This is a genomic window from Microbulbifer variabilis, assembly GCF_056232115.1.
The window spans coordinates 1,730,625-1,787,350 of sequence record NZ_CP174325.1; the positions used below are offsets into that span (position 1 = coordinate 1,730,625).

Annotated in this window: 58 protein-coding genes and 1 tRNA gene (2 of these 59 cut by a window edge); 35 read left to right on the plus strand and 24 right to left on the minus strand. The window is 50.8% G+C overall.

What is annotated here, in order from left to right:
* On the plus strand, positions 1-463 hold the 3' portion of the coding sequence (locus tag ACJJI7_RS07600; RefSeq protein ID WP_444902371.1) for a hypothetical protein. The gene continues 740 nt to the left of window position 1, outside the view; only the last 463 of its 1,203 coding nucleotides appear in the window; the start codon falls outside the window, past its left edge; the stop codon is at positions 461-463.
* A gap of 54 nt (positions 464-517) precedes the next feature.
* Here the strand turns inward: ACJJI7_RS07600 and ACJJI7_RS07605 are convergent, their stop codons facing one another.
* On the minus strand, positions 518-2,131 hold the full coding sequence (locus tag ACJJI7_RS07605; protein WP_020413715.1) for an MFS transporter: 1,614 nt from the start codon (positions 2,129-2,131) through the stop codon (positions 518-520).
* Between the two features lie 198 nt (positions 2,132-2,329).
* Between ACJJI7_RS07605 and narL the strand changes: the two genes are divergently transcribed.
* Together narL and moeA are read left to right on the plus strand one after the other, a co-directional pair.
* On the plus strand, positions 2,330-2,995 hold the full coding sequence (gene narL, locus ACJJI7_RS07610) for a two-component system response regulator NarL (RefSeq protein WP_026305122.1): 666 nt from the start codon (positions 2,330-2,332) through the stop codon (positions 2,993-2,995).
* A 47-nt stretch (positions 2,996-3,042) separates the two neighbouring features.
* Positions 3,043-4,284 carry a molybdopterin molybdotransferase MoeA gene (gene moeA, locus ACJJI7_RS07615; protein ID WP_444902370.1) on the plus strand — a complete coding sequence of 414 codons (1,242 nt, stop codon included), beginning with the start codon at positions 3,043-3,045 and terminating at the stop codon, positions 4,282-4,284.
* Between the two features lie 161 nt (positions 4,285-4,445).
* Here the strand turns inward: moeA and ACJJI7_RS07620 are convergent.
* Positions 4,446-4,522, minus strand: a tRNA-Arg gene (locus ACJJI7_RS07620).
* Positions 4,523-4,711: 189 nt separating this feature from the next.
* Here ACJJI7_RS07620 and ACJJI7_RS07625 point away from each other — a divergent pair.
* Both ACJJI7_RS07625 and ACJJI7_RS07630 read left to right on the plus strand, forming a co-directional pair.
* On the plus strand, positions 4,712-5,131 hold the full coding sequence (locus ACJJI7_RS07625) for a c-type cytochrome (RefSeq protein ID WP_020413711.1): 420 nt from the start codon (positions 4,712-4,714) through the stop codon (positions 5,129-5,131).
* Between the two features lie 318 nt (positions 5,132-5,449).
* On the plus strand, positions 5,450-7,828 hold the full coding sequence (locus ACJJI7_RS07630) for a hypothetical protein (protein WP_444902369.1): 2,379 nt from the start codon (positions 5,450-5,452) through the stop codon (positions 7,826-7,828).
* Positions 7,829-7,866: 38 nt separating this feature from the next.
* Here the strand turns inward: ACJJI7_RS07630 and rep are convergent, their stop codons facing one another.
* Positions 7,867-9,900 (minus strand): DNA helicase Rep, encoded by a 2,034-nt coding sequence (gene rep, locus ACJJI7_RS07635; protein WP_444902368.1) that lies wholly within the window; start codon positions 9,898-9,900, stop codon positions 7,867-7,869.
* Between the two features lie 153 nt (positions 9,901-10,053).
* Here rep and ACJJI7_RS07640 point away from each other — a divergent pair, with 153 nt between their 5' ends.
* The 7 genes from ACJJI7_RS07640 (at position 10,054) to ACJJI7_RS07670 (ending at position 15,186) form a co-directional block, all read left to right on the plus strand.
* Positions 10,054-10,278, plus strand: coding sequence for a DUF3565 domain-containing protein (locus tag ACJJI7_RS07640; protein ID WP_282951923.1), 225 nt, complete (start codon positions 10,054-10,056; stop codon positions 10,276-10,278).
* On the plus strand, positions 10,275-10,727 hold the full coding sequence (locus ACJJI7_RS07645; RefSeq protein ID WP_282951922.1) for a YaiI/YqxD family protein: 453 nt from the start codon (positions 10,275-10,277) through the stop codon (positions 10,725-10,727). The genes ACJJI7_RS07640 and ACJJI7_RS07645 overlap by 4 nt, the downstream gene beginning before the upstream one ends.
* A gap of 15 nt (positions 10,728-10,742) precedes the next feature.
* The gene (locus ACJJI7_RS07650) at positions 10,743-11,228 is read left to right on the plus strand and encodes a GNAT family N-acetyltransferase (RefSeq protein ID WP_444902367.1); all 486 of its coding nucleotides are present in this window, start codon (positions 10,743-10,745) and stop codon (positions 11,226-11,228) included.
* Positions 11,229-11,256: 28 nt separating this feature from the next.
* The gene (locus tag ACJJI7_RS07655; RefSeq protein ID WP_444902366.1) at positions 11,257-11,832 is read left to right on the plus strand and encodes a GNAT family N-acetyltransferase; all 576 of its coding nucleotides are present in this window, start codon (positions 11,257-11,259) and stop codon (positions 11,830-11,832) included.
* 125 nt (positions 11,833-11,957) lie between these two features.
* Entirely contained in the window at positions 11,958-12,920 is a 963-nt protein-coding gene (locus ACJJI7_RS07660) for an alpha/beta hydrolase family protein (protein ID WP_444902365.1), read from the plus strand.
* 10 nt (positions 12,921-12,930) lie between these two features.
* Entirely contained in the window at positions 12,931-13,794 is an 864-nt protein-coding gene (gene bla / locus ACJJI7_RS07665; protein ID WP_444902364.1) for a subclass B3 metallo-beta-lactamase, read from the plus strand.
* Positions 13,795-13,884: 90 nt separating this feature from the next.
* Positions 13,885-15,186, plus strand: coding sequence for an amidohydrolase family protein (locus ACJJI7_RS07670; RefSeq protein WP_444902363.1), 1,302 nt, complete (start codon positions 13,885-13,887; stop codon positions 15,184-15,186).
* Positions 15,187-15,304: 118 nt separating this feature from the next.
* Here the strand turns inward: ACJJI7_RS07670 and ACJJI7_RS22635 are convergent, their stop codons facing one another.
* The 5 genes from ACJJI7_RS22635 to ACJJI7_RS07690 all read right to left on the minus strand — a co-directional run bounded on the left by ACJJI7_RS22635 (position 15,305) and on the right by ACJJI7_RS07690 (position 18,144).
* Complete coding sequence (locus ACJJI7_RS22635) at positions 15,305-15,595, minus strand: putative antibiotic biosynthesis monooxygenase (protein WP_507021900.1); 291 nt, start codon at positions 15,593-15,595, stop codon at positions 15,305-15,307.
* Entirely contained in the window at positions 15,499-15,939 is a 441-nt protein-coding gene (locus ACJJI7_RS07675; RefSeq protein ID WP_444902362.1) for a MarR family winged helix-turn-helix transcriptional regulator, read from the minus strand. The genes ACJJI7_RS22635 and ACJJI7_RS07675 overlap by 97 nt, the downstream gene beginning before the upstream one ends.
* 6 nt (positions 15,940-15,945) lie before the next feature.
* Positions 15,946-16,233: a putative quinol monooxygenase gene (locus tag ACJJI7_RS07680; RefSeq protein WP_020413699.1), complete on the minus strand. Its 288-nt coding sequence runs from the start codon at positions 16,231-16,233 to the stop codon at positions 15,946-15,948.
* A 140-nt stretch (positions 16,234-16,373) separates the two neighbouring features.
* Complete coding sequence (locus ACJJI7_RS07685) at positions 16,374-17,870, minus strand: YifB family Mg chelatase-like AAA ATPase (RefSeq protein WP_444902361.1); 1,497 nt, start codon at positions 17,868-17,870, stop codon at positions 16,374-16,376.
* A gap of 31 nt (positions 17,871-17,901) precedes the next feature.
* The gene (locus ACJJI7_RS07690) at positions 17,902-18,144 is read right to left on the minus strand and encodes an accessory factor UbiK family protein (RefSeq protein WP_020413697.1); all 243 of its coding nucleotides are present in this window, start codon (positions 18,142-18,144) and stop codon (positions 17,902-17,904) included.
* Between the two features lie 442 nt (positions 18,145-18,586).
* On the opposite strand from ACJJI7_RS07690, the gene ACJJI7_RS07695 reads away from it, so the two are divergent.
* From ACJJI7_RS07695 to ACJJI7_RS07715, 5 genes are all read left to right on the plus strand, one after another.
* Complete coding sequence (locus ACJJI7_RS07695) at positions 18,587-19,300, plus strand: TorF family putative porin (protein ID WP_282951912.1); 714 nt, start codon at positions 18,587-18,589, stop codon at positions 19,298-19,300.
* A 51-nt stretch (positions 19,301-19,351) separates the two neighbouring features.
* Positions 19,352-19,690, plus strand: coding sequence for a P-II family nitrogen regulator (locus ACJJI7_RS07700; RefSeq protein ID WP_020413694.1), 339 nt, complete (start codon positions 19,352-19,354; stop codon positions 19,688-19,690).
* A gap of 55 nt (positions 19,691-19,745) precedes the next feature.
* The gene (gene amtB / locus ACJJI7_RS07705; RefSeq protein ID WP_282951911.1) at positions 19,746-21,005 is read left to right on the plus strand and encodes an ammonium transporter AmtB; all 1,260 of its coding nucleotides are present in this window, start codon (positions 19,746-19,748) and stop codon (positions 21,003-21,005) included.
* Positions 21,006-21,090: 85 nt separating this feature from the next.
* Positions 21,091-21,429, plus strand: a complete 339-nt coding sequence (glnK, locus tag ACJJI7_RS07710; protein ID WP_020413692.1) for a P-II family nitrogen regulator — start codon at positions 21,091-21,093, stop codon at positions 21,427-21,429.
* A 381-nt stretch (positions 21,430-21,810) separates the two neighbouring features.
* Positions 21,811-22,035, plus strand: a complete 225-nt coding sequence (locus tag ACJJI7_RS07715; protein WP_282951910.1) for a hypothetical protein — start codon at positions 21,811-21,813, stop codon at positions 22,033-22,035.
* A gap of 82 nt (positions 22,036-22,117) precedes the next feature.
* Here the strand turns inward: ACJJI7_RS07715 and ACJJI7_RS07720 are convergent, their stop codons facing one another.
* The 4 genes from ACJJI7_RS07720 to lptM all read right to left on the minus strand — a co-directional run bounded on the left by ACJJI7_RS07720 (position 22,118) and on the right by lptM (position 25,568).
* A complete protein-coding gene (locus ACJJI7_RS07720; protein WP_020413690.1) occupies positions 22,118-22,855 on the minus strand; it encodes a DUF484 family protein in 738 nt (245 codons plus the stop codon).
* 128 nt (positions 22,856-22,983) lie between these two features.
* Positions 22,984-23,814, minus strand: coding sequence for a diaminopimelate epimerase (gene dapF, locus ACJJI7_RS07725; protein WP_020413689.1), 831 nt, complete (start codon positions 23,812-23,814; stop codon positions 22,984-22,986).
* A 228-nt stretch (positions 23,815-24,042) separates the two neighbouring features.
* Entirely contained in the window at positions 24,043-25,296 is a 1,254-nt protein-coding gene (gene lysA, locus ACJJI7_RS07730; RefSeq protein ID WP_020413688.1) for a diaminopimelate decarboxylase, read from the minus strand.
* Positions 25,293-25,568 carry an LPS translocon maturation chaperone LptM gene (gene lptM, locus ACJJI7_RS07735; RefSeq protein WP_020413687.1) on the minus strand — a complete coding sequence of 92 codons (276 nt, stop codon included), beginning with the start codon at positions 25,566-25,568 and terminating at the stop codon, positions 25,293-25,295. Before lptM ends, lysA begins: the two co-directional genes overlap by 4 nt.
* 106 nt (positions 25,569-25,674) lie before the next feature.
* Here lptM and cyaY point away from each other — a divergent pair, with 106 nt between their 5' ends.
* A complete protein-coding gene (gene cyaY, locus ACJJI7_RS07740; RefSeq protein ID WP_282951907.1) occupies positions 25,675-26,001 on the plus strand; it encodes an iron donor protein CyaY in 327 nt (108 codons plus the stop codon).
* Positions 26,002-26,058: 57 nt separating this feature from the next.
* On the opposite strand, the gene argH is transcribed toward cyaY, so the two are convergent.
* Entirely contained in the window at positions 26,059-27,483 is a 1,425-nt protein-coding gene (gene argH / locus ACJJI7_RS07745; protein ID WP_444902359.1) for an argininosuccinate lyase, read from the minus strand.
* A 90-nt stretch (positions 27,484-27,573) separates the two neighbouring features.
* On the opposite strand from argH, the gene ACJJI7_RS07750 reads away from it, so the two are divergent.
* Both ACJJI7_RS07750 and ACJJI7_RS07755 read left to right on the plus strand, forming a co-directional pair.
* Positions 27,574-28,731 (plus strand): sensor histidine kinase, encoded by a 1,158-nt coding sequence (locus ACJJI7_RS07750; protein ID WP_020413684.1) that lies wholly within the window; start codon positions 27,574-27,576, stop codon positions 28,729-28,731.
* Complete coding sequence (locus ACJJI7_RS07755) at positions 28,728-29,474, plus strand: LytR/AlgR family response regulator transcription factor (RefSeq protein WP_282951904.1); 747 nt, start codon at positions 28,728-28,730, stop codon at positions 29,472-29,474. The genes ACJJI7_RS07750 and ACJJI7_RS07755 overlap by 4 nt, the downstream gene beginning before the upstream one ends.
* A gap of 11 nt (positions 29,475-29,485) precedes the next feature.
* Here ACJJI7_RS07755 and ACJJI7_RS07760 read toward each other — a convergent pair whose 3' ends face one another.
* From ACJJI7_RS07760 to ACJJI7_RS07775, 4 genes are all read right to left on the minus strand, one after another.
* Entirely contained in the window at positions 29,486-30,085 is a 600-nt protein-coding gene (locus ACJJI7_RS07760; protein WP_020413682.1) for a LysE family translocator, read from the minus strand.
* Positions 30,086-30,096: 11 nt separating this feature from the next.
* Positions 30,097-30,852: an SDR family oxidoreductase gene (locus ACJJI7_RS07765; protein ID WP_282951903.1), complete on the minus strand. Its 756-nt coding sequence runs from the start codon at positions 30,850-30,852 to the stop codon at positions 30,097-30,099.
* A gap of 163 nt (positions 30,853-31,015) precedes the next feature.
* Positions 31,016-32,167, minus strand: coding sequence for a PilT/PilU family type 4a pilus ATPase (locus ACJJI7_RS07770; RefSeq protein ID WP_020413680.1), 1,152 nt, complete (start codon positions 32,165-32,167; stop codon positions 31,016-31,018).
* A 67-nt stretch (positions 32,168-32,234) separates the two neighbouring features.
* Positions 32,235-33,269: a type IV pilus twitching motility protein PilT gene (locus ACJJI7_RS07775; RefSeq protein WP_020413679.1), complete on the minus strand. Its 1,035-nt coding sequence runs from the start codon at positions 33,267-33,269 to the stop codon at positions 32,235-32,237.
* A 69-nt stretch (positions 33,270-33,338) separates the two neighbouring features.
* On the opposite strand from ACJJI7_RS07775, the gene ACJJI7_RS07780 reads away from it, so the two are divergent.
* Both ACJJI7_RS07780 and ACJJI7_RS07785 read left to right on the plus strand, forming a co-directional pair.
* On the plus strand, positions 33,339-34,043 hold the full coding sequence (locus tag ACJJI7_RS07780) for a YggS family pyridoxal phosphate-dependent enzyme (RefSeq protein ID WP_282951902.1): 705 nt from the start codon (positions 33,339-33,341) through the stop codon (positions 34,041-34,043).
* A 39-nt stretch (positions 34,044-34,082) separates the two neighbouring features.
* Positions 34,083-34,307, plus strand: coding sequence for a hypothetical protein (locus ACJJI7_RS07785; RefSeq protein ID WP_020413677.1), 225 nt, complete (start codon positions 34,083-34,085; stop codon positions 34,305-34,307).
* A 126-nt stretch (positions 34,308-34,433) separates the two neighbouring features.
* Here ACJJI7_RS07785 and ACJJI7_RS07790 read toward each other — a convergent pair whose 3' ends face one another.
* Positions 34,434-36,437, minus strand: coding sequence for a S9 family peptidase (locus tag ACJJI7_RS07790; protein WP_282951901.1), 2,004 nt, complete (start codon positions 36,435-36,437; stop codon positions 34,434-34,436).
* 140 nt (positions 36,438-36,577) lie between these two features.
* Between ACJJI7_RS07790 and proC the strand changes: the two genes are divergently transcribed.
* From proC to ACJJI7_RS07855, 13 genes are all read left to right on the plus strand, one after another.
* Positions 36,578-37,411 carry a pyrroline-5-carboxylate reductase gene (gene proC, locus ACJJI7_RS07795; protein WP_040628952.1) on the plus strand — a complete coding sequence of 278 codons (834 nt, stop codon included), beginning with the start codon at positions 36,578-36,580 and terminating at the stop codon, positions 37,409-37,411.
* 64 nt (positions 37,412-37,475) lie between these two features.
* Entirely contained in the window at positions 37,476-38,084 is a 609-nt protein-coding gene (locus ACJJI7_RS07800; RefSeq protein WP_020413674.1) for a YggT family protein, read from the plus strand.
* A gap of 151 nt (positions 38,085-38,235) precedes the next feature.
* Positions 38,236-40,203: a dynamin family protein gene (locus tag ACJJI7_RS07805; RefSeq protein ID WP_020413673.1), complete on the plus strand. Its 1,968-nt coding sequence runs from the start codon at positions 38,236-38,238 to the stop codon at positions 40,201-40,203.
* A 115-nt stretch (positions 40,204-40,318) separates the two neighbouring features.
* Positions 40,319-41,524 carry a homoserine O-succinyltransferase MetX gene (gene metX / locus ACJJI7_RS07810; protein WP_444902358.1) on the plus strand — a complete coding sequence of 402 codons (1,206 nt, stop codon included), beginning with the start codon at positions 40,319-40,321 and terminating at the stop codon, positions 41,522-41,524.
* Entirely contained in the window at positions 41,514-42,104 is a 591-nt protein-coding gene (gene metW / locus ACJJI7_RS07815; protein ID WP_020413671.1) for a methionine biosynthesis protein MetW, read from the plus strand. The genes metX and metW overlap by 11 nt, the downstream gene beginning before the upstream one ends.
* Before the next feature lie 141 nt (positions 42,105-42,245).
* Positions 42,246-42,698, plus strand: coding sequence for a DUF4426 domain-containing protein (locus tag ACJJI7_RS07820; RefSeq protein ID WP_020413670.1), 453 nt, complete (start codon positions 42,246-42,248; stop codon positions 42,696-42,698).
* Between the two features lie 97 nt (positions 42,699-42,795).
* Entirely contained in the window at positions 42,796-43,413 is a 618-nt protein-coding gene (gene rdgB / locus ACJJI7_RS07825) for an RdgB/HAM1 family non-canonical purine NTP pyrophosphatase (protein WP_444902357.1), read from the plus strand.
* Positions 43,397-44,620: a radical SAM family heme chaperone HemW gene (gene hemW, locus ACJJI7_RS07830; protein WP_444902356.1), complete on the plus strand. Its 1,224-nt coding sequence runs from the start codon at positions 43,397-43,399 to the stop codon at positions 44,618-44,620. The genes rdgB and hemW overlap by 17 nt, the downstream gene beginning before the upstream one ends.
* A gap of 141 nt (positions 44,621-44,761) precedes the next feature.
* The gene (gene trxA / locus ACJJI7_RS07835) at positions 44,762-45,091 is read left to right on the plus strand and encodes a thioredoxin TrxA (RefSeq protein WP_020413667.1); all 330 of its coding nucleotides are present in this window, start codon (positions 44,762-44,764) and stop codon (positions 45,089-45,091) included.
* A gap of 370 nt (positions 45,092-45,461) precedes the next feature.
* Positions 45,462-46,721, plus strand: a complete 1,260-nt coding sequence (gene rho, locus ACJJI7_RS07840; protein WP_020413666.1) for a transcription termination factor Rho — start codon at positions 45,462-45,464, stop codon at positions 46,719-46,721.
* 270 nt (positions 46,722-46,991) lie between these two features.
* Entirely contained in the window at positions 46,992-47,261 is a 270-nt protein-coding gene (gene rbp / locus ACJJI7_RS07845; RefSeq protein ID WP_020413665.1) for an RNA-binding regulator, read from the plus strand.
* 156 nt (positions 47,262-47,417) lie between these two features.
* A complete protein-coding gene (ubiD, locus tag ACJJI7_RS07850) occupies positions 47,418-48,884 on the plus strand; it encodes a 4-hydroxy-3-polyprenylbenzoate decarboxylase (protein WP_444902355.1) in 1,467 nt (488 codons plus the stop codon).
* 1,613 nt (positions 48,885-50,497) lie between these two features.
* Positions 50,498-50,827: a hypothetical protein gene (locus tag ACJJI7_RS07855; RefSeq protein WP_020413661.1), complete on the plus strand. Its 330-nt coding sequence runs from the start codon at positions 50,498-50,500 to the stop codon at positions 50,825-50,827.
* 211 nt (positions 50,828-51,038) lie between these two features.
* On the opposite strand, the gene ACJJI7_RS07860 is transcribed toward ACJJI7_RS07855, so the two are convergent.
* The 6 genes from ACJJI7_RS07860 to ruvX form a co-directional block, all read right to left on the minus strand.
* Positions 51,039-52,109, minus strand: coding sequence for an alpha/beta fold hydrolase (locus ACJJI7_RS07860; protein ID WP_444902354.1), 1,071 nt, complete (start codon positions 52,107-52,109; stop codon positions 51,039-51,041).
* A gap of 110 nt (positions 52,110-52,219) precedes the next feature.
* On the minus strand, positions 52,220-53,470 hold the full coding sequence (locus ACJJI7_RS07865) for a heme biosynthesis HemY N-terminal domain-containing protein (protein ID WP_444902353.1): 1,251 nt from the start codon (positions 53,468-53,470) through the stop codon (positions 52,220-52,222).
* The gene (locus tag ACJJI7_RS07870) at positions 53,467-54,816 is read right to left on the minus strand and encodes a uroporphyrinogen-III C-methyltransferase (protein WP_444902352.1); all 1,350 of its coding nucleotides are present in this window, start codon (positions 54,814-54,816) and stop codon (positions 53,467-53,469) included. Before ACJJI7_RS07870 ends, ACJJI7_RS07865 begins: the two co-directional genes overlap by 4 nt.
* A 113-nt stretch (positions 54,817-54,929) precedes the next feature.
* On the minus strand, positions 54,930-55,700 hold the full coding sequence (locus tag ACJJI7_RS07875) for a uroporphyrinogen-III synthase (RefSeq protein ID WP_444902351.1): 771 nt from the start codon (positions 55,698-55,700) through the stop codon (positions 54,930-54,932).
* A gap of 11 nt (positions 55,701-55,711) precedes the next feature.
* Positions 55,712-56,629, minus strand: a complete 918-nt coding sequence (gene hemC, locus ACJJI7_RS07880) for a hydroxymethylbilane synthase (RefSeq protein WP_444902350.1) — start codon at positions 56,627-56,629, stop codon at positions 55,712-55,714.
* 87 nt (positions 56,630-56,716) lie between these two features.
* Positions 56,717-56,726: the 3' portion of a Holliday junction resolvase RuvX gene (gene ruvX, locus ACJJI7_RS07885; RefSeq protein ID WP_026305114.1), read on the minus strand. The gene runs 416 nt beyond the window's last position; the window shows 10 of its 426 coding nt (coding positions 417-426); the start codon falls outside the window, past its right edge; it ends in the stop codon at positions 56,717-56,719.

Sequence of the window (56,726 nt, forward strand, 5' to 3'; positions counted from 1 at the left end):
AGCCGATGTTACGTCTTGCTTGAGCTGCTTTGAGGCTATCCACCAGGCTTACAGTGAAATAGAGAGCACTATTGAGACGGATGACAGTCTTGCCTCAGTTGCGGAGGATCTTGTTGGGTACCAACAGAATATCCGTGGCAGACCTGTCCAATACGAAGTCACTGAAAATGCAAATGGGTCTATTACTGTGCAGGCCTACTATTTTCAGCCGTCCGTAGGTTACAACTATACGGTCAGTGCTGAGGATATCGCCGGGGGCCATATTTATCTGGATAAGTTGCACGATTTAGATTTTTATGAGCAGATGTGCAGAGCTATTGCCAGGCATCTATGCCCGACGATGCCGACCGTTGAAGATTTGGATGAAGTGACAATTTATTATCATCGGGATTCAGATAAAAAGCTGATTGCCAGCTTACTTGAAGGCTCGGATATAACGCCGATATTGATTCAGGTGAAATAAAAAAGGGGAGGTAAAACCTCCCCGAATCAACGGTATCCCGTGAGTGAAACCGAATTAAGGATTGTAGAATTCGCCGTTCTTGCGCAGGTAGAACCAGTAGTTAATCACCAGGCATACCGCGTAGAAGATGGCGAAACCTGCCAGTGCATATTCCGGGGTAGTGGCTTTGATTTGCTCGCCGAAAACCTTGGGAATATAGAAGGCACCGTAGGCGGCAACGGCTGAGGTCCATCCCAATACCGGACCTGCCTGCTCTTTCGGGAACACCATGGCGATGGTGCGGAAGGTAGAACCATTGCCGATACCGGTAGCGGCGAACAACAGCAGGAACAGCAGGAAGAAGGGCAGGAAGAACTCTTCCGGAGTGGCTGAGCCGTAGGCAGCCTTCATGTAGTAGGCCACCCCCAGGGCGCTACCCACCATTACCGCTGCACAGATCTGGGTGACCAGGGCACCGCCGATACGATCGGAGATCCAACCACCTACTGGGCGAATCAGGGCGCCGATAAAGGGGCCCATCCAGGCGTACATCAGGGCGCTGGGGCCATTGTTGTTGATGGTATCGTGGGTCATAACCCCGTCCACCATTACATGGCTGTAACCAAAGATCACCTTGATAGCCAGCGGGAAAGCCGCAGCGAAACCGATAAAGCTGCCGAAGGTCATGGTGTAAATCACACTCATCACCCAGGTGTGCTTGTTGTTGAAGATACGGTACTGACGCTGCAGGCTGGTTTTGATCTCACCGGGCAACAGTTTCAAGCCGAACACGGTGGCAGTGATTACCAGCACCAGCACGATTTCCTTGGGCACGCCCCAACCAGAACCGTTTGCCGCTTCAGGTAAGAGCAACCACAGCCCCACGATGGCGGTGAACAGGCCGATTCCCAGCATCATGGTCATCTTCACCATGGCGCCGAGAGAACTGCCTACATCCGGGGTAACTTCCTCGGTGCGCAGGTTGTTCATACCGAACCAGCCAATAAAGGCTAGCGGTACCAGGAACAGCAGCCATACAAAACCGGCATTTTGAATCCACGCTTCAGAACCGGCGGGTACCTTGCCAATCAGGGAGCCAGAGCTGCTCACCAGGGTCATGGGATCGCCGCCGGCAGCGCCAAAGGCACCGAAGGTCATAAATAGCGGTACCAGGATCTGCATGGTGGTAACACCGAAGTTACCCAGTCCTGCATTCAAGCCAAGCGCCAGCCCCTGCTTTTCCTTGGGGAAAAAGAAGCTGATGTTGGACATGGAAGAGGCGAAGTTACCACCGCCGATACCAGACAGCAGCGCCAGCAACTGGAATACCCACAGTGGGGTCTCCTTGCTCTGCAGCGCGATACCGGTGCCGAGGGCGGGGATCATCAACAGGGCGGTGGTGAATACGATGGTGTTGCGTCCACCGAACAGTCGAATAAAGAAACTACTGGGTATTCGCAGGGTGGCACCGGTAAGACCGGCGATAGCCATCAGGGTGAACAGGTCGGCTTTGGCGAAGGGAAAGCCGAGGTTGAGCATTTGAACGGTAATAATGCCCCAGTAGAGCCACACGGCGAAGCCGCACAGCAAACTGGGAATGGATATCCACAAATTCCGGTTTGCGATTTTCTTGCCCTTGGACTGCCAGAATTTGCTGTCCTCCGGGGCCCACTCGTAGATGTCAGACACGGCGGCCACTCCTCCTCGAAATGATTCGTGCTGCCACTATGGGCCGGGGATTTAGCCTGCTCAATTACCAACAGTAAGTAACCCTTTTGCTCCCGCGCGTAATAGCTACCTCTTTAGGGGTAAGCGCAGCCAATGGACGCTATGGTAAAGTCACTGTTCAGATTTAAACCAATTCTCACCAATGAAGTAGGATCTCCCATGACTTCTTCTGCCACGGTAATGATGGTCGATGACCACCCCCTGTTCCGCAAAGGTCTCAAGCAGCTGTTTGCCATGGAGCCCAGTTTGGAGTTGGTGGCTGAAGCCAGCAGCGGAGAGGAAGCGCTGGAGTTGGCCAAGCAGTATGAGCCGGACCTTATTCTGCTGGACCTGAATATGCGCGGTATGGATGGGCTAGATACCCTACGGGCGATGCGGGCTGCCGATGTCTCCTCGCGTATCGTGATACTGACGGTTTCCGATAACAATGCCGACGTGGTGTCCTGTATCCGCGCCGGTGCCGATGGTTATCTTCTCAAGGATATGGAACCGGAAGATATTCTCGACCAGGTGATCCAGGCCACCCACGGCAAGCTCGCTATCAGCCAGCGCCTTACGGAGATCCTTGCTTCGGCCCTACGCAAGCCAGATAACTCCGGTGCAGATACTCTCTCTACCCTTACCAGCCGCGAATACCAGATATTGCAGTTGATCGCTGATGGCCTCAGCAACAAATTGATTGCCCGCGAGTTAGATATTAGTGATGCAACCGTGAAGGTACACGTCAAACATCTGTTGAAGAAACTGGGGATGCGCTCCCGCGTGGAAGCTGCCGTGTGGATGGTCAACCAAAAGCGTTCAGAGTCCCAGGACCGGGCGCACTGACCGGCACTGCCCCAACTGCAAAGGATTGAAGTAAGAGAAATTTTTCCATGCCCACCATTGATTGTTGTAGCCAGCCGGGCCTGATGCCCATAGAGAGCGCTCGCGAGAAACTCCTACAGGCACTGAACCCTATTGAGGGTACTGAGATATTACCGCTGGCCCAAGCGAATGGTCGGGTATTGGCTGAAGATGTTATCTCCACAGTAAACCTACCGCCCTGCGATAATTCCGCGATGGATGGTTACGCCCTGCGATATGAAGACCTTGCCAGTGGCTTACCGCTGGAGCTGATCGGTAAATCCTTTGCCGGTGCGCCCTTCGATGGTGTGGTGAACCCGGGTACCTGTGTGCGCATTATGACAGGAGCGGCAGTACCTGCCGGTGCGGATACGGTGGTGATGCAGGAAAATGTTGATGCCCAGGGTGAATCGATACGTATAAATTGCGAGGTTCGCTCCGGCGATCATATCCGTCGCTGCGGTGAGGATGTAGCTGAAGGCTCCATTTTGCTTAAAGCTGGAGAGCGTATCAGCGTTCCCCATATCGCCCTGCTTGCCGCTGCCGGTGTTGGCACAGTGACAGTAGTGCGCAAACCGGTAATCGCTCTTTTTTCAACTGGTGATGAACTGCGCCAGCCTGGTGAAGCCCTGGGCAAGGGCGATATCTACGATAGTAACCGTATTGCTCTATTGGCAGCCTTGGCCCAGATGGATCTGGAGGTTTTGGATTTGGGCATATTGCCCGATAACAAACAGACTATTACCGATGCGTTGCAGCGTGCAGCCCAAGAGGCTGATGCCATTATCACCTCCGGCGGTGTCTCTGTCGGTGAGGCAGATTACACCCGCGAAGTGTTGGAAGAACTGGGAGAGATCGGTTTCTGGAAAGTGGCGATGAAACCCGGCAAACCTTTTGCCTTTGGTTTCCTACAGGGAACGCCCTTCTTCGGCCTGCCTGGCAACCCGGTTTCCGCTCTGGTTACTTTCTACCAGCTGGCCGTGCCCGCACTGAGTGTAATGAAAGGCGATCACTGGAGTGGCCCGCAGACCTTGCAGGCCAAGCTTCTAAAACCCCTGAAGAAAAAGCCCGGCCGCACTGATTTCCAGCGGGGAGTCTATTATACCGATGATAGTGGAGCTTTGGTGGTGGAACCGGTTGGCACCCAGGGAAGCCATATTCTCACAGGGCTAGCTGCTGCAAACTGCTTTATTGTTTTGGCGCGAGAGAGTGGCAGTGTGGAAGCGGGGGAACAGGTAGTGATTGAGCCTTTGGGGGTGCCGTTGGGGTAGGGCTGCTTAAGCGGGTAGCCTGTGAGAGAGAGGATGAGCTTCGCCCTTTGGGCTCGCTGCTCTCCGGCAGCTTTGCTGCCTCCGAGTCGAACCTGAGTTCGAACAAAACCTGGGAGTTAGCCATATACAAAGAAGCCCGCATAAGCGGGCTTCTTTGTATATGGCCCGCCCGAGAGGATTCGAACCTCTGACCTTCGCCTCCGGAGGGCGACGCTCTATCCAGCTGAGCTACGGGCGGTTAATTGGCTATCTGTGCCAGTGGGAGGCGGATTATACAGAAGGGTAGGGGTGTGCGAAAGGACTTGCGGCAAGGTTACGTAAGCTTTGGCAGGTGGCGGTGCAGTGCTTATAATGCGCGGCGTAGAAGTTTGCGGCAGTAATTCGATAGTCTACGGGCCATCTCACTTCGGTCCTTTGGGGGAATAGTATGAAGAGTATTTTGGGTATTGTGGCGGTACTGGCCGTCAGTGCAGCTGCGGCAGTGGCCCAGCAGTCTGTTAACGAAGAAATTGCAGAGCGCATTGCTCCGGCAGGTGAGACCTGTATGAAAGGCGAGGAGTGCGCGGCAGCAGTAGCGGCGGCTCCTGAGGGCGCAAGTGGTGGCGAACGTAGCGGCGAGGCTGTTTACAATGCCAGCTGTACAACTTGTCATGCCATGGGTATTGCAGGTGCACCAAAGTTTGGTGATGCTGCAGCCTGGGCACCGCGTATTGCCAAGGGAATGGACACTCTTTATACCAATGCTATTAAGGGTATCAATGCCATGCCGCCTAAGGGCTTGTGTATGGATTGTAGCGATGGTGAGATTAAAGCCGCTGTGGACTACATGGTGGATAACAGTAAGTAAGCTTCTACTTACTATCGAAAAGGCCGCTTATTTAGCGGCCTTTTTTGTTTCTCTTCGGTAAAAGTACATTTTCAATCAATTGATTTTACGGTTTGGAATTTTAATTAATTCCAGAATTTTTCTTTTGTATTAAGTGTCGTGCAAGGGTAAATTGTATGACTGCCTAAACTGACTATATGTAAAATTTTTACTGAATATTTTCTAATCAAATATGTAATAAGCCGTAATCAGGCATTACATCCCTCCTACTTTGAAAATTCTGTATTATCCGCGCTTGCTCGAAAAATAGATTTATATGACAAGACAAGGATATTGGGCATGAAGTTGGGGAAGCTTCTTTCATTTATCATTATTTCATCTTTTTTGACCGCTTGTGGAGGCGGTGGGGGTGGGGGAGGAGGTGACTCAGACACTAAGACAGAGGTCTCCGACACGACACCTGATGCATTTTCCTTTGTAGATGTTGTTAATGCGAAAACAAATACGCTTGTTGTTTCAGAAGCGATCGTTGTTGAGGGTATTAATAGCGAAACTTCAATTGAAATAGAGGGCGGGGAGTATTCAATTAATAATGGAGGGTTTACGGATGCGGCAGGGAAAATCTCCAATGAAGATGAATTTCGGGTTCGTATTTTATCATCGCCTGATTTGAGCGCAGAGACGTCCGCAGAGCTAACAATAGGTGGTATCAGCGATAGCTTCGAGGTCACTACCCGAGCGGATGAGGTTGCCCCTAATGCAGAAATTGAGTTTCCAAAATTACAAGATACATGGGTATATGAGCCATTATTAATAATTCGTGGAACTGCTACAGATAATCGGGGTGTTGAGGCTGTATATGTAAATGGAGTACTTGCGGAAACCTCTGATGACTTTCAAAATTGGCAACTACCAGTATCTGTTACAGAAAAAAATACAGAATTTTCAGTGACAGTTGTTGATATTGATGGCAATGAAGCAGAGTTGAATCCTCTAGTTGTTAATGCGCATCAAGGGAATACTCAACGAGCATTCCGTGCATTGTCTATTGATGTAAACGGCGGTAATTTATTCGCAGGGCCAGAGCTTACCAAAATAGATAGCACTGAATTTGAGTTTGAATTGTACCCTAACTTGGAACTGACGGTTAGTCATCTGGTATTTGATCCGGAGAGAAATAAATTATATGGAATGGCTGGTGATAATTTAGTTGAATTATCTCATCAAACTGGAGAAGTATTACAGCAGTTTGATGCAGGAAGTTCCTATACCTATGCGCTTGATATTGACCCTATATCAGGAAAGCTTTATTGGGCAGATGGTCGTATCCAATCCTTTGATCCGAGCACAGGAATTTTTGAAACTGTATCTAGTTTTGATAAGGGTGCTGGCCCTGAGTTAAATCCTGATGCATTGGTTGTAGTAAATGATCAGTTAGTTTACGCAATTTCTGGTTCTGACCTAATTCAAGTAAATAAGGATACAGGTGATCGTACACTGCTTTCTAATTTGTATGAATCTGATGAGAAGATTACAGAGATCATATCTATTGACTCTCATTCCAAAGAATCAAAATTATATCTATTAGCTAAGTCTGAATTATCTCCTAAGGGGGCTGAAAATCTATATAGTTTTGATTTGGCTAAACAAAAGGTCGAAAAAGTTTTTGACCAAATGACAGAGGAAGAAGTTTTTGCAGATTTCCTTACTGCTGGTTTGCAAATTGATCATGAAAATGATTTGGCATATATACTATCTTACAGCTCTGGCCACTTATATAGAATTAATCTAAAAGAAAAATCACTTAATCAAGTATCCTCTGCCTATCGTGGTCAAGGTCCGGTGATAGTAGGTAATGCTGAGAAAACTATTAGATATGATACTTTTCTAAATCGCCTAATTGTTCACGATTCTTCGGTGTGGTCTGATTTTGGTGGGAAATTGTTATCCATTAATATTGATAGTGGAGACCGAGAAATTTTATCCGGGCCAAATACTGGAGTTGGCCCTGAGTTTTCTGATTTAAGAGATATAACTGTTACAGATGGTGGCCGAATTTTTGTGGCTGACTATGGCGATGATTCGTTCAAAGAAGTTGATGCTACAACTGGGGATAGAAAAGTCTTTATTAGTTCTGAGGTTGGGTGTTGCAATGTAATTGAATTATCAAATGCGATTGATGTTGATCCTGCAGGCGTGACGGCTGTTGTTATTAATGATATGGATTATTTGCTTAAAGTTGATGTTAATACGGGCGCAAAATCTATTTTATCTAGTAGCCTTTTGGGCGTTGGCTCTGGTCCAGATTGGAATGGGCTGCGTGACATTGAAACAAATTTTGATACAGGGGTTGTTTATGCATTAGGACATCAAACTGGAGCAATTACCACTTTATATGAGATTGATTTGAATACTGGGAATAGAAAAATTTTAGCCAGTGAGGATCAGTGGTCAGATGTTCCGGGTATCCAGCATATTTTCCTCAGCGAAGATAAAGAGCGGCTGTTATTTATTCCGAGAGATAGGTACACAGGGTATTTTGAATATAACCTGAAAACTAGTCAGTTAGTAAAGAAGCCATATGCAGGAACTAATGTATCAATTTTGATATCAGGTTTTGCTGAATATGGAGATCGATTGTTTGGGATAACGAATGTTCCAAATAGTGTGGTGGAAATTGATCAGAAAACGGGTTCCATGATGATTATTTCCCAATAGTACTTTTAGTCATTGAAGTTGAGGCTGCATTTGCGGCCTCAATCAAACATACTCAACAAAGACCCCAGAGTTTCCTCCCCCTTTGCCTGATTCTGCTCCGGCGTCGCCTTACCAAACCCTTCAAGCAACACATCTTCTTCCGGCAATTCGTCGATAAAGCGGCTGGGTGTGGTGTCCTGGGTTTCGCCAAACTGTTTGCGCTTGCCCGCCAGGGTCATGGTGAGGGTACGTTGGGCGCGAGTGATACCCACGTAGGTGAGGCGGCGCTCTTCTTCGATATTGTCATCCTCAATACTGTTGCGGTGGGGAAGTAAGTTCTCTTCCATACCGATCATAAACACGTGGGGGAATTCCAGGCCCTTGGCGGCATGCAGGGTCATCAGGCTGACCTTATCGGTGGCTTCCTCTTCTTCCTGGCGTTCCAGCATATCCCGCAAGATCAGTTTGGAGATAGCCTGTTCCAAGCGGATATCCTGCTCCAGCTCATCGTCGGTGCCCTCCATAATCTTGTTAAGGCTTTCCAGCAGCCAGTACACATTCTCCATGCGCTTCTCGGCCACCTTCTCGCTGCTGGCGTTTTGCGAGAGCCAGCCGGCGTAGTCAATATCCTCTAACATTTCACGCAGGGCGCCATTGGCAGAGGTATCGCGACAGTTGCGTTGCACCCCTTCGAGCCAAAGGGCGAAGCGGTTCAGGCGCTCGTAGCCCTGTTCGTTGATATGCTCCTTAAAGCCCAGTTCCGAGCAGGCTTTAAACATGGAGATTTCGCGACCCTTGGCATAGTTGCCCAGGGCTTCCAGGCTGCTGGTGCCTATCTGGCGGCGTGGGGTGTTGATAATGCGCAGGAACGCATTGTCATCGTCCGGATTTACCAACAGGCGCAGGTAGGCCATCACATCCTTGATTTCAGCGCGGGCGAAGAAGGAAGTACCGCCGGACATCTGGTAGGGGACCTGGTGTTCCTGCAATTTCATTTCGATCAGGCGCGCCTGGTGGTTGCCGCGATAGAGCACGGCGAAATCCATAAACTTGCAGCCGCGGCGGCTCTTTTGCAGGAAGATCTCGTTGGCAACCCGCTCGGCTTCCTCATTTTCATTGGCCACCTTGAGTATGCGGATCTCTTCACCCAGGCCGCGATCGGACCACAGTGCTTTATCGAACTCGTGGGGGTTGTGGGCGATCAGATGGTTGGCCACTTTAAGGATGCGGCTGGTGGAGCGGTAGTTCTGCTCTAGTTTGATCAGGCGCAGGTTGGGAAAGTCGGTCTTGAGCGCGCTCATATTTTCTGGGCGTGCGCCGCGCCATGCGTAGATAGACTGGTCATCATCCCCCACTACAGTGAGGCCGCCACGTCCGCCGACTAGCAGTTTTACCAGCAGATACTGGGAGTTGTTGGTGTCCTGGTATTCGTCCACCAGCAGATAGCGAATTTTCTTGCGCCAGCGGTGCAGCAGCTCCGGGTCTTTGTCGAACAGCTGCACCGGCAGCAGGATCAGGTCGTCGAAGTCTACTGCGTTGTAGGCCTTCAGGGCTTCGCAGTAGCGATCGTAGGCGATAGCGATAGCCTGCTCACCGGGACTCTGTGCCTGCTCCAGGGCGCGGCGCGGGGTGAGCATATCGTTCTTCCAGTTCGAGATCTGGTTTTGTACCCGATCCAGCAGATCCGTATCCAGGTCGCCATCTCTCAGCATCAGCTCCTTGATGAGGGCGCGGGCATCCTCGGCATCAAAGATGGAGAAGCCGGGCTTAAAGCCGGCGGCGCGGTACTCTTTGCGCAGGATATTCAGCCCCAGGTTGTGGAAGGTGGACACGGTGAGGCCGTGACTCGCCTTGGAGCGCTTGCCATCCGGGCCCGCCAGCAGCTTGCTCACCCGCTCTTTCATCTCCCGCGCCGCCTTATTGGTAAAGGTGAGGGCGGCGATATTGCGCGCGGCATAGCCACACTGCTCGATCAGGTAGGCGATCTTGCGAGTGATTACGCTGGTTTTGCCAGAGCCGGCGCCGGCCAGAACCAGGCAGGGGCCATCGACATACTTCACGGCTTCAGATTGGCGGGGATTGAGTTGAGTCATAGATGGGGTTGCATCTTCGCGTGGCGAGAAAGCGGGGGATTCTAGCAGCCTTGGTTCGAATCCTCCCAGCACCATTGAGAACGATCGACCGTATGTGTACTTTGCACTTGGGATTGGCTATAACTGCGCCTTATTCCCTGCTTGTGTAACCCCATGCAACAACCCATCGCCGGCTACCACCTGGATGAAGAGGATCACTGGGTGGCGGAACTCGCCTGTGGCCATTTTCAACATGTACGCCACAATCCCCCCTGGACCAATCGGCCCTGGGTGATCACTGAAGAGGGGCGCGAGTCCATGCTGGGTTTCCAGCTCAATTGCAAGAAATGCGATGAGGGCGCACCGCCCGATACGCTCGAAAAGGTTGTACAACCATGACAAAACTCTGGGTTGATGCCGACGCCTGCCCGGTAGCTATTAAGGAAATTCTGTTTCGCGCCGCCGAGCGCACTGCCACTGAATTGACACTGGTAGCTAACCAGGCGGTGCGGGTACCGCCGTCGCGCTATATCCGCTCTGTGCAGGTAACTGCCGGCTTTGATGTGGCGGATAACGAGATAGTACAGCGCTGCGAGGCTGGGGATCTGGTCATTACCAGCGATATCCCCTTGGCGGCAGAAGTGATCGATAAGGGTGCTGAAGCCCTAAATCCCCGTGGAGAGCGTTACACCAAAGCCAATATCCGCGCGCGACTCAATATGCGGGACTTTATGGATACCCTGCGCTCCAGCGGCGTCCATACTGGCGGACCGCCAGCGCTTAGCCAGGCGGACCGCAAAGCCTTTGCCGATCAGTTAGATCGGTGGCTGGCAAAAAGTCGCAAATAGGCCGGAGGGATGGCCATGGAAGGTTTAAGGCTGGAGCCATTACAGGAATGGCAATTGCCAACGTTGATGTCCTGGTTGCCGGATAAACAGCAGTGCCAACAGTGGGGTGGCCCCAATTTCCGATTTCCGTTCGATCAAGGATCTTTTCTAGAGGACTGCCGGTGGCCGGAGTTGCCAAGCTATGTTCTTCTGGATCGAGAAGGAGAAATGCTCGCCTTCGGTCAATATTACCAACACCTGGACCGGTGCCATTTGGGCCGTCTGATTGTCTCCCCAAATCACCGTGGGGTCGGCCTTGGGGAAGAACTGGTAACACTTATTGCACAAACCGGTATCAAAGCCCTGGGTGTAGCAGAGTGCTCTTTGTTTGTATTGCGTACTAATTTGGCGGCGCGCAGACTCTACGATAAGTTGGGTTTTATACAAGTTGCCTACCCTGAACAACGCGAATGGCTTGATCTGTGTGATTTTATGGTCGCACCGGCTGAAGGCTTTCAGTGAGAACAGATAATAGAATAGTGATTATCCGATGTCTGAATTAATACAGCCAGCTACCGAGCGTCTGCAGCTACGCCAATGGCGGGAAGAAGATAAGCCCGTGTTTGCCGAAATGAACGCTGATCCCAGTGTGATGGAGTTTTTCCCTTCGCTACTGACACGGGAAGAAAGTGATGCGGGTGTCGATCGTAGTAGCGCACATATAGAAAAGTATGGATGGGGCTTCTGGGCTCTGGAGCTCAGGGAGAGCGGAGAGTTTCTTGGCTTTGTCGGTATAAAAAATGTGACCGATAACCTGCCCTTTGCCCCGGCGGTAGAGATTGGCTGGCGACTGGCTCGCCCCTTTTGGGGTAAGGGTTATGCCAGTGAAGCGGCACGGGCATCTCTTCATGTAGCTTTTAACTCTCTGTGGCTTAATGAGGTGGTATCTTTTACGCCGTTACAAAATATTCGTTCTCAAAAAGTAATGGAACGCTTGGGTATGCAGAGGGATTTTCTCGTTTTTGAGCACCCGCAGGTTCCCCGCGAAAGTCCTTTACTGCGTCACTGCCTATATCGTCTAAGCGCCAGTGACTGGAAAAAATTTAGTGTAATTGGTTTCGACTAACCCGGGAACAAATGCTCTTGGCTGGGTTCGGATAGGAAGGCGAAAAAGGTTCGCTCTCTTATTAATAATAACCAGTCAGATATTTCCTCACTTCCGATGTCAGGTGAGGACAGGGAGTTCTCGCTATGGGATGGTGGTTTTCTTTTAAGTCGATCTTTATAACGGCTATTGGCCTTTTGCTAATGGTTGTTCATCTCAGTGCATCTGCTGAACCTTTTCTCAAAATCAGTCAGCGCCCGGATGGTTCATCACTTTATTGGTCTCTGGAAAAACCAGCGAATAAAGGAAAAATTGGTTTGTTCCTGATGGCCCAGGGCTCTGGCTGTTTACCGGCAATTAAAAACACCACTCTTCAGCAGGCCAAAGAGATGGCTGTAGATTATGCCGTATTAATGGTAGAGAAATATGGAGTAACCCATACCGACAGCCCCGAAGAACAATTTAAAGATTGTTCTCAGGAATACATAGCCAATCATACTGTTGAGCAGCGTACGCTAGATGTTGAGCAAATTGTTGACGAACTACGCGGGGCCGATTGGTGGAATGGCAAGCTGGTCCTGTTTGGTGGTTCCGAGGGCGGTGACCTTGTTGCCCGATTGGCGCCCAGGTTAAATCCCGATGCCGCAGTGGTTTTTTCAAGCGGGTTGGGGGAGTCGTTTGCTCAGGTGTTAAAGGGTTTGGTTCCACCCCATGTCGCTAAAGAGGTGGATGTCAAACTTGCCTATGCCCGAGCCAACCCCAAAAGCGCGGAAATCTGGGGTGGAAACTCTATGCGTTGGTGGGCCGATGTCGCTGATCGGGTACCGGTCAATGACTTACTGGACAGTCGTGCCCCTGTCTTGTTGATTCAGGGCGCAGAGGATAAATCTGCTCCGGTCAGTTCCGGCCGTGCAGCGAGAGATGCTTATGTTTCCGCCGGGCGCTGTGAGCTGACTTATTGGGAGTATGCTGATTACGATCACTTTATGACAGATACTGATGGGAACAGTCACCGAGGTGAGGTATTTGAGCGGATTACTGGCTGGATTGAAGACGCTGTACTGAATGGAGCTCCTGGATGTATCTCCGATACAGGAAAAAAGAAATAGAGACCTATAGATGAATATAAGAATCAAATTAGCCGCAATAGTAATGGCAACTTATTCCAGTATTACGATGGCAGAAAATTTCTCTGTATTGCCGCAACTGGATACCTATAAAGTGCCGGAATCCTGGCGTCAGCCGGTAGCGCCGCTAAAGATAGCGGATAATACATGGCAGATAGGTACCCAGGGAATTACTTCTTTATTGCTAAAGGGTAAAGAAGGTGCGATTCTAATTGATGGAGGAATGGAGCAGACGGCTGAGCACTTATTGGGAAATATGCGCAGATTGGGAATTGCACCCACTGACCTGAAATTAATTTTGCACAGTCATGCCCATGCAGATCATATCGGTCCCCTGGCCGAGCTAAAACGTATTACCGGCGCCCAGGTAGTGACAAATGCTGAGTCGGCAGTATTGATGGCTCGTGGTGGCGCTAATGATATTCATTTTGCAGATCAAATTTTATACCCATCAGTAAACGCGGACCGTATCCTGCATCATGGAGAGCAAGTTGTCCTTGGGGACTTACGACTTCGTGTACATTTTATTCCGGGGCATACTCCTGGCAGTATGGCTTGGACTTGGCAGGATACTGTTGATAGTAAGGTTATCGATATCGCTTATGTAGATAGCCTTACGGCTCCAGGTTATCAGTTGGTCAATAATCTCCGTTATCCCGATATTGTTCAAGATTACCGAATGAGCTTTGAACGGGTGCGTAAATTACCCTGTGACCTACTTATCACACCTCATGCGGGCGCAAGTGGATGGGTGTTTCGTGATACAGCTAAGCAGAAGAAAGCGGTTAGCTGCGAGAAATATGCAGCTAAAGCTGGCAAAAATCTGGAGAAAAAACTTGCAAGTAATTCACAATAGAATCTCTCTGGGCATATGAAATTACATGGTTAAATTTTTAACGTCCCCTACTGGATTTAGATTGTAATAGTTATTGCAGAGTAATATGTGATGTTTACAAAATTATTCAAAAAGTATCCCAAGCAGAATGCTGGATCTCAATTTTATTTTTTGAAATTGGCTTATATTTTTTCTTTGCTTCTATATCAGCAGGTTGCCAACGCTGATGCCTTTGCCATTGAAGGGGGGAAGTGGTTTGATGGAATGGGTTTTAAGCCAGCGATCTGGTTTGTTGATGAGAATGGCCTCTTGACCAGGACTCGGCCGCAAGAAGTTGATTACATCATTGATGCCAGAGGAAAATTTGTAGTACCACCGTATGCCGAGGGGCATAATCACAATCTGCAAAACCCTTGGGGTATTAAGAATTTTGAGGCCTTGCAAGTGAAGTCCGGAGTTTTTTACAGTGTGCAGATGTGCAGCTTTGGTAAGGGGTTGGAAACGCAGTTTAGCGGTGAAGATACCATGGATGTTTTATTTGCCTCAGACTGCATAACGGCTTCTGATGGCCATCCCCTAAGGGTGATTTTAAATGGTAAAAAAAATGTCACCAATGATGAATTAAAAAGCGCCCAGGAAATGGTCATGGTGGCAGAGGATAAAGGGGATCTAGATCAAATATGGGAGAAAGTTGAAGCTAACCATCCCTCTTTTATTAAAATTATACTTGTTGGCAGTGAAAAGTTTGAGGAGCGCCATGGTGATAAGAAATACCTTGGAGTTAATGGCCTCAATCCTAAGCTGGTGCCGGTTATTGTCGAGCGTGCGCATAAATTGGGGATTCCGGTGGTGGCTCATGTGGATACCGCTCATGATGCCATGGTAGCTATAAAAGCGGGTGTAGATATCTTGGGTCATTTGCCCGGGTATCGAATCGCAAGAAATGAAGGGTTTGATAGACAGGATTATGTGTTAAGCGATGCTGTTATTGCTGCGGCTGCTAAGCAAGGTACCAAGCTGATTGCTACTGCCAGTGTGCCTTCTGAGCATAGCTATCCTGAAGATGAATTGAAGGAAATCCAGACGGTTCAAAAAGATAATCTTTCTCGTTTACGCAATGCGGGCGTACCCTTATTAATGGGGAGTGACAACTTCTCCGGTACGGTGCTTCGTGAAATTCGTTACCTGGATACTCTGGATATTGCACCGAGAGAAGTATTGCTGAAGTCCCTAACTATGGATACTCCAAAGTGGATGTTCCCAGAGCGCCACTTGGGCTCGTTTTCTGAAGGTGCGGAGGGCAGCTTCTTAATATTAGAGGGTAACCCTCTGGAGGATCTTGGGTTTCTCGATAAGATTTATATTGGTGTTAAGCAGGGGCATATATTAGTCAGTTCCCCCAGTAGTAATTAGCGATAAATATACTCAGAATTTTTTCTTTGGCCAATGTAAGCTTGGTTGAATATCCCCAGCTTGATGACCAAGCTGGGATTTAGCCCTTATATTTGCTATCCGTCTTCTGCTTTTATATTTACTTTTCCAACAAGCGATGTACTTTTGGCACAAGATAGAAATACATTAGGGGGACGAGAATTCCTGTCATGATCAAAGATTTCAGTCCTATCGCAATTTGTAGATCCAGTGCTTTTATTGCCAATAGTAAAAGAGTGACAATCGGATAAACCAATGCCCATATACACAGGGCATGTAGTATAGATTTATTCATTATTTTAAGCCTTCCATAAAATTGGATATCATCCGGAAGTATCCAGGCAATATTTTTTGTAAAAAGTACTTTCCGTCTGTAGTGAGTGCTACACATTTAGCCCGGCCGTCACTGGAATCTGCTTTCATGGTGATGAGTCTATCCTCCACCATACTTTTAAGTGTGCGCGTCATTACTGGCCGGGAAATATCGATACGCTCTGCAATCTCCGAAACCAGTAAGCTATTTCTTTCCGGTTCCCGGTCGATAACGATCATTATCAAAAACCGTAGTTGGGATGTCCCATGGTCGGAAAAATAACTTTCCAGCTCCCGCAAAAGCAGGCTCGCATCCCGCATTATGGTGAGAGCATCCTGAATCGCTTTGGGGTTATTTACAGAAAACTGCTTTGCATAGCCTTCCACCATTTGTTGTGAAGGTAGTTCTTTAAGAAAAAACATAGGGAGCTACACCAATCTTTCCAGCTTATTGATTTCTACAGGTTCTTTTAGCCAGTCTTTATAAGCTTCAAAAATCGGTACGATGTAGGGCATGGCGTAATGCCTATCGAGGTCTTCCTGGCTGCACCACTCTTCGTATAAAAACAAGCTTTTCTTATCCTGGTGTACAGCAAACTGCAGGCAGCCCTCCTCTTCCAAGGTATTTGGAACTATGGATAGGATTGCCCGTTTGGCTTGTTCGAAGAACTCCGCCTTTGGTGAGATTTTGGCAATGATAAATAGATGGCTTTTCACAGTCGCTTTTCCAAAGTATCAATATAGTTATCATGATAACTATATATCAAAAGACGTCAACCGCTAGTGGCTGATGTAGTAATCTAGGGAAATGCCACCTATCAGCATTAAATGACAGGATTCTGGTCTATAGGAATTAACTAATTGAAAGAGCTGGCCACCTGGCGTCTATCAAGGTTTCGGTAAGCCAGAGCCTCGGCAATCTGCGTGGAGCTTATCGTTTCTTGCTTGGCGAGATCCGCCAGGGTGCGAGCCACTTTGAGCACTCGGTGGTAACTGCGTGCGGAAAGGCCCAGTTTTTCCACTGATTGGCGCAGTAGATGTTTCTCTTTATCCCCCAGGGTACAGTGTTTTTCCAGCTCTGCCCCTTTTAAAAGGTTGTTGGTACTTCCTTGCCTTTGAACCTGTAGTTGCCGTGCAGCGCAAACCCTTACCCGCACACTTTCGGATGGTTCCCCAGGAGCTGCATCCTGCAGTTGCACAGCATTCATAGCACCAACCTCTATCTGCATATCGATACGATCCAGCAAGGGGCCTGACAGTTTATTGCGATATCGGTCTATCTGGTCCGGAGTACAGCGACAGCGGGGCTCACCCAAGTAGCCGCATGGGCAGGGATTCATTGCGCCTACCAGTTGAAAATTCGCGGGATAAGTAACCTGGGCGCGTGCCCGGGAGATGCGCACTTCACCGTTCTCCAGGGGCTCCCGCAGGATTTCCAGGGCATGGCGGGGAAACTCTGGCATCTCGTCGAGAAACAATACTCCGCAATGGGCGAGTGAGATTTCACCTGGCTTTGGAGTACTGCCGCCACCGACCAAAGCGGTTGGTGAAGCGCTGTGATGTGGAGCCCGAAAAGGTCTCTGGCTTTGGTGAGGCATACCGGCACTGGAGTAGACAGCGGCGACCTCAATCGACTCGGCAGTTGTGAGTGGTGGCAATATACCGGGCAGACGACTGGCTAACATGGTTTTGCCTGTTCCCGGAGGGCCATAGAACAACAGGTTGTGCCCCCCGGCTGCGGCTACTTCCAGGGCGCGTCTGGCTTTAAGCTGACCGCGAATATCTGCGAGGTCTGCGCACTGGATGGTGGGCTCCTCCTGAGATTTTACGGCTTGGGACAGGCTTTCACGTCCATGCAACTCCGCGCAGATCTGCAGCAGGGAGCTGGCGATTAGAGTTTCACCCTCAGCCAGTGCTGCTTCAGCTCCGCACTCCCGGGGAGCTACCAGTTTGCGTCCGGCGGCCGAGCAGGCAATGGCAGCGGGTAAGCTACCGCTCACTTCACGTAGAGCGCCGGTAAGGGCTAATTCCCCGATAAACTCGTAGTTTTCCAAGGCTTCAGCGGGAACCTGCCCCGAAGCAGCGAGTATGCCTATGGCAATGGCGAGATCGTAGCGACCACCTTCTTTGGGAAGGTCGGCGGGGGCGAGATTGACTGTGATACGACGCTGGGGGAACTCAAAATGGCTGTTGATCAGGGCGCTGCGCACCCGATCGCGACTCTCTCGCACTGCCGCTTCAGGAAGGCCCACTATATGAAATGCGGGGAGGCCATTGGCCAAGTGAGTCTCTACGGTAACTAGTGGGGCAGATACCCCTAACTGGGCTCGGGCATGGGTTACTGAGAGGCTCACAATTTCATTCCTGAAATGGTTGCCGGAGAGTTCAGTCTTCGGCTTGGTTATCCCTTTGTGCCAGAGCTTGCTCCAGCATTTCCACTTTATCTTCCAGGCGCGCCAGTTTTTCACGGGTGCGCCTCAATATTTCCACCTGGGTATCGAATTCGCGCTGGGATACCAGCGGTAGCTTATCCAGAGACACTTCCAAAGCGTTGCGTAGGTCATTGCTGACCACTGCGCCCTGTTGTTGCAGTTCTTTCAGTAGCTGTTGCAGTTTATCCGCAGCCACAGGCAGCTCCTTACTGAGTAATTCATATCTTTTGGCACTGGATTGTAACCCACAGAGTTTTGCCGCAACAGTTGCCTAAAGGTGCACTATTCTGAACTTTGCTCCTGCAGGAACTCCCCACTTCTGTGCATATACCGACAATTGGAGCCATCTTGGTGCGCACTGGTTTGCGGGCGCTCTGTTCGTATTTATTTCAATTTCTCATTTTCTTATCTAACTCATTGATTTTATTGAGTGCTGCGGCTTTGGCATCAACTCTGCAAACAGTCAGGGCAGGTGTGCCATTTACGATCACTGGGAGTCCGGGAAAGTAGCGGTTCACAAGACGCAAGAGACCCTCTGTCATACCCGACAGTAAAGGACCGGTTGCAGGCGGCGCCATTTCAAGAATCAAAAAATTTCAGACTTAATAAATCTTGGAGGATTAAAGGTGAAAACTAAAATGAACAAAATCGCCACTGTCTTCTCTGGCGCTGCCCTAGCACTAGCTATTAGCAATATATCTTTTGCCGAGCAAAGTGATCCAAGTTTCAGTGTTAATGCTGGATTGGTTTCAGATTACAAGTTTCGAGGTATTAGTCAAAGTGATGGAAGGCCAGTAATTCAGGCTGGAATGGATCTGGATGTTGGTAATGGCTTTTATTTGGGTACCTGGGCTTCCCAAGTGGATTTTGATTATGGCAGTGATGAAACTGATTATGAGCAAGATTTCTACGGTGGTTACTCCACAGAAATTAATGAATCTATAAGCTATGATATTGGATATATTTATTACGCCTATCATGGAAGTGGTCGCGATGAAGATTATCAAGAGATCTATGGAAGCCTAACCTTCTCCGATCTAACATTAGGTTTTGCATATTCAGATGATTATTGGGCCGATTCAGGCAATTTTTATTATCCATATGCAGGTTACAGCTTTTCTTTGCCTTCTGATTTTAGTTTAGACCTTCATGTTGGTTTAAACCTATTTGATGAAGAAATATTTCTGTACGAATCCGACTCTTATATCGATTACTCCGCAACTCTCAGTAAAAATTTTGGCGGCCTTACTCTGAGCGCTGCTTTTGTTGGCACTGATGTGAGCGACAGAGAGTGTTTCGATACCGACTGGTGTGAACCCACCTTGCTCGCTGGAGCAACCTACGCCTGGTAATAAAAACGCCCGCAATTGTTAGCGGGCATTATTTTTTTGTGGGGGAGATCCATGAAACTGATTACTGCAATTATCAAGCCCTTCAAATTGGATTCAGTGCGGGATGCTCTGCGAGAGGCCGGTGTTAAAGGCGTTACAGTCAGTGAAGTGAAAGGATTTGGCCGGCAAAAAGGCCATACAGAATTATATCGGGGCGCAGAGTATGTAGTGGATTTTTTGCCTAAAACCATGTTGCAAATTGCTGTAACTGAGGAGCAACTGGATGAAGCATTGGAAGTAATTGGCTCCAGTGCACAAAGCGGAAAAATCGGCGACGGCAAAATTTTTGTGGCTAATCTTGAACAGGTGGTTCGCATACGTACTGGAGAGACCGGTAGTGAAGCTATTTGAGTCAGTAATAATCAATAAATAATTTTAAAATTCTAAGAATTAAACGGAGAGAGAAATGGAGAATCAAGTATTTCAATTGCAATATGCAATTGATACGTTTTATTTTCTAATGTGTGGTGCACTAGTGATGTGGATGGCTGCAGGCTTCGCCATGTTAGAAGCAGGCCTGGTGCGCTCAAAAAACACCACTGAAATTCTGACTAAAAATGTCGCGCTATTTGCAATTGCATGCATTATGTATCTGATGACCGGTTACGCCATTATGTATGATGGCAGCTGGATGCTTGCAGGCATAGAGGCCTTTAGTCTTGAAGGTGTATTGGCCGACTCTGCCAAGAATGGCTTTGAAGGGGACTCGGTATATTCCGGTGCTTCCGACTTTTTCTTCCAGGTAGTATTTGTTGCTACCGCAATGTCCATTGTATCTGGTGCCGTTGCAGAGCGCATGAAGCTGTGGAGCTTCCTCGCATTTGCTGTAGTGCTCACAGGGTTTATTTACCCGCTTGAGGGTTCCTGGACCTGGGGCGGCAAAGATGTATTTGGACTGTACAGTTTGAGTGATCTTGGCTTCTCTGACTTTGCCGGTTCCGGCATTGTTCATATGGCTGGTGCTGCTGCCGCGCTGGCAGGTGTTCTACTGTTGGGTGCCCGAAAAGGTAAGTACGGTCCCAATGGGCAGGTCTATGCCATTCCCGGTGCAAACTTGCCGCTGGCAACCCTTGGTACATTTATTTTGTGGATGGGCTGGTTTGGTTTTAATGGCGGTTCCGTGTTGAAGCTGGGAGATGCAGCCAGCGCGCATTCTGTGGCTATGGTATTTCTCAACACCAATGCCGCTGCAGCAGGTGGGGCTATAGCCGCACTAATTACTGCCCGCCTGCTATTTGGGAAGGCTGATCTCACTATGTTGTTGAATGGAGCCTTGGCCGGCTTGGTGGCTATTACTGCAGAACCATCTACGCCGACTGCGTTACAGGCGACCCTGTTCGGTATGGTTGCTGGAGTCCTGGTAGTTTTCTCTATTATCACTTTGGACAAGTTGAAAATTGATGATCCGGTTGGTGCTATTTCTGTGCACGGTGTTGTCGGCTTGCTTGGTCTGTTATTGGTTCCAGTGACCAATGAAGGTGCCTCTTTTATTGGCCAGTTCGTTGGTGCATTGACTATTTTCTTCTGGGTTTTTGTCACTTCCTTTGCCGTGTGGTATCTGCTTAAGTTGGTGACCGGTATTCGTGTCAGCGAAGATGAAGAACAAGAGGGTGTTGACTTGGCTGAATGTGGTATGGAAGCTTACCCGGAATTTATGAGCAAATAGTTGTCCTGCGACGATACTGCCCCATGTAGGGGCGCTATCTGACTGAGGTTCCCGCAAAGAAGACAAATCAGGGGAAATACAAGAAATGAAATTGATTACGGCCGTTGTAAAGCCCTTCAAATTGGATGACGTGCGTACCGCATTGTCTGAGGTTGGGGTTCAGGGGATGACAGTAACTGAAGTAAAGGGCTTTGGTCGCCAGAAAGGGCATACGGAGCTCTACCGTGGCGCTGAGTATGTGGTGGATTTTCTACCCAAGGTTAAGCTGGAGTTAGCGGTCGACGACGATATGGTGGACTCTGCTGTTGAAGCGATTACCAAAGCTGCACAGACCGGGAAGATTGGTGATGGAAAAATCTTTATTACAGCACTGGAAGAAGTGATCCGTATTCGGACCGGCGAAACCGGATCTGAGGCTGTTTAATCGGCAGCAAACTTAGTTATTCTCTTCTCTCAGGCCATCTGTGTCTGGTGCCTATACAAGCCCCTTCCGGGGCTTTGTTATTTCAAAACCTTAGTCCTCCTAGATGCCTTTAGGTTATTTGCAATGGTGGGTTGCCGTATTGTCGCTAAATTCCCCATAGCAAACCGTAATATTCCCCGGTTTTTGTCCCAACAAAAAACTCTACTGTACCGGCTGCTTGTGGCTGGCGGCTCAGATCGAGAGTGCCTATATATTAATCGCCGCTTTGATGCGGTAGGGGATCGCCACAGATTGTGGCTTTCGGTTTCATTCTCGCCGCGGGAAGGGGCGGCACAGAGGTACTCCCTCTGTAACAGGAGTAAGGGTTACAGGGTTTTAGCTATGAAAGATGGTTATGAAGATCAAGGCAAGAGCTCCCGCAGCAAAGAGTCTGAGGAATTTGCCGAAGAACGCTCTATTACCTCCCGTGAACGTGCCAGAAGCCAGTTGAGCACGGATGTGGAGGAATTTCTCGCCAGCGGCGGGGCAATTAGTGAAATTGACCCGGAAGTTACTGCCGATCCCCCGCGTAAACCGCAGCCTAAATACGGCAGTCGTCCTATTTAGCGCCTGAGGGATTGCCGCCCCTGCAGTGAGGATGGCGGCAATTTCTTTTTAAAGATCCTTCCGGGCTTTGGAAGGTGCAGTCTCAGCGCCCCATCAGACTGGGCAGCAGGCGCTCTAATACTTCGCCAATGTAGGAAAGAAACAGGGTGCCGAGGCTTGATCGATAGTACTGAGGGTCAGAAGAGCCAACGGCGAGCACGCCCAACTGGTTACCTAAGGGAACCACCGCCGCGGAAGCGACATCCTGCCAGCTTTCACCAAAAAGGAATTCTTTCTCGCCGGGGCGTAAGGCACCACATACTGGGCGACCATTACGCAAAATTCCTCCAATTGCCGTTTCTGCACCTGCGTGTGAGCTGGTTTGTACCTGTCCCAGGCTGCGGGCACTGGGTAGTGGTCCAAATAGGGTCAGGTTGGTGAATTCCACATTGAAATCATTAGCAAAGCTGGAATAGAGAGCGTCTGTTGCTTCGCCGATGTCCTGAGCTTCAAGAAGGGCTAGGATCAGGCGGCGGCTGTTAAAGAAGAGTTGGTCGTTGTCACGGGCATTGTGCAGTAGTTGGTCCAAGCGCTGGCGCATTTCAATATTGCGCTCTCGCAAGAGGTTGGTTTGATGTGTCATCAGAGACACGGTCTTCCCATTTTCCCGCGGTAGCTTGATGGTTTCGAGTAGGTCCATCCGGTCGACAAAGAATTCGGGGTTTTGCATCAGGTAGCGAGCCACCTGCCGAGCTAGAAGCTTGTCATCCCGCTGTGTTTCCTTGTGACTGCCGGCGACAATCTCTTCAGAGCTCTGATTGGCGTCTGTCTGTTCCATCATGGTCCATTTACATTATTGGCTCGGGTTTTGGGTGAAATGACAGTCCCAGTGGGTAAGGACCCACTATCGAAAGGTACTACAGAGTTCCCAGGGAGGTCGGATAGCCGCCATCTTGCCCGCAAAATTATTCAAATAATGATTTGCCCGTGGAAAACTGTTGTTGCGGGCCCGGTCATAGTAACCGGCTGGCCTGGCCCACTCCAGTGAATTGTCAGCTTGCCACCGGGAAGGTGAATTTCAACCTTCTCATCCACAAGCCCGCGCTGGTGGGCATAAACCATTGCCGCGCAAGCACCGGTGCCGCAGGCACGAGTTTCTCCCACCCCTCGTTCAAACACACGCAGTTGCGCTTCGTCACGGGAGTCGATTTGTAGAAAGCCCACGTTGACCTTTTGTGGGAAGCGCGGGTGAGCTTCAATTAGCGGTCCCAACTGGTCAACTGGGGCTTGCTGTACATCCTCAACCAGCAGTACCGCGTGGGGATTGCCCATAGATACGGCACCGATGGTATATGTCTCGTCAAGGACATCAATGGGGTAACTGTCAGCGTAGCGATCGGCACTGAAGGGGATTTGTTCCGGCTCCAGCACTGGTGCGCCCATATTGACGCTTACTTGGTCGCCATCCATGACTTTAAGTTGCAGGATGCCACCGGCCGTTTCGACTTTTAAACGCTTCTTGCCGGTGAGGCGGCGGTCGCGCACAAATCGGGCGAAGCAACGCGCGCCATTTCCGCAATTTTCCACTTCACTGCCATCGGCGTTGAATATTCGGTAGCGGAAGTCTGCATCGGGGTCGCGGGGAGATTCCACCAGTAAAACCTGATCGCAACCAATGCCTAGGCAGCGGTCGGCAATTCGACGAATTTTGTCGGGGGATAGTTTGATTCTTTGACTGATGCCGTCGAGCATCACAAAATCGTTGCCAAGCCCATGCATCTTGCTGAATTTAACGCGCATTCCATTTCTCTAATGATTTTGTGTACCTGACGGATATGGATGCCTCTCAGGCTCGAATATGCCGTGGCGACACAGGTGTTTCCTGGTCCACCTGGTCACCATCGATTGGCATTACCAATATGTCGAGATTTTATAAGTATCGAACAGCCTGTCTGTGGGGTGTTCGCGTAGCCCCCAGAGATGGTGGCACTAAAATCTTTATTTTGACATCTATTTCGCCACAAAGAATCAGGCTTTCTCCGGTACCGGGGTTTCTCCCCGCACCAGGTCGCTAAAGCTTTCCCGCGCCCTTACCTGGTAGGTGTTGCTACCGTCGACCAGCACTTCCGCTGCCCGTGGCCGGCTATTGTAATTAGAACTCATGGTAAATCCGTAGGCACCGGTAGAGAGCATGGCTAGCAGCTGACCCTGTCGTAGAGTCAGGGCCCGGTTTTTGCCGAGGAAATCACCGGTTTCGCATACTGGCCCGACGATATCCCACATGGCGTTTTCCCCGTGATCGGGGGTCACCGGCACTATATCCTGCCAGGCCTGGTACAGGGCCGGACGCAGATTATCGTTCATTGCCGCGTCAACGATGGCGAAATTGTGCTCCTGCGTGCGCTTTAGATAGTCAATGCGGGTCAGAAGCACACCGCCATTGGCGGCGATTGAACGCCCTGGTTCAAGGACCAAGCCGAGATTGCGATCGCCAATGCGCTTAAGTACTGCCTCGAGGTAATCCGCCACCGGTGGGGGCTCTTCACCTCGATAGCGCACGCCCAGGCCGCCGCCCAGGTCCAAATGCTCTAATTGGATGCCTTTATCGGCGAGGTCATCTACCAAAACCAGGAGTCGATCCAGGGCATCGAGGAAAGGTGCGACTTCAGTGAGCTGAGAGCCGATATGGCAGTCCACACCAATTATTTTCAAGTGGGGGGACTTGGCTGCACCTAGATAGACTTTCAGGGCACAATCAATAGCGATGCCGAATTTGTTTTCCTTGAGACCGGTGGAGATATAGGGGTGAGTTTGCGCGTCGACATCCGGATTTACGCGCAGGGAAATTGGGGCGACGGTTTCGCATTCGGCAGCTACCTGCTCCAGGCGCAGCAATTCAGCTTCAGATTCGATATTGAAGCAGTGCACACCCACTTCCAGCGCGCGGCGCATCTCATTGGCAGTTTTGCCCACACCGGAAAAGACTATCTGTGAGGGATCACCGCCTGCCAGTAATACACGCTCCAGCTCACCGCCAGAGACGATATCGAAGCCTGACCCCAGCTGAGCCAGTAATGAGAGTATGCCAAGATTGCTGTTAGCCTTGACCGCGTAGCAGATCAGGCCGGGATGGTTGCCCAGGGCATCGGCATAGGCCCGGTATTGCCGCTCAAAATGAGCGCGGCTGTATACATAGGTGGGAGTGCCGAATTGCTCGGCAACCTGCTCGAGGGAGACGTCTTCAGCCCAAAGGCTGCCGTTGCGATAACTGAATTCACTCATTTCTCAGTTTCTTGCTCCTCTGGGTATTCTTCATACAGAGGCTCTTCTCCTAATGGTTCAGGCACAGCTTCACCGGCCGGTTCAATGGCTGGTCCACTGGGCTCCACTGCAGTGCTGCTGGTAGGCGCCGTATTGGGCGGGCCAGTAGTAATACTCGGCGCGGGCTCTGCCGGTGCCTGAGGTAAGTACAGCGGGCCCTTCTGGCCACAGCCTGCAATCAGTGCGGAGGCACCTAGTAGCGTGAGGAGCGGGAGAAGTATTTTTTTCGGCATGGGTGACATCCTGCGCTCGGGCTTTCGAAGCGGTGTTCGGCAAAAGCCTGATAGTATAGCGGCCGAATAAATTCATCACAGTAGACGGTAACAGAAGTAACAAAAGATGAGCCAAGCGGAATACGAAGCGGCCATTGAGCGGAGCCTGATGGCGATAGAGGATGCCCTGGATGAGTGTGATTGGGACATCGATTACGAGCGTAGTGGGTCGGTTTTAACTCTTACGCTGGAGGATAATGGAAGCCAGGTGATTCTCTCTCGCCAGTCGGCCAGTCGCGAATTGTGGGTGGCAGCTAAATCCGGCGGTTATCACCTGGCCTTTGAAAACCCCGGCTGGAAATGCGGCACTACCGGGGAGGATCTGACCACTCTGCTTGATCGTGTGCTGAGTGAGCAGCAGGGCGAAGAGGTCAGCTTGGGGCTGGGGCCCTAACCGCAGTAATTTGGCTTTTTAGAAAGCCCGGAAAGCCGGGCTTTAACTTCAAATCCACTAACAGCGCTGTTTGATTGCTTCACGTGCGCGCGCACAGGCCGCACGTACCTGATTGGGTGCGGTACCACCGATATGGTCACGGGCGGCCACCGAGCCCTCAAGGGTGAGCACTTCAAATACATCCTCGCTGATTTCAGCAGAAAATTGTTGTAGTTGCTCCAGGCTTAGTTCAGCCAGGTCCTTGTTTTGTTCAATGGCAAAGGATACTGATTGACCGACGATCTCATGGGCATCACGGAAGGCAACACCTTTGCGTACAAGGTAATCCGCCAAGTCCGTCGCGGTGGAAAAGCCCTTGGCGGCCGCCTCCAGCATATTGTCTTTTTTCGCCTTGAGAGCCGGTATCATATCTGCAAACGCGCGCAGGCAATCCAGAGCGGTGTCGGCGGCGTCAAACAGCGGTTCTTTATCCTCCTGGTTGTCCTTGTTATATGCCAGCGGTTGACTTTTCATCAGAGTCAGTAAGGCGACTAGGTGCCCGTTTACACGGCCGGTTTTACCGCGTACCAGCTCAGGCACATCCGGATTTTTCTTCTGTGGCATGATGGAGGAGCCGGTGCAAAAGCGATCCGGTAGATCAATAAAATCGAACTGGCTCGAAGTCCAAAGGACCAGCTCCTCGCTCGCTCGGGAAAGGTGAGTGAGCAGCAGCGCGGCGAAAGCGCAGAATTCAATGGCGAAATCCCGGTCGCTGACGGAATCCAGAGAGTTTTCGGTCGGGGCATCAAAACCGAGTAATTCAGCAGTGCGTGCGCGATCAATAGGGTAACTGGTGCCGGCCAGTGCGGCTGCGCCCAGGGGAGAGCGGTTGACTCGCTTGCGGCAGTCCATCAAGCGCTCATAGTCCCGGGTAAGCATGGCGTTCCAGGCCAGTAGGTGGTGGCCAAAAGTCACCGGTTGAGCGCTCTGTAGGTGAGTAAAGCCCGGCATAATAGTGCCCGCTTCGCGTTCCGCCAGCGCTACCAGGCCGGTTTGCAAGCGGGTTAGCTCGCCTGCAATCCTATCGATGCGCCCCCGCAGCCATAGGCGAATATCCGTTGCTACCTGATCGTTGCGGGAGCGGCCAGTGTGCAGTTTTTTACCGGTGGCACCGATGCGCTCAGTCAGGCGCGCCTCGATATTCATGTGCACATCTTCCAGCTGCACTGACCACGGGAACTCCCCTGCCTTAATTTCCTCTGCTATTTCCTTCAGGCCATGGGCGATCTTTTGATATTCATCTGTACTCAATACCCCTACCTCAGAGAGCATCTGGGCATGGGCGAGAGAGCCTTGGATATCCTCCAATGCCATGCGTTGGTCAAAGGTGACTGAGGCGGTGAACCTCTCTACGAAGGCATCAGTGGCTTCACTGAAGCGGCCTCCCCAGAGTTTGGCGGCCGGGTTATTGGCGGAATCGGTGGGGGCTTTTTCGTTGCTCATGGTTTTCCTGGCTGCAGTGAGGTGAAAGGCCGGGGAGCTTGGTGGTATCTTGCGCTTTAAACGTTAGGGACAGTCAAGAATAACAATTGCATGTCAAACTCCAGGCCGGCAGGCATTATATCGCAGAAAATTCGAAAAACTGATACTGATAACAAGGATTCTGCGCTTCCTGGTGTTTTGCCTTTCCTGCCGGATTTGTGCAGCGTCACTTCCCTGGCAGCACTGGTGCTGATGGGAGAACTGTTGGCCCTGGTGCTGGTATTGGCGTTGGATGGGTTGCGAGAATTCAGCTGGCAGCGCCTGGGGTTGATCTCTCTGGTTATCCAGTGGGTGATATTGCCCTCTGCAGCTGTACTCTGCCGCCTGCGCCCCCTTTTGGCCAAGCTCTCGCACAAGCGCGCCGGTGCTATCAGCTTTATAGCGGTGCTGGCGGTATTGATAAGCGTGATGGGAATACAGCGCTATCTGCGCGTACTGCTGTTACAGGCTGATTTCGATTGGTGGGGCCTGGCCAGTGATTGCTTGCTGGGGGCCATTTGCTCTGGGGTGGTTTTGCGCTACGCCTATTTGCAGCAGCAGTTATATAACCAGCAACAAGCGGAGCTCGGCGCACGTATTGAGGCGTTGCAATCCCGTATCCGTCCCCACTTTCTGTTTAATAGTATGAATAGCTTGGCCAGCCTGATCGCTGTGGACCCAGATCGTGCCGAACGACTGGTAGAGGATTTGTGTGCTCTGTTCAGGGCCAGCCTAGCCGATCCAAAACTGGTGCCTTTACGGCAGGAGATTTTGCTGGCGCAGCGCTACCTGGAGATCGAGGCATTGCGTCTGGGGGATCGCCTGAGACAAGAATGGCAATTGGGTGAAGGACTGAATGACATCCAGTTACCCAGTATGTTGCTACAGCCCCTGCTTGAAAATGCGGTGTTACACGGCGTGGCTAAATTGCGTGAAGGTGGGGAAATCAACGTACGAGTTGAAGTTGAAAGTGGTGTTCTCAGGATTGCTATCGAAAACCCCTTGCCCCAGGAAACTGTGCACACCTCCCGGGAAAATAATGGCATGGCGATGGAAAATATCCGCCAACGCCTGTCCGCTTATTACGGCAATCGCTTTATGTTTACCGCCTGTCGGGAGGATGGACACTACAGAGTGGCCCTGCAGCTACCCTTGTTTCCCCGGGAGGCGGCTCTGCGGGAGACAAAGGCCGCTGTATCTACCACTAGAAAAGCCGAGGTGATGGAGTGACCCAGCTGCGAGTCCTGATTGTCGACGATGAACCCCTGGCCCGTGCGCGCCTACAGCGGCAATTGGCCGCGATCGATAACTGCACAGTGATCGGTGAGGCAGCCGATATTGAAACCGCACTAGTGCAGGTGCAGATACTCGATCCGGACCTTGTATTGCTAGATATCGAAATGCCCGGTGGCAGTGGTTTGGAATTGGCACAACAGTTATCTGTTCGCGAATGCCCACCGGCAGTTATTTTTTGCACTGCCCACGATGAATTTGCCTTGCCGGCATTCGCAACTTCAGCAGTGGGCTACTTGTTAAAACCGGTCACTTTAGAGCTGTTGCGCCAGGCTATTACAAAGGTACAGCGCCTCAGCAAACCCCAACAAAAAATGCTGGAAGAGCAGGGATCAGAAGCACCCGATCATCGAAGCCGCATCAAAGCTGTCAGCCGCCGGGGAGTGGAATTACTGGAAGTGGATACGATCCGTTGCCTGGTTGCCGATAGTAAATATGTGGTAGCTCACCATCTTGCCGGCGAAACAATTTTGGATGAGTCCCTTAAGGAGTTGGAGAGTGAGTTCGGCGATCGCTTTGTGCGCGTACACCGCAGCGCCCTGGTCGCTGTGGAATATATCGCCGGTTTGCGCAGGGAGGGTGGAAATTATCGGGTGGAGTTGGATGGTGTAGCAGAGGCGCCGCTGGTAAGCCGACGCATGCTGCCCTCTGTAAAAGCACTAATTACGGAGATATGCTGAGTATTCAGTTTTTAACGCAGAAAAACAAACAATACTGCAGCTACCATCAATAGAGCAAAGCTCACTCTGATTACTCTCGCTTGTTTTGGTTTGTGGAAAACTGGCCGCAGGCTGCCCCCAAGGTATAGCCAGATAAAATCCACTACAGCAGCGACAATCAAGCAGACCAATCCTGTGGCAAGATAGCTGAAACCGCTCTCTTCGATAGGCAGTAGAAACTGGGAAAAGATCGCAAAAAAAGCGGCGTAGGCTTTTGGATTGAGCAGATTAAAAATAAACCCATCCAAAAGGGATGGCGGTTGGGCTGCTGCCGACTGTTCCTGAACCAGTACCGGTGCCGTGGCAATTTTGAATGCGATGTAGCCAATGTAAAGTGCTCCACATATCTGCACTGTCAAACGAGCCTCGGGCCAGGCAGAAAGCAGGGCGGCTACACCGGCAGTGGCACCGACAATGGCTACGCATAACCCAAGCAGGATACCGATAAGGAAACCGGTACTTTGCCTCACTCCAAAGGTTGCTCCTGAAGCTGCCAGAGCGAGTGGTGCGGGGCCGGGAGAGCCGAGTAACAGGCCTGTGGCTGCAATCAGTGAAGATAATGCTTCTAACATAAACTCTTGCCCTATTTCCCACCTGCGACATCAATAAATGAGCCAGTGGTAAACGACGATTCATTGCTTAAAAGCCAAGCTATCGCAGAGGCCACTTCTTCTGGCAGTCCCCCTCGTTTTAGAGGGGTCGTAGATTTTAGCCGCTCCACCCGATCTGGTTCTCCGCCAGCAGCATGCATCTCTGTATAGATCAAACCTGGCCGTACTCCATTTACCCTGATTCCCTCGCTGGCAAGTTCCTGGCTTAGCCCGATGGTCAAGGTGTCTACTGCCCCTTTACTCGCTGCATAGTCAATATATTCGTTGGGTGAGCCCCAGCGGCTGGCAGCAGAAGAAATATTGACGATGGCACCACCGCTGCCCCCCTGTTTGGTCGACATTCTTCTTATGGCTTCGCGGCAGCAAAGTAGGGTGCCAGTAACATTCGTTCGAAGTACCTGGTTAATTCGCTCCGCTTCCATTTTTTCAACGCGCATTTGGGGTTTGAGTGTCGCGGCATTGTTCACCAGGTATTGAAGGGGGCCGAGTTGCCGGTCTACTTCATTAAATAAGTGGGTGATATCGGCTTCTGATGAAATATCAGCGCGTACGGCGATTGCTTTAGTACCTAAGGCCTTGAGTTCATTCAGCAGGCTTTCGGCCGAGTCTTTTCTCTCCCGATAACTGATGGCGATATGGTATCCATGCTGGGCAAGTAATCGTGCCGTTGCGGCACCGATCCCACGGCTTCCGCCGGTGACTAAGGCAATATTATTTTTAAGGGGCACTTTGCAACTCCTGAAAAGGGGGAACTATTGGGAATAAATAGGGGTACCTTTGATTTTTTTTGTTGTTAAAGAATGAGGGAGGGTATCTGAAAAATACGGAGGAGGCACTGACGGCAGCGCTGTCAGTGCCCCTGGATGAGATCGGGCTTAATGGGCTTTAATTTTAATACAGTTGAGGGCCACCATCGCCGTATTCCGAATCATTTTGCAGGCTTAATTCGCCAGCGGCACTATTCAAATATTCCGCATCGGACTCGGACTTGAGTTTGATCATCAAGCGCAAGTCGTTGGAGGAGTCAGCGTGGGCGAGGGCATCCTCGTAGGTAATCTCGCCGCGGTCGTAGAGTTCATACAGGGCCTGGTCGAAGGTCTGCATACCCTGTTCGCCGGAACGCTTCATCAATTCTTTCATTTTGTGTACCTCGCCCTTGCGGATCAGGTCCGACATCAGCGGGGTATTGATCATAACCTCCAGGCAGGCCCGGCGGCCATCGCCGTCAGGTGTTGGCACCAGTTGCTGTGCCACCATCGCTTTCAGGTTCAGCGACAGGTCCATAAACAACTGTTGGTGGCGGTCTGCCGGGAAGAAGTGAATGATACGGTCCAGGGCTTGGTTGGCGTTGTTGGCATGCAGGGTACAGAGACACAGATGGCCGGTTTCGGCAAAGGCAATGGCGTGGTCCATTGTCTCGCGGGAGCGTACCTCACCAATCAGAATGACGTCCGGTGCCTGACGCAGGGTATTTTTCAGGGCCACTTCGAAGGACTCTGTATCCAGGCCAACTTCACGCTGGGTTACGATACAGCCGCGATGCTGGTGAATAAATTCAATCGGGTCCTCAATAGTGATGATATGGCCTTTGGAGTTCTCATTGCGGTGGCCAATCATCGAGGCAAGGGAGGTAGACTTACCAGTGCCGGTTGCACCTACAAAAATAATCAGGCCACGCTTGGTCATCGCCAGCTCTTTGAGTACATCCGGCAGGCCAAGCCCGTCAATCGTGGGAATCTTCGTTTCGATACGACGCAGCACCATGCCCACCAGGTTGCGCTGGAAAAATGCCGAGACCCGGAAGCGACCTACGTTGCGTACGGCAATGGCGTAGTTCAGTTCCTTTTGTTCAGCGAATTCGCGTCGCTGCTTCTCATTCATGGTGCCCACCACCAGTTCGCGTGCTTTCTCTGGTGTGAGCGAGGTACTGCTGCAGGGTACAACACGTCCGTGCAGTTTGATCGAGGGTGGTATGCCTGCGGTGATAAACAGGTCCGATGCACCTTTCTCTACAACCAGTTGTAGGAGTCTTTCAATTTCCATGGGTGTTTACCGCGTTTATTTTTGACTTTGAGGGGCCCTGCAGCGAGCCCCCGGTGCGCTGTAACGCTTAGAAGTTTTCCGGCATTTTGGCTTTTTCTCGCGCGACTTCGCGGCTGACGATACGGCGTGCCACCAGATCCTCAAGGCACTGGTCCATGGTCTGCATACCGACACTGGCGCCAGTCTGGATAGCCGAGTACATCTGCGCGATTTTGTCCTCGCGGATCAAATTACGGATTGCCGGGGTGCCGCGCATAATCTCGTGAGCGGCGACACGGCCTCCGCCATTTTTCTTCAGGAGGGTTTGGGAGATTACCGCCTGTAGTGACTCCGACAGCATTGAGCGAACCATCGCTTTCTCCTGCGCAGGAAAGACGTCTACAACCCGGTCAATGGTTTTTGCTGCAGAGGTGGTGTGCAGGGTACCGAACACCAGGTGACCGGTTTCTGCGGCGGTTAGTGCCAGTCGGATGGTTTCCAGGTCCCGCATCTCACCCACGAGAATAATGTCCGGGTCTTCACGTAATGCAGAGCGCAGAGCTTCGGCGAAGCCGTGTGTATCCCTATGTACCTCGCGCTGGTTTACCAGACACTTTTTTGACTCGTGTACGAATTCAATTGGGTCTTCGATGGTGAGGATATGTTCGTACTTGTTGTCGTTGATGTAATCCATCATCGCGGCCAGCGTGGTGGACTTACCGGAACCGGTAGGCCCAGTCACCAACACCAGGCCACGCGGGGTATCGGAGATCTGTTTAAAGACCTGGCCCATCCCCAGGTCTTCCATGGTCAGTACCTTGGAGGGAATAGTCCGGAATACAGCGCCGGCCCCACGGTTGTGATTAAAGGCATTCACACGGAAACGGGCCACGCCAGGTACTTCAAAGGAGAAGTCGGTTTCCAGCAGCTCTTCATAATCCTTGCGCTGCTTATCATTCATGATCTCGTAGATCAGGCCGTGCACCTGCTTGTGCTCCATGGCTGGCAGGTTGATGCGGCGCACGTCGCCGTCCACACGAATCATCGGTGGCAGACCGGCGGAGAGGTGCAAATCCGAGGCGTTTTGCTTGGCGCTGAAGGCGAGGAGTTCAGTGATATCCATACTGCTACCTTATGGTTCTTGTTTGGGCTCAGGTAAAATCGCCACTTATTTCGGTAAGGGCCCCAGTATATGCGCAAAGAGACAATCGTCGAAAACCTGAATGCAGTAGGTGAGCGGATTGTGACATGCTGCAACAACTGCGATCGCAACCCGGCAGAAATCACTCTGCTGGCGGTTTCCAAAACGCGACCCCCACAAGATTTGCGAGTCGCCTACGCGGCTGGCCAGCGCCACTTTGGCGAAAACTATTTGCAGGAAGCCCTGGAAAAACAGGATGCCCTTTCTGATCTCGATATTCACTGGCATTTCATTGGGCCGTTGCAGTCGAACAAAAGCCGTGCGGTTGCCGAGAGGTTCCAATGGATGCATACAGTCGACCGGCTGAAAATTGCCCAGCGTCTTTCATCGCAGCGCCCCAAAAACATGGGCCCTCTCAATATCTGCCTGCAAGTGAATATCGATGGCGAGCAGAGCAAGTCTGGCATAGCTCCACAGGATTTGGTGGCTCTGGCGCGTGAAGTGGTGAAACTACCTGGGCTTCGTTTACGCGGGTTGATGACGATTCCCGCTGAGCGACAGGGTATTACCGCTCAACAAGAGCCCTTTGCCAGGCTAGCCAGCTTGTTGCAGCACTTACGTGAAGAATTTCCTAACGAAACCATGGATACCCTGTCGATGGGAATGTCCGGGGATATGGAGGCAGCGATTTCCTGTGGCGCCACCATTGTGCGCATCGGCACAGATATTTTTGGCGCTCGTAATTATTCTGCGTAAATGGGGCTGTGTTTTACCCAAAACTGTTAGGGAAATGGAATGACGAAATCAGGGAATCTCGAGGTGGTATTACTGGGATTAACCCTGTGTGCTGTAATGGCTTTATCAATGGCGCAGAACTTGTGGACCACTTGGTTGGCACTTGAGTGGCTAGCATTTATTTGCCTTCTCTCATTTTACTTCCCGAAGATGTCAATGATTACCGACTTCCTTAGTAATACGGTAACCCGATCGCTGTGGCCGGAGAGCCGACAATGGTTGTAGCTGGTGACAATTGCCTTAAATCTCCTTGCGATAATAGAGGCGTCCCTATTTGGCAGTGATTAAAAAGGTGCTAGTAGAATTGATATGAAAACGGCCCAAAGGGCCGTTTTCGTTAGAGGGTTCGTATTAATTTTTCAGCGCCAGTTTCTTTTTCCGCTCTTCGCCGAGCAAATGTTCTGCAAAGAACAATGCCGTAGCTTGAGTAAAGGCATCGCTATTCTCCTTTTTGCGATAACCGTGTCCTTCGTTTAATGCGTTCATATACCAAACCCGGTTGCCGTTTTCACGCAGGGCGTCCACGATCTGCTCGGCTTCTGTAACAGGTACTCGAGGATCATTTTGTCCCTGTACCACAAACATCGGCACCTGGATTTTCTCCACATTATTGTTGGGGCTGATTTTTTCCAGGAAGGCCCGCATCTTCGGATCGCGTTCGTCACCATACTCTACCCGGCGCAAGTCTCGACGGTAGCTCTTGGTGTTGGTGAGGAAAGTGACAAAATTAGAGATGCCGACAATATCTACAGCAGCTTTCAGGCGGTTTGAGTAGTAGACACTACTGGCCAGCACCATATAGCCGCCATAGCTACCGCCGAAGACAGCAACCCGCTCGGCATCCAAGTCTGGTTGGGTGGCGATCCAGTCCAGTAGGGCACCGATGTCTTTCACCGAATCCTCGCGCTTATACCCGTTGTCCATGGCCAGGTAGCTTTTACCGTAGCCGGCAGAACCGCGTACGTTGGGAGCAATTACTGCGGCCCCAAGCTCCTCCAACCACATTTGATAGGTGCTGGAGAACAGCGGGCGATACTGTCCCTCGGGTCCGCCATGAATGGAAATAATGACTGGCACCGGGCCTTTAGTGTTGCGTGGTTTGTACATGAAAGCTGGAATTTCCCGATGCTTGCCATCTACCTTGTCGAAAGTTGGATAGTGCACCAGCTGGGGTTCGACAAATTGCTCGGTGTCGAGGCCGCCGACTTCGCTGAATGTCCAGCGGTTGAGGTCACCACTGGAGAGTGGACGACGGCCCAGCTCTAAAACGAAAGTATCTGTAGGGGTTTTTGGGGTATTCAGGGACATCGCCAGCCTATCGCCTCGAGGATTGAACTCGATGCCGCCGATAACGCCAATCGGGAGGGAATTGATCTTGCGATAGCGGTCATTGCGCGGGTTATAGAGATAGAGTGAGGACATACCCCCCTCGTTAGCCACGAAGGCACCGCGACGACCGTCTTCACTGAGAACAAAATCGTTGATGTCCCAGGGGATATCAGCGGTAATGACTTTTTCATCACCACTGGCTAAGTCTTTGCGAATCAGCTGGGTGAATTCTCCCCCTTTATCACTCATCAGGAATGCAGAGCGGTCGTCGTGGCTAAAGCCAACGGGAAAATTGCGGGAGTCTACATCGTCATCCCCGGCGAGCAGTTTCAGTTCTCCGCTATCTAGATCCAGCAGGTGGACTTTGGATCGAGTGGAGGAAACATACTGCAACACGAGCAGTTGGCTACCGGATTGTGAGAAGCCGCCTGGCCCCCACCAACTGCCATCTGTTGATTTCAGAATCAGGCGGTCTTCTTTCTTAGCTCCGTCAAAAGTGGTGAGCCAGATATCATTGGCTTTACCGTCGCGGCGAGTACTCTGATAGGCCATGGCGGAGCCTTGCTTATTCCAGAGGATAGCGCCGTTTCGGGATTCGCCATCAGTGATCATCTCACTCTGGCCATTGTGCGTATCAAATAGAAATATTTGTGTATATTCATTCCCGCCAGCATCCATAGTGAATGCCAGTTGCTCGTGATCCGGACGTGTGGCGACACTGCCGATAGGCTCTTCGAAGAAGGTCAACTGGCGGCGGGCGCCACCGGCGCGATCTACTTTGTGTAATTGATTCACCTCGCCAAAGCGGGTGCTGACATACATTCCGTTGCCATCTATATCCCAGCCGCGGAAGCTGGCTGATCGTACATTTTGATAGCGGTTCAGTTCATCAATGATGCTCTGGGGTACCTGTGGAATGTCCTGCAATATCAGTTGGCCGTTGTTTTCGGTACGAGTTTCTACCGCACCGGCAGCGCCCGTCGCGCAAAGCAGTGCGGCGGTCACTAAAGAGCGCCATTTATGCATATCATTCTCCTTGGCAACGCGTGAGGCGCGTTTCTCTTGTTATTGGAATTGAGTGACCACATATTAACGAAATCCCCGCTGGGGAAAATAGCGACTGAAATTCACAGCAGCTGAGCCGAGTGCTCGCCGAGGTAATCCGAGTGACTGTAAAAAATCCCAAAATCGTTTTTATCGGCGGCGCCGGCAATATGGCTGGAGCGGTGATCGGCGGCCTGCTCGCGGCTGGCTATCCGACGGAAAAGGTTGTTGCTACTGGGCGCGATCCTCTCAAGTTGGAGTCGTTTGCCAAACGCCATGGCGTTGTCGCGCACGATGATAACATCGCTGCAATTGATGAAGCCGATGTTATCGTGCTGTCAGTTAAACCCCAGGTCATGCGCGATTTGTGCATGGATCTGCGTCCGCATCTGACTAGACGCAATCCCCTGGTGATTACTCTGGCTGCCGGTATACCCCTGGCTGCCTATCAACGCTGGCTAGGTGAGCACCTGCCAATTGTGCGTGCTATGCCAAATACTCCAGCGTTGGTTCAGGCAGGGGTCACTGGTCTTTACGCCGATGCGGCGGTGACCGCAGAACACCGCGCTATTACCGAGCGTATCGTCAATGCAGTGGGTATTTCCCTGTGGGTGGAGCAAGAGGAGGGAATTGATCAGATTATCGCCGTTGCAGGATCTGCCCCAGCATACTTTTTTCAATTTATGGAAGCCATGATTGATGCATCATCTGCCAGTGGCTTTGCCCGTGCTGATGCGGAGCGCCTCGTGTTGCAAACTGCCCTGGGCGCCGCCAAACTGGCCATGGTCAGCGATGTGGATGTGGCCCAATTGAAGCGTAACGTAATGTCGCCGGGCGGTACCACAGAGCGTGCGGTACAGCGCTTTGAGCAGGGCGGCCTTCCCCAGCTGGTAGCGGATGCAATGCGTGATTGTGCCGAGCGCGCTGCAGAAATGGCCAGGGAGCTGGACCGCTAGGTAAAAACAAATTAAAAGCGGCGTATGGAGCGCTGTAATTCACTCAAATTTTTGGAACTTTTCGATGGCAAATACCTTCAGCAATATCGGGGTCTTCCTGGTGGCAACCCTCGGTATCCTGTTCCTGTTTGTGGTTTTGATGCGCTTTTTGCTTCAGTTGGCCCGCGCAGATTTTTACAATCCAATTTCCCAGGGCATCGTGAAAATTACCAATCCGCTGTTATTACCACTGCGCAAGGTGGTGCCGGGGTTTCTCGGTGTGGACATGGCCTCGCTGGTTTTGGCACTTCTGGTGGGGTTGGTGATGATTTTGGTTTGTGGCCTGTTCGCCGGCTATGGCCTATTTAATCCTTTGAGTGCACTGCTTTGGTCTCTGATCGGCTGTGTAGCGACGGTGATTGCGGTTGTTTTTGTAGGAATGTTGATTTCGATCGTGTTCAGTTGGATCGCGCCCCATAGTGGCCACCCTGCTTTGATGTTGTTACGTCAGTTGCTCGAACCATTTTGTGCGCCGATACGCCGCCTGATACCGCCTTTGGGGGTGATTGATATCAGCCCGATCTTCGTGTTTATCCTGCTGACAGTGGCAGACAAATTGCTGTTTGGTTTTGCACAAATGGCAAATATGCCAGCTTTCGTCTACAGCCTTTTCTGGCATATCCCCGGATTTTAAGTGGTGATGTCGCAAGTTTTCTTGCGGCGCGCGCACTGGATCGCATTTGGCGCGGTGTTAGACTCTTATACTTAAGGTTGACCATCCCAATACTCGCATTCGGAGTGTTGGGGTCTTGTCTGCAGGGTATAGATAACAAGAACACCGTGAAATGGAAGACGCACTCCTTCGCCAGCACATCTCCGATTACGACCGTTGGAAGAAAAACCTGGACCGCCAGTTTGCCCAGTTCAACCAGTGGTTACAGCAACATTTCCCAAACTCAGCCGGTGCTTGCCAGGTTGTCCAGCAGGCACGTGCTTTACTCACCGATGATCAATTTACCCTTGTATTGGTCGGTGAGTTTTCCCGTGGCAAGACCGAGCTGATTAATGCTCTGCTATCACAGACCTACAGCCAGAGGCTGCTGCCATCTAAACCTGGCCGCACCACAATGTGCCCTACGGAAATTTTCAGTGATGGCAGCGAGCGTGCCAGTCTGCGACTGTTGCCTATAGAGACCCTCGCTACCAATACCAGCCTGGAGAGTTTTCGCCGGATTCCGCAGAAGTGGATTACCCACGAGTTCGATGCCAATGATCCCGAGGCTACTCGCACGGCGTTATTGAAGGTGGCTGCGACCAAATCAGTGTTGCCTGAAGAAGCTGCGCGTTACGGCTTTGATCGTCGCCACTTGGATGATAAAGGCAACTTGGTAGAGATCCCCGCCTGGCGTTATGCATTGATCTGTCTGCCACATCCTCTGCTTGACCAGGGGTTGCGTATTATCGATACGCCGGGGCTCAACGCTCTCGGCAACGAGCCGGAACTGACATTGAGTACACTGCCCAGCGCCCAGGCTGTGGCCTTTCTATTGGCCGCGGATGCCGGCGTCAGTGGCACCGATATGAATATGTGGGAGACCCACCTGGCTCCGCTGCGCGATCACCGCGGCACTGCAGTGATGGCGCTGTTGAATAAGGTCGATGTACTTTGGGATGATCCCGATGAGGACGCGGAACTGCTACTTCGGCGTATGAGTGCCCAGGTGGCAAAACTGTTGTCTGTACCACAGGAAAGCGTTGCTGGTGTCTCGGCGAAAATGGCATTACTTGCGCGCCAGCAGCAGGATCTGAACTTATTGCGTAACAGCCGGTTTGGCGATTTCGAAAAGCTGCTGGTGCAGCGCCTGTTGGAGCACCGCCAAAAAGTGGCAGAGCATCGCTCATTGCACCAGGCCCTTACGCTGATGGCGGACACCCGCGATCTCCTCAAGCGCCGCCTTAATAGCGGCCGTGCCGCATTGGTACACTTACAGCGCAATAGTGCCAGCACCGAGGAGCAGTTGGCAGAACTGGGCCAGCTGCAGCAGACTGTGAAGGAGCAGCACAAGCTCTGCCACCACGAACTGCTTACTCTAAAGTCCAGCCAGCGCATGTTGATGCGGCAGAGTACGTCTCTTTTGGCGCCAATTTCCACTCAGCAGCTGCAGCAACTGATTGATGACACCAGCAAAGCGCTGCACAAAAGTTGGACACCCATGGGGCTGGCCAAGGCTATCGACACTTTCATGGAAGGTGTCGATCACCAACTCGCCAACCTGGAGCGGGAGGTAGACCAGGCAAATCGGTTACTCGATGCGGTTTTTGAGCGTTCCAGCCTGAAGAAGGTCGACAGCGTCGAGCAGTATTTCACTGTCCGGAAATTCCGTGCCACCCTGCGTGGTTTACATCGTCAGGCGGCCCAGCTGCGCCGCTCTCCACAGTTATTGCTTGCTCGACGCAATCGCCTTAGTGAGCGATTTATAACCACCCTTGCCAGTGAGGTGGGGCGCCTCTACAACCAAATGGGAGTTGCTGCGGAAAGCTGGTTGGAGCAGGCCCTTGAGCCGTTGAAACAACATGTTCAGTACCAGAAACACCTGCTCAATCGCCACCTGATTAAGCTTACCGAGTTGAAGCAGAAGACCCGCAGTAGGCGCACCGACCTGCGCACGCTTGAAGATGAAGTACTGCGCAACGATCGTGCGTTGACGGCACTTGAAGAATTGCTGCGCCATAGCAGCTCTGCACCGCAGCCGTTGGCTCCTGCACCTCGGGCTCATAATGTCACACCACTGAAGGCCTCCCTCTCGAGTTGAGTTGGAGTGGAGGCTTAATTGGCGGTTACAGTGATTGTCATAAGTCGCGGCGCTCCCGTACACTTGAGGCATCAGCATTTGCCAACCGCCAAATAACCCGACAGATATAAACACTTTGTCTACGGAAAACCCCGCCGCTTCCAGAGAGTGCCAGAATACCGCTGATGCGGACTCAGTAGGCCTTGTTACGCCCAAGAAACAAGAATTTACTGAGCCATTACAGCTTGCCTGTGGGCGTGTATTACAAGGCTACACCCTGGTCTACGAGACTTACGGAACACTAAACACTGATAGAAGCAATGCGATTTTGATTTGCCATGCCCTATCAGGCCATCACCACGCTGCTGGTAGGCACAGCCCTGATGACAAGCGGGCGGGCTGGTGGGACCACTACATTGGCCCTGGTAAGCCTATTGATACCAGCAAATTCTTCGTGGTCTCCCTGAATAACCTGGGTGGCTGCCACGGCTCTACCGGCCCGGTTTCTATCAACCCGACCACAGGCAAGCCCTGGGGACCGGATTTTCCCCCAATGAGAGTACGTGATTGGGTTCACAGCCAAGCGCGTTTTGCGGATCTATTGGGTATTGAGCAGTGGGCAGCGGTCATCGGTGGCAGCCTGGGTGGAATGCAGGCTATGCGCTGGGCATTGGAGTACCCAGAGCGACTGCGCCATTGTGTGGTGATTGCTTCAGCTATGAAACTCTCAGCCCAGAACATCGCTTTTAATGAAACTGCACGTCAGGCTATTACCTCTGACCCGGACTTCTGTGGTGGGCGTTACCTTGAGAGGGAGAAATTACCGCGGCGTGGTCTGGCTGTGGCGCGTATGATCGGTCACATTACTTATCTTTCCGATGATGGACTGGCCAATAAATTTGGGCGCGAATTGCGCACTGGCAGTTTTCAGCCGGGTTCTGATGAGGAGGTGGAATTCCAAATCCAGAGTTACCTGCGCTATCAGGGCGATAGCTTCTCCAGCAGCTTTGACCCCAATACCTACATCCTGATGACCCGTGCGCTGGATTATTTTGATCTTGCGCGGGAGTACAAAGATGATCCGGTGGCGGCATTTGCCAATGCCAGTTGTCGCTTCCTGTTGGTTGCCTTCACCTCCGATTGGCGTTTTGCCCCCGATCGCTCTCGGGAGATCGTCAATGCTCTGATGCACGCTAACGTTTCGGTAAGCTATGCCGAAATTGAGTCCGCTATGGGGCATGATGCATTCCTGCTGCCAAACGAACGCTATGAGGGGATCTTCCGCGCATATATGCAACGAGTGGCCGCTGAGATAATAGAGGAGGGGTGCTATGCGTATTGATCTCGATGTTATCCAGGACTGGATAGCGCCCAATAGTCGTGTTCTGGACCTGGGCTGCGGTGACGGTGCACTGCTGGAGCAGCTGGGGAAAAATAAGAATGTTATTGGCTATGGCTTGGAGATTGACCCGGAACAAATAGAATTGTGTGTGGAGCGTGGCGTTAATGTAGTTGAGCAGAACCTGGATACGGGGCTCGGTAACTTTGCTGACGGTAGTTTCGACGCAGTGGTCATGACACAGGCTCTGCAGACCCTGAGGCATCCGCACGAGGTTGTACGGGAGATGTTACGGGTGGGGCGCGACTGTATTATCACTTTCCCCAATTTCGGGCAGTGGAGGGCACGCTGGCACCTGGCGTTTTCCGGACGAATGCCAGTTTCGGATCTATTACCTTTTGAGTGGTACGACACGCCCAATATTCACTTTTGTACTTTTCGTGACTTTGAAGTGCTGTGCAAACAGAACGACTGGACTATTTTACACCGCCAGGTAGTATCCGAGTCGAAAATTGGTGTGACTTTCAAAGACTTTTTACCAAATTTATTTGGTGAGACAGCGATATATCACCTAACTCGCTAAACTAATATTTGCGCCAAGTTTTTGTCCTTGGTTCGGGGCAGATCGCAGCTTTTGGTGGGTGGCGCACAGATAGTGGCCCGCCGTCGCAGTCCAGCGCCCGCCAACTCAATAGGTGGTGCTCATAACAATTGGAGGTGAAGCGTGAAACGCATCCTTGCCGCAGCCGCCACTCTGGCCCTGCTTTTTATGACCGCCGGTGCCGTTGCGCAAGAGGCCCGTATCATAAAGAACTATGAGGATTTTGGTGACTACCGGGTAGTTTATTCTGTGTTCAACAGCGACTTTATCCAGCCTGATATCGCCCAGAAGTATCAGCTGGCGCGAGCCAGGGATCGCGCTTATGTCAATGTCTCGGTGGTAAAGAAAGATGGTGGTACCCGGGGCCTTGGTGCAGAGCTGACCGGCAATGCAACCAATCTGATCCAGCAATCGCGCCCATTGAAGTTTAAAGAGATCCGCGACGGCAATGCGGTTTACTACTTGGCGCCGTTGCGCTTTGAGAATGAAGAGACCCTTACCTTCAATGTGGATGTCACCTTACCCAATGGTAAAAAGGAGAGGATTACTTTCCGCCGCAAACTGGAAAGGCCTTAACCGCTTCAGCGTTTTGTTTGTATCTAGACGCGGTGGCGCACCTTTCATTTGATTGAGAATCGATGCGGGCCTCGGCCCGCTTTTTAGTTGATGCAACATGCTAAAAAAAATTGTCTTAGCCAGCGGCAACGCCGGCAAACTACGAGAGTTCTCGCAGCTTTTCAGTACTTGGGATATTCAGGTTCTGCCCCAATCGGAGTTTGGTGTGGAAGACGCCGAGGAGACTGGGTTGAGCTTTATCGAAAATGCTTTGATCAAGGCCCGTCATGCTAGCCGCATCAGCGGTTTGCCCGCGCTGGCTGACGATTCCGGCTTAGCGGTAGATGCTTTGGGCGGCGCTCCTGGGATTTACTCTGCGCGCTATTCCGGTGAAGGGGCGAATGATGAACGCAATAACAGTAAGTTGCTTGATGCTTTGCGGGGGATTGAAGCATCGGCTCGCAGTGCGAGTTTTCATTGTGCCCTGGCTTTCGTACGTAGCTATGACGATCCGGTGCCATTAGTGTGTAGCGCCCAGTGGCGTGGGCGCATACTGGAGACGCCCATGGGAGAGCAGGGCTTTGGTTACGATCCGCTTTTCTATGTAGCTTCAGAGGGCATGACTTCCGCTCAGTTACCGCGAGAGGTAAAAAACCGATTGAGCCATCGCGCTCGGGCTGTAGGGCTGTTTGAGGCTATGTGGCGTGAGCAGATGACGGGTGCTGATCTTGAATGATAACAGTGGGTTATTGCAGCTGCCGCCTCTCAGCCTGTATGTGCATATTCCCTGGTGTATACGCAAATGCCCCTATTGTGACTTCAATTCCCACCAGGCTGCGAGGGATCACACAGATACTGCCTATGCCCTTCCGCAAGAGGAGTATGTGGCTCAGCTGCGGCGAGATTTGTTAAGTCAACTGCCTTGGGTTCAGGGGCGTAAGCTGCAATCGATTTTTTTTGGCGGCGGCACGCCAAGCTTATTTTCCGCAAATGCTATCGGGGAAATTGTGGCTATGGCTGCAGAGCTGGTGGGCTTTGCCGAAGGCATAGAGATTACCCTGGAAGCCAATCCCGGTACTTTTGAGCAGGCAAAATTCAACGGCTACCGTAGGGCAGGCATCAATCGCTTGTCGATCGGGGTGCAGAGCTTCAATAGCACGCAGTTGCATAACCTGGGCCGCATCCACAGTGGTGATGAGGCTGCCGGCGCCCTGTCTATGGCGCGCAGGGCCGGTTTTGACAATATCAACCTGGACCTGATGCACGGCCTGCCAGGGCAGACGGAAGATGAGGCACTGGAGGATCTGCGCCGTGCTGTGTCCCTGGGACCGGAACATATTTCCTGGTACCAGCTTACGATTGAGCCGAACACCGCCTTCTACAGTGCTCCACCGTCCACACCTGGTTCACAGCTGATTGCCAGCATACAGAGTAGCGGGCGCGAGTTTCTCGCTGCAGAAGGTTACCTTCGCTATGAGATATCTGCTTATAGTGGGCGCGGTTTGGAATCTCGCCACAACATCAATTACTGGTCGTTTGGGGATTATCTAGGTATAGGTGCAGGTGCTCACGGCAAGGTCACCCTGCCTCATGAAGGTCGAATCCTGCGCAGTCGGCGCACACGTACGCCGCGGGATTACATGAATTTTGCAGCTTCGGGGAGCGAGTTGTTGCACAGGGAGCTGGCAGCGCCCCATGCCGATGCAATAGAAAAGGCCGATTTGCCTCTGGAGTTCCTGATGAACACCCTGCGCCTAGCCGGCGGGGTGCCGAAAGGCACTTTTGCGTACTATACCGGCCTGGCCCTGGAGACTTTACAGCGACAATGGCCGACCTTGCTGGCGATGGATCTGGTTCAGCCGCTGGAGCAACGTATTGCTGCCAGTGCTTTTGGCTTCGACTATCTTGATGAGATTCTGCAGCGCTTTCTGGAACAGCCGTGAGCCCAGGGGACTTGAAAAGTGCAACTGCGCCCCAATCTACGCGTTCAATGGCGCATTTTGGCTGTACTCTCATAGCCCCCATCGTGAGATGATGCGTCCGCGGTGGCACCGCATTGTGTAACTAAAGAACAGGAAAGCAATATGAGCGAGCACGCAATCATCAATGTAACTGACGCCGAGTTCGAAGCTGAGGTTCTCAAAGCCGAAGGTCCGGTGCTGGTGGACTTTTGGGCTCAATGGTGCGGTCCGTGCAAAATGATCGCTCCGGTTCTGGATGATCTGGCGGGTCACTACGGCGAAAAGCTGAAGATTGTCAAAGTCGATGTGGATGCAAACAAGGAAACCCCGGCTAAATACAATGTGCGCGGTATTCCTACCCTGCTGTTGTTCAAAGGTGGTAACGTGGAAGGTACCAAGGTTGGTGCTCTGTCTCGCGCCCAGCTGACTGAGTTTATCGATAGCCAGCTGTAATCCTGCCGCTCCATCCTGTGAAGAGGGTAAATTTCTTTGCAGGATGGGAAACACCCGTTATACTGGCTGTAATTCTGTAATAGTTCAGTCAGCTGTGAATCCAGTGACGACCAGCTGAAGATAACGCCCCTCCACAGGGTCCCTGACCATTCCCGGCGTGTATATTCCTCGAATTGAGCTTAATTGGTAGTGCTCTGCCTTTTGATTATGTAGAGCCAAAGCTTGATAGGTATTACGCTTTTGATAGGTACGGGTGCCTAAGTGTACTGGGCAAATAAACGAGCAAATCTCTGATTTTCAAACCCCTCCCCAAAATAATTTCCGGCGTGTCCGCGCCAAATGACAACAGAAACCTTAATAAGCAATTGGTATGAATCTCTCCGAATTAAAAACCAAACCCATTGAAGAGTTGATTGAAATAGCCAAAGGTATGGGCCTGGAAAACCTGGCTCGGTCGCGCAAACAAGATATTATTTTCAATATTCTTAAGCGCCACGCCAAAAGCGGTGAAGATATTTACGGCGATGGCGTATTGGAAATCCTTCAGGACGGTTTTGGATTTTTGCGTTCTGCTGATTCCTCTTATCTTGCGGGACCGGATGATATATACGTTTCCCCTAGCCAGATTCGCCGTTTTAATTTGCGTACGGGTGACTCAATTTCCGGAAAGATTCGCCCACCAAAAGAGGGTGAGAGATATTTCGCTCTTTTAAAGGTTAACGAAATTAATTTCGACAAACCCGAAAACGCCCGTAATAAAATTCTTTTCGAAAACCTTACTCCCCTTTTCCCTAACGAACGTCTCGGTCTGGAATGCGGTAATGGCTCTTCCGAAGACCTTATTGGCCGAATTATTGATTTAGTGGCCCCAATTGGTAAAGGGCAGCGTGGGTTGATCGTGGCTCCCCCAAAAGCCGGTAAAACCATCATGCTGCAAAATATGGCGCAAGCCATAACTCGCAATAACCCCGAATGTCACCTGATCGTGCTGTTGATTGATGAGCGCCCGGAAGAGGTGACTGAGATGCAGCGTTCTGTTCGCGGCGAAGTGGTTGCATCTACTTTTGATGAGCCGCCTGCTCGTCACGTCCAGGTTGCTGAAATGGTGATTGAAAAAGCCAAGCGCCTGGTGGAGCACAAGAAAGATGTGGTTATTTTGCTGGATTCTATTACTCGTCTGGCACGTGCGTATAACACCACCGTACCCAGTTCTGGCAAGGTACTGACCGGTGGTGTGGATGCCCATGCCCTGGAGAGGCCCAAGCGTTTCTTTGGTGCTGCACGGAATATTGAAGAAGGCGGAAGTCTGTCTATTATTGCTACTGCACTAATTGATACTGGCTCGAAGATGGACGAAGTGATTTTCGAGGAGTTTAAAGGTACTGGTAACATGGAATTGCAGCTTGATCGTAAGATCGCTGAAAAGCGTGTATACCCGGCCATTAATGTACGGCGTTCCGGTACCCGCCGCGAAGAGTTGCTAATGCCAGAGGGCGAATTACAGCGGGTATGGATTTTGCGTAAACTGTTACACGATATGGAAGATGTAGCAGCAACGGAATTCCTAGTGGATAAGTTGAAAGATTTCAAGACAAATGACGAATTCTTCCTGTCCATGAAACGGAAATAATTTTTGTATATAAAAGGCGCCGATTCAGGCGCCTTTTATATTCTGGATTGAATAAGGCGATTATTTGCGCTGATTAATGTTGAAAAGGCGAGCTATTAGGCATATAAAGTTCCACATCGTGGCGCTGGGTATGAATTTTATTAAGCGGCGCCCGACCGAATTGGCTCAGGAGATACTCCGTCAAAGGGCCAATCTCAAATGAATAATCTGGTGGAGCTGGTTATTCATTTGTGACTGCACGACAGCCCACACATCTAGTGAGAACCTTTTGTGAATATCTATATTGGAAATCTGGCCTACGCGGTAACCTCTGACGACCTGCACGAAGCTTTCGGCGCATTCGGAGAGATCTCTCGGGCTACTGTAATCACCGACCGTGAGACTGGCCGCTCTAAAGGCTTCGGTTTCGTAGAAATGCCTAACGACGATGAAGCGCGTAAAGCAATCGAAGAGATGAACGACCAGCCACTGTCCGGCCGTAACATCCGTGTTAACGAAGCTAAGCCCCGCGAAGATCGTCCGCGCCGCCCCCGCTTCTAAGCTTGCGACAAGCTTAAGATTTTTTCGGCCCGCAGCTTAGCGCTTGCGGGTCGACTCTCCCCCCTTATTTTAAGCACCCTGACCAGGGCGCCATTCCCCATTTTGTCTTTTCTGTTTTACACTGCGCGTTAGTTTATTTTCATCGTCCGGTAATCCATGAAATACAAAGACCTGCGCGACTTTATCAAGCTGTTGGAAAAGCGGGGCCTATTGAGGCGGATTCAGCACCCTGTAGATCCGATTCTCGAGATGACGGAAATTGCAGACCGCGTGTTGCGCAGTGGCGGTCCGGCCCTACTTTTTGAAAATCCAGTAGGCTTTGAAACCCCTGTACTTGCAAACTTGTTTGGTACTACCGAGCGGGTAGCTCTGGGAATGGGGCGTGAGAATATCGGTGAATTGCGTGAGGTCGGTGAACTGCTGGCCTTTCTTAAAGAGCCACAGCCTCCGGAAAATTTGCGGGATGCCTGGGAAAAACTGCCAGTTTTCAAGCAGGTTCTGAATATGGGGCCAAAAGTGGTCAAGGGAGCAGTCTGCCAGCAGGTTGTGCTGGATAAAGAGCAGGTGGACCTCAACAAGCTGCCTGTTCAAACTTGCTGGCCAGGAGATGCAGCGCCCCTGGTGACCTGGCCCTTGGTGATAACTCGTGGACCAGAGAAGAAGCGCCAAAATTTAGGTATTTACCGAATGCAGCTGATTGGTAAAAACCGCTTGATTATGCGCTGGCTCAGTCATCGTGGCGGTGCACTTGATTTTCGCGACTGGTGTAAAAAACATCCCGGCCAACCGTATCCCGTTGCTGTAGCACTGGGCGCAGATCCCGCCACCATTCTGGGGGCTGTTACTCCAGTACCGGATACACTGTCTGAATATGCATTTGCCGGCCTGTTGCGTGGTGATAAAACTGAAGTAACCAATGCACTGCTCAGTGATTTACAAGTTCCTGCCAGTGCAGAGTATGTGTTGGAGGGATTCATTTATCCCGATGATATGGCCGATGAAGGGCCATATGGAGACCATACCGGCTATTACAATGAGATAGATAGCTTTCCTGTCTTCACTGTTGAGAAAATTACTCATCGCAAGGACCCAATCTATCACAGCACTTATACCGGACGGCCACCGGATGAGCCCGCGATCTTGGGTGAGGCTCTCAATGAAGTGTTCGTGCCGATTTTACAGAAGCAGTTCCCGGAAATTGTCGATTTCTATCTACCTCCTGAAGGTTGTTCTTATCGGCTCGCCGTGGTGACCATGAAGAAACAGTACCCCGGCCATGCAAAAAGGGTGATGATGGGGGTCTGGTCTTTCCTGCGCCAATTTATGTACACCAAGTTTGTTATCGTCACAGATGATGATGTAAATGCGCGAGATTGGAATGATGTTATTTGGGCTATGACAACCCGCATGGATCCAGCTCGGGATACCGTAATGGTAGAAAATACTCCGATTGATTATCTGGATTTTGCTTCTCCAGTATCGGGTTTGGGCTCCAAAGTTGGTTTTGATGCCACTAATAAGTGGCAGGGTGAAACTGATAGAGAATGGGGTAATCCTATTGAAAGAGACCCGATGGTAGTTAAAAAAGTCGACGAGATTTGGTCCAAGTTGGGTCTTGGATAATTTCGTTAGCGATAATTTTAATTTTCTATCCCCTTCGTGCTGGAGCAACACTGGGGTGTTCTGCCTACGGCTGCTTACTGGTTCGCTTGCCTAGCAGCTGTAGTTTGTTGTATCTCTGATTTATTTATATCAATTTGTTTACATCTATAAGTAGTGCGTGTGACCTCTTATGGTGGAGTCTTTGCAAATTCTTAAAAGTGTGGATGAGAAATTTTTAAGAAAATAATTTACTCAATTAGTACTGTCATTTTTTTATTTTAATATTTGTGATGGCATTACCAGGTGAATAAGAAAAAGGCATAGGTGTTAATAATATTAGGAAATTTATACCCGAGATAAGACAGAAAAGTTTTTTCTGAATCCATGTGTAACGGAATGTTTCGCTTCCGATTGTCAGAAGTTATTTCTGACTCAGAGCGTTTCTTTTGGCAGGATCGCAATGGTTTCACAGGATAAATGAGGCCAGCCCTGAACTTGTTTGCGTCAATGTATTTTGATATTGAACGTAAAGATGGATTTATCTTGGTTGTGAATCGGGGCGTTGATACTAAATCAGCTTATGCGATGAAAAAGACTACTGGCCGGTTAAGAAGCTTAGTAATATATTTGTCGTTTGAATATTTTGAGGCGGGACTATGATTGATAGGTCAAATAATTTACTAAAATAGAGCGGATTTAAACTGTAAGCTGGCAGAGGTGATTAGTAAAGTGCAAATAAATATAAAGGTCATATTTTAAAAACAAGTAGTGGAAATTTATTTTCTGGTTTTTAGATCAATGATTAGATATGTCGAATATGTTGAGAAAAAAATTACGTTTTTTTAAAAGCATGCTTATTAGCCCTGTCTTTAACAGTTGTAGCTGTAAATGCAGCCGAATCTGGTTCTAACGTAAAATGGGCATTTGATCGTATAAAATCTCTTGAGGGGGATTGGAAAAAAGAAGGGTCTGATCGGGAGAAATTCTATATTAATTTTTCTCAAATGGCTGGTGGTGCTGTACTAATTGAGAATTGGATCTATGATGGACAATCCCGCTCACTTACCATATACCATATGAATAATGGAACTCTTCTTGCTGCACATTACTGTCCCCAGGGGAATCAACCACGCTTATGGCTAGAAGGCCATGTAAGTGATGAGCAGTTAGCTTTCACATTTATGGATGTTACAAGCTTAAAAAATTCTTTAGTAAATCATCAGCACGATTTGGCTTTTAAATGACTGGAAAACGACAAACTGCTACGCAGAGAAAGCTATATTGAGGCAGGCAGTCTTGTTCCGCCTGAGATGATGTTAGTTCGTAGATAAGCTGTCATTGCTCCCTAAGCAAAATTACTGACGCTTATTTCATTGAATAAAGAGGGGCTGTGATTTTTCCTGCCATCTTTTTTTATGCGTTTGCTTAAACGAAATTCCAATAAAGTAGTATGATACTCGAGATATAGAACTTTAGTGCCATAAGTTCAAAAAAGTGCCGTCGATGTAGCCTGCCTTGGTTGCAAGGCTATATTTTATCCATTGGCGACGACCTGATAAGTTAAGCATCACTTGGTGAGAAATATCGATTGTGGGGATTTTTTAAATAAATACAAAATGAAGGAGTGGTAAAAAATGGAATTGATTATTTTTGTAATCATAATGGTGGCAGTTCTTGTTTTGCCATTAAAGTTGGCCGCTGCTATGTTAGGTGCAAGAAATACAGGGGTTTTTTATTGTCTTTTTGCTCTGTTATTAGCATTAATTATTCAGAGGATTGTTGGTGGGATGTTGCCTGGAGTTAGTGACAGTGCAGGTGTCCTACTAACGATTCCATTAGCGGCAATTGCCTATATGCTGGTTTTAGGCACTGGTTTCTTAAAAGCAATTCTTATTGCTTTACTGCAGGGGGTAATCACTTTCTTTGCCATGTTGCTATTTGCGGGAATGTTTGCAAATATCTAGTTACTTTATTTGGATTTCAGTTGTACTTTAACAAGTCTGTTTTCTGCAAGCAGGGAGCCTACCCTAAGGACCCTGCTTAAGTTATTATCCAGTCAAAATTCAATACAAACAAATCTCATCCCAAGGTTTATTTTCTTCTTCTCCGAGCCTGAGGGGAGATAACAATTCTTCTTACCCTTAATCTGCAATTTTATATATAGAGAATCACTGTTTATTTTCCAGTGTGCTTATTTGGTTTCCCTCTTGCTGAGTGAAAATTTTCTTTTTGTAAAAAGTGGCTCAGTGCATCGAAGTATGCGGGAAAAGCTTCATATTGGGGGATATGTCCGACGTTGGTAAGTTCCACTAGTTTCGCATTAGGGATTGCTTCGGCGGCTTGCCGGCCCAGCTGATCATAACGTCCAAGGGAACTCTGAAGTGCCGCAGGTGCGCGATTGCGGCCGATGGCAGTGCGATCTCGGGTACCGATAATGAGTAAGGTTGGCACTTTCAGATCGGAAAATTCATAAAGTACAGGCTGGGTAAAAACCATTTCGGAAGTAAGTGCGTCTATCATGCCCATATGGGCGGCATCGGGTCCTAGGGTCCAACCGGCCTGGATACCGAGAAGGGGTGTATACCGGGCTTGCCACTCCCCTGCAAAGTAGGCGTTGGACATATAGCGTTGGATACTTTCCGGTGTTTGTGCTTGTTCCCTGGCGATAGCTTTTTGCAATGGTTCATAGGGTACAACGCGCTTCCAGTCCTCAAGGCCGATAGGGTTTATCAGAGCGAGCTTCTGGGCTACCTGTGGATACATCAGTGCAAAGCGCACTGCTAACATGCCCCCCATAGAGTGGCCAACCAGCGCAACCTCGGTTATCCGGAGGTGATCCAGCAGTACTTTGGTATCAGCGGACATACTGTGCAAGGTGTACTGGCGTAGGGGTTTACTGGATTTCCCAAAGCCAATCTGGTCTGGTGCAACTACTCGGTAACCCAGCTGGCTAAGCGCATCAATGGTGTCTTCCCAGTAAGCACCAGAAAAATTTTTGCCATGTAAAAGTAGGACAGTACCTCGCTGGGCTCTTTTTCCGAAGGCTGGTACATCCATGTAGGCGAGGGATACAGGCTGATTTTGCCACGTTTGCTGGAATACCTTTACCGGATAGGGGTATTTGTAATCGCTCAGGAGTGCATCCTGTGGTTTGATCTGATTATTTACCGGTGCCTGAGCATAGGCATGCACTAGAGTGTTAAATATCAAAATGCTGATAAAAATGTAAAAACTGGGGGGTTTCATTGGCCTTCCTATCCTATTTGCCTGAATAGTGACAGAGAATGCACACTATAGAGAGATTCGGCTGCGCTAGAAAAAGGGCCCGAGGAATTGTGGGCCCGCGGGGAAAAGCGTCAGGCATGCACGCCGAGTAGGGGTTTGTCCTGGCTGGGCATAGGCAGTTGTGGTAAGTCTTTAACCGCTTGCATTAGCCCTTCCTGGAAAAGCCGTGCGGCTTTGTCTTTTTCTCCCAGCGCTTCGAACAGGCGGGCAAGTTCAGCGGAAGTTACTGGGTCTTGACGTAACAACAGGCTCTTTTCTAAATACTGTTGGGCTTTCCCCCACAACTCATTACGCATACACAGGCGGCCGAGGCAAGTGAGGAGGTCGGCACTTTCTCCGTATTCCTTAAGCCAGCCCTCGGCGGCAGAAAGCTGTGCAGAAGAATCAGCTCCAGTAAGGCAGCCATATAAATCAGCCAGTTTGGGGTTCCACTCTCTGTTTAGTAGCCAGCGTAGATGTTTCTCTGCTTCGATATCGTCACCGATCTGGTGCAGTAGCCGTGTATATAGATTGCGCAACTCCATATTACGCTGCCAGCGCCCGTTCAGACTGTGCCAGACACCCTGTAATATTTCACTGTCATTGCGGTTTGCAGCCTCATTCAACTGGTGCTGGTAAACTTCCAATTCTAGCTTCTGCAATTCTTCATCATGCATGTTGGCGTGTTTTTCCAACTCTGGCAGAAGCTCACGCAGGCTGCTCCAGTCGCCCAGAGAGTAATAAGCCTGTTTTAGCAGTTGCAGTAAGGCGGGATGTTTGGGCTCTAGTTGTTTGGCCCTTTTAAGGCTGGCGATACACTGCTCATAATGTTTGTCCTGGAGCTGCATACGTGCCTGACTGAGAGCCACGGCAAGGCGGGTATCCTCTCCGCAAGCTTCTGCTTTTGCCAGAAGCTCATTGGCCTCCTCGCGAAAGCCCAGTTCAAAGGCGCTACGCGCCGCTGCCAGATAATTGATCAATGGTGCTTCAGAGCGTGGCGCACTTTTCAAAAGCTGCCGCCGTGCGCGGGACCAGTTGCCCTCCATAAATTCCACCAAACCGCTGGTGAGCCTCCGACGGGCGATACGTTGGCGGCCAAAACGAAGACGGTCGACACTTCCTCTAATCGCCCGAAACAGACTGCGCGCGAGCCAGACCAGTATAAAGAAAGCGAATAACAGGGACACCAATGCGACTATGGCGAACCAGAGATTCATCTCATAACCTTTGTTCAATGCGCCACCAAAACCGATGATCAGATATCCCGGATAATTTTGATTGATTTGTGGCAGCAGGGCGCCGAGTAGTAGCAGCGCTATAGCGATAAAAAGGACCTTTCTCACTGAGCTGTCTCCTCCAGTGCAGGACCACCTTGGCCGGAGGTTTTATGCAGGCGCTCGATATAGTTGTACAGGGCTAACTGTGAGGCGTTTAGATCAGGCATTTGCGCCAGGATGGGTTGTCTGCTTAGCTCAGCCAGCTGTTCGGCCAGCGCATTGCGCTGAGCGTTGGCAGTGCCATAAGTCAATAGCAGCTCGCGGGCACTGTCCAGGGCATCCTTGTATACCCTAGAGTCGCCGCGCAGCAGAGCGAGCTGCGCCTGCTCCATATTTAAACGCAGGGTCTGGCGAAAGCGTGTTTCACTCTGCGGAGAGAGCATGACAGGGTTGATATCACCATCAATGGGGCGAACTGAATCACGGAGGAAGGAGGTAAATCGCTGCCAACTGCGCTCCCAGGGAGCCTGATCGACTTGTGCAGGCTCCGCCTTAGGCTCATCTTCCTGGGCCTGGGTCATGGTGAATTCCGGTTGAATATTGGCGCGGATCAACTGCTCCTCCAGGGCACGTAAGCGCACGTAAATCCCCTCCCGGTCTACATTCTCGACCAGTCTCAGTGCGGTGATATCTTTCGCCAATTGTTGGCGTACGCCATATAAATCAGGCAGGTTAACTTGGCGGAGTATTTTGTCGACTTTCTCCACCAGGCCCAGGGCAGCGCGGCTGTTATCTTCCAGCATAAGGCGCTGATTGGCCATGCGCAGTAAGTAATCGGCCTCAGCAAGCTGCCAGTCCTGGCGGCTCACATTACCCAGCTCACTCAAGCGATTGCCCTGCGCAGTGATACTGCGCTGCATGCTGGCCAGTTGCTGTTTCAGTTCCGAGATAGTATTTGCTTGTGCTTGAATCTGATTGCGTAGGCTGGCATCGGCCTGCTGCAGCTGGATGAGCTGCTGATTAGGATATGGAGTGGTCGGTTGGCCGGGTGTTTGAGCGGGCTGTGAAAAGCCTGATTCAGAATGTGCCTGGTTCGACAGCCCATCAGTGGTTGGTGCTTTCTCAGTAGGCTCTTCTGCCCGTTGTTCTGTATTAGCCTGCCGCGTTTGGGATGTATCTGTAACCTGGCGTGACTCATTACCAGTTGATGGTGAGAAACCCAGGTAAGCACTAATACGACTGCCTAGTTGAGGCCAGCTGAACCAGACGAAAGCGATGAGAGCTACTACCAGCAGGAAAAATACTAACCACCACCAGTTACCACCACTGTCTTTGGCAGTACTTCCAGCGGGCCTCCCTTGTGTCGCTTTGGCGAAGTTACTTGTGCTTTCCGCCTTGCCCTTATCCGCGGAAGTGGGCGCTACTTTTTTTGCGGAGTTGTTGTCCTGGGGTTTTTCGTTGGTCATGGGCATGGAGCGAAGCTGAAAATTGTCGTCGAATTATAGCGAGTGGCACCGGCCTTTATAGTCGGGGTGGCGCTGTTTTGGGAACTTTTACCAAATAGGGCGGAGAATCCGATGGAAACTCAGTTCAGTGCACGGTGCAGAGCTTCCAGCATAGCTTTGTCGCTGGCATTGATAGCAGTGTGGACCACGGAAAAGCCGATCCCCTTTGCCTGCCCGGCAACCCGGGCGCTTGGGCAGATAAGCGCTACTTGGCGCAATTGCTCCATTGAAGTTTGTTCGATGCAAAAGGATAGATTTGTGAGTGTTTCACCACTATGCACAGTAATGGCGTCTGCATCAACGCCATACTTTCTCAGTTGCTCCTGAGAGTTACTGGGTAGGGTGCGATTGTATAGCTCGCAATAATCCACCCGAGCACCACGAGCGCCCAAGGTGTCACCAATCAAAGTGCGCCCGCCACTGCCACGGAAAATAAGAATACGCTGCCCGCTAATCTCCTGCAGCGATGGCAGGCCAAGCAAATCCTCAGAATTCATATGAGCGCCGCTTTGCTCACAGGGAATGCCTCGAGCATCCAAGGCTTTTGCTGTGGCGGCGCCGATTGCATAGTAGCGCGGTCCTTGTGGTAATTGTGGCCAGTAGTCTTCCAGCCAATTCACTCCATAGTGCACGGCGTTCTGTGAGACAAAAATTGCCACTTCCACTTGATCAAAATCGAGGATACGTTTTTTGATTGCCTGTCGGGCATCGTCGCTCTCGAGGGGCTCAATACCCAGCATGGGAATGTTTTCCACCTGAGCGCCCTCTGCCTGTAGCAGAGTGCACCAGCTCCCCGACTGGTGAGCTGGGCGGGTGGTTAATATACGCTTGCCACGCAGGTGATTGGGCATTTTAAGAGTGCTCAGAGAGCGTCGAGAATTTTGTCGGCGCCACTGGCCAGTAGTTGCTCCGCCAGCTGGGTGCCAAGGGTCTCTCCGTCGGAGGCAGCACCGCGGCACTCGGCGCGAATCATGGTTGTACCGTCGGGGCTCCCTACCAAGCCTCGCAGCCACAGGCTGTCTTCATTCAATTCGGCGTAGCAGCCAATAGGTACCTGGCAGCCGCCGTTCAAACGCTTGACCAGGGCGCGTTCGGCGCGGAGGCGAGAGGCAGTTTCTACACAATGCAGGGGTTGTAGAAGTGCTTCCAGCTCAGCATCGCAGCGGGCTTCGATGCCTACGGCGCCCTGGCCACCGGCGGGCAGCAGTAGATCCGTTGGGAGGAAGCTGCGGATGCGCTCTGGCATTTCCAGGCGTAGCAGGCCGGCAGCAGCCAGGATAATCGCGTCGTATTCCCCGGCATCGAGCTTGGCTAAACGAGTATTTACGTTGCCGCGCAGAAACTTGACCTGTAAATCAGGGCGTTGTGCTAGAAGTTGGCACTGGCGACGCAAGCTTGAAGTGCCGACCACTGCGCCCTGGGGCAACTCTTCAAAACTGCCGTAGAGATTGCTGACAAATGCATCGCGGGGATCTTCGCGTTCACAAATGATAGGCAGGTGTAAGCCTTGTGGAAACTCCATAGGTACATCTTTCATGGAGTGTACGGCGATATCTGCGCGCCCCTCCAGCATTGCCACCTCCAGCTCTTTCACGAAGAGCCCCTTACCACCAACTTTGGTGAGGGGGATATCCAAAACCTGGTCGCCACGACTGGTCATAGGCAGTAATTCAATCAGAAGCTCGGGATATGCCTGCTGCAGACGGCCCTTCACGTAATTGGCTTGCCAAAGGGCCAGGGCGCTCTCGCGAGTGGCGATACGGATGCGGGAAATGGACATACTGCTCGATCAATTGGTTGAGTGGGAGGGCAATTCTATCAGACAGGTGCCTACCATGTTTCCAATGGCGGGATTCGGAGCGGGTAATTATCGGTCA

Excerpts from the sequence above, each read along its gene's own strand:
- ACJJI7_RS07645 (WP_282951922.1), top strand. The coding sequence starts at position 10,275 with ATGACAAAACTCTGGGTTGATGCCGACGCCTGCCCGGTAGCTATTAAG.
- ACJJI7_RS07650 (WP_444902367.1), top strand. The coding sequence starts at position 10,743 with ATGGAAGGTTTAAGGCTGGAGCCATTACAGGAATGGCAATTGCCAACG.
- ACJJI7_RS07860 (WP_444902354.1), bottom strand. The coding sequence starts at position 52,109 with ATGAAACCCCCCAGTTTTTACATTTTTATCAGCATTTTGATATTTAAC.
- dapF (WP_020413689.1), bottom strand. The coding sequence starts at position 23,814 with ATGCGCGTTAAATTCAGCAAGATGCATGGGCTTGGCAACGATTTTGTG.
- hemC (WP_444902350.1), bottom strand. The coding sequence starts at position 56,629 with ATGTCCATTTCCCGCATCCGTATCGCCACTCGCGAGAGCGCCCTGGCC.
- ACJJI7_RS07800 (WP_020413674.1), top strand. The coding sequence starts at position 37,476 with ATGGCAAATACCTTCAGCAATATCGGGGTCTTCCTGGTGGCAACCCTC.
- ACJJI7_RS07720 (WP_020413690.1), bottom strand. The coding sequence starts at position 22,855 with ATGATGGAACAGACAGACGCCAATCAGAGCTCTGAAGAGATTGTCGCC.
- trxA (WP_020413667.1), top strand. The coding sequence starts at position 44,762 with ATGAGCGAGCACGCAATCATCAATGTAACTGACGCCGAGTTCGAAGCT.
- ACJJI7_RS07715 (WP_282951910.1), top strand. The coding sequence starts at position 21,811 with ATGAAAGATGGTTATGAAGATCAAGGCAAGAGCTCCCGCAGCAAAGAG.
- rep (WP_444902368.1), bottom strand. The coding sequence starts at position 9,900 with ATGACTCAACTCAATCCCCGCCAATCTGAAGCCGTGAAGTATGTCGAT.
- ACJJI7_RS07670 (WP_444902363.1), top strand. The coding sequence starts at position 13,885 with ATGTTTACAAAATTATTCAAAAAGTATCCCAAGCAGAATGCTGGATCT.
- ubiD (WP_444902355.1), top strand. The coding sequence starts at position 47,418 with ATGAAATACAAAGACCTGCGCGACTTTATCAAGCTGTTGGAAAAGCGG.
- amtB (WP_282951911.1), top strand. The coding sequence starts at position 19,746 with ATGGAGAATCAAGTATTTCAATTGCAATATGCAATTGATACGTTTTAT.
- ACJJI7_RS07875 (WP_444902351.1), bottom strand. The coding sequence starts at position 55,700 with ATGCCCAATCACCTGCGTGGCAAGCGTATATTAACCACCCGCCCAGCT.
- ACJJI7_RS07785 (WP_020413677.1), top strand. The coding sequence starts at position 34,083 with ATGACGAAATCAGGGAATCTCGAGGTGGTATTACTGGGATTAACCCTG.
- ACJJI7_RS07805 (WP_020413673.1), top strand. The coding sequence starts at position 38,236 with ATGGAAGACGCACTCCTTCGCCAGCACATCTCCGATTACGACCGTTGG.
- ACJJI7_RS07695 (WP_282951912.1), top strand. The coding sequence starts at position 18,587 with ATGAACAAAATCGCCACTGTCTTCTCTGGCGCTGCCCTAGCACTAGCT.
- ACJJI7_RS07870 (WP_444902352.1), bottom strand. The coding sequence starts at position 54,816 with ATGCCCATGACCAACGAAAAACCCCAGGACAACAACTCCGCAAAAAAA.
- ACJJI7_RS07675 (WP_444902362.1), bottom strand. The coding sequence starts at position 15,939 with ATGTTTTTTCTTAAAGAACTACCTTCACAACAAATGGTGGAAGGCTAT.
- ACJJI7_RS07655 (WP_444902366.1), top strand. The coding sequence starts at position 11,257 with ATGTCTGAATTAATACAGCCAGCTACCGAGCGTCTGCAGCTACGCCAA.
- ACJJI7_RS07625 (WP_020413711.1), top strand. The coding sequence starts at position 4,712 with ATGAAGAGTATTTTGGGTATTGTGGCGGTACTGGCCGTCAGTGCAGCT.
- glnK (WP_020413692.1), top strand. The coding sequence starts at position 21,091 with ATGAAATTGATTACGGCCGTTGTAAAGCCCTTCAAATTGGATGACGTG.
- argH (WP_444902359.1), bottom strand. The coding sequence starts at position 27,483 with ATGAGCAACGAAAAAGCCCCCACCGATTCCGCCAATAACCCGGCCGCC.
- ACJJI7_RS07750 (WP_020413684.1), top strand. The coding sequence starts at position 27,574 with ATGTCAAACTCCAGGCCGGCAGGCATTATATCGCAGAAAATTCGAAAA.
- metW (WP_020413671.1), top strand. The coding sequence starts at position 41,514 with ATGCGTATTGATCTCGATGTTATCCAGGACTGGATAGCGCCCAATAGT.
- ACJJI7_RS07855 (WP_020413661.1), top strand. The coding sequence starts at position 50,498 with ATGGAATTGATTATTTTTGTAATCATAATGGTGGCAGTTCTTGTTTTG.
- rdgB (WP_444902357.1), top strand. The coding sequence starts at position 42,796 with ATGCTAAAAAAAATTGTCTTAGCCAGCGGCAACGCCGGCAAACTACGA.
- ACJJI7_RS07775 (WP_020413679.1), bottom strand. The coding sequence starts at position 33,269 with ATGGATATCACTGAACTCCTCGCCTTCAGCGCCAAGCAAAACGCCTCG.
- ACJJI7_RS07760 (WP_020413682.1), bottom strand. The coding sequence starts at position 30,085 with ATGTTAGAAGCATTATCTTCACTGATTGCAGCCACAGGCCTGTTACTC.
- narL (WP_026305122.1), top strand. The coding sequence starts at position 2,330 with ATGACTTCTTCTGCCACGGTAATGATGGTCGATGACCACCCCCTGTTC.
- rho (WP_020413666.1), top strand. The coding sequence starts at position 45,462 with ATGAATCTCTCCGAATTAAAAACCAAACCCATTGAAGAGTTGATTGAA.
- cyaY (WP_282951907.1), top strand. The coding sequence starts at position 25,675 with ATGAGCCAAGCGGAATACGAAGCGGCCATTGAGCGGAGCCTGATGGCG.
- ACJJI7_RS07660 (WP_444902365.1), top strand. The coding sequence starts at position 11,958 with ATGGGATGGTGGTTTTCTTTTAAGTCGATCTTTATAACGGCTATTGGC.
- ACJJI7_RS07640 (WP_282951923.1), top strand. The coding sequence starts at position 10,054 with ATGCAACAACCCATCGCCGGCTACCACCTGGATGAAGAGGATCACTGG.
- ACJJI7_RS07780 (WP_282951902.1), top strand. The coding sequence starts at position 33,339 with ATGCGCAAAGAGACAATCGTCGAAAACCTGAATGCAGTAGGTGAGCGG.
- ACJJI7_RS07770 (WP_020413680.1), bottom strand. The coding sequence starts at position 32,167 with ATGGAAATTGAAAGACTCCTACAACTGGTTGTAGAGAAAGGTGCATCG.
- ACJJI7_RS22635 (WP_507021900.1), bottom strand. The coding sequence starts at position 15,595 with ATGTGTAGCACTCACTACAGACGGAAAGTACTTTTTACAAAAAATATT.
- bla (WP_444902364.1), top strand. The coding sequence starts at position 12,931 with ATGAATATAAGAATCAAATTAGCCGCAATAGTAATGGCAACTTATTCC.
- ACJJI7_RS07790 (WP_282951901.1), bottom strand. The coding sequence starts at position 36,437 with ATGCATAAATGGCGCTCTTTAGTGACCGCCGCACTGCTTTGCGCGACG.
- lysA (WP_020413688.1), bottom strand. The coding sequence starts at position 25,296 with ATGAGTGAATTCAGTTATCGCAACGGCAGCCTTTGGGCTGAAGACGTC.
- ACJJI7_RS07700 (WP_020413694.1), top strand. The coding sequence starts at position 19,352 with ATGAAACTGATTACTGCAATTATCAAGCCCTTCAAATTGGATTCAGTG.
- ACJJI7_RS07630 (WP_444902369.1), top strand. The coding sequence starts at position 5,450 with ATGAAGTTGGGGAAGCTTCTTTCATTTATCATTATTTCATCTTTTTTG.
- moeA (WP_444902370.1), top strand. The coding sequence starts at position 3,043 with ATGCCCACCATTGATTGTTGTAGCCAGCCGGGCCTGATGCCCATAGAG.
- lptM (WP_020413687.1), bottom strand. The coding sequence starts at position 25,568 with ATGCCGAAAAAAATACTTCTCCCGCTCCTCACGCTACTAGGTGCCTCC.